This window comes from Alloscardovia criceti DSM 17774 (assembly GCF_000376885.1).
GTDB lineage: Bacteria > Actinomycetota > Actinomycetes > Actinomycetales > Bifidobacteriaceae > Alloscardovia > Alloscardovia criceti.
Genome location: NZ_AQXR01000010.1, coordinates 403700 through 461370 on the forward strand (window position 1 = coordinate 403700; position 57671 = coordinate 461370).

General features: G+C 51.2%; 49 protein-coding genes and 1 tRNA gene (1 of these 50 cut by a window edge). 15 read left to right on the forward strand and 35 right to left on the reverse strand.

From position 1 onward, the window contains the following. The 3 genes from pgm to rpiA all read left to right on the forward strand — a co-directional run. Positions 1-477, forward strand: the final stretch of a protein-coding gene (gene pgm / locus D570_RS0105080; RefSeq protein ID WP_018143318.1) for a phosphoglucomutase (alpha-D-glucose-1,6-bisphosphate-dependent). It extends 1200 nt beyond the left edge of the window; only the last 477 of its 1677 coding nucleotides appear in the window; its start codon lies beyond the left edge, outside the window; the stop codon is at positions 475-477. Positions 478-497: 20 nt separating this feature from the next. Continuing rightward, positions 498-1499 carry a ribonuclease H family protein gene (locus D570_RS0105085; protein ID WP_018143319.1) on the forward strand — a complete coding sequence of 334 codons (1002 nt, stop codon included), beginning with the start codon at positions 498-500 and terminating at the stop codon, positions 1497-1499. 77 nt (positions 1500-1576) lie between these two features. Continuing rightward, positions 1577-2269 carry a ribose-5-phosphate isomerase RpiA gene (gene rpiA / locus D570_RS0105090; protein ID WP_018143320.1) on the forward strand — a complete coding sequence of 231 codons (693 nt, stop codon included), beginning with the start codon at positions 1577-1579 and terminating at the stop codon, positions 2267-2269. A gap of 171 nt (positions 2270-2440) precedes the next feature. On the opposite strand, the gene D570_RS0105095 is transcribed toward rpiA, so the two are convergent. The 3 genes from D570_RS0105095 to D570_RS0105105 all read right to left on the reverse strand — a co-directional run bounded on the left by D570_RS0105095 (position 2441) and on the right by D570_RS0105105 (position 5442). Further along, on the reverse strand, positions 2441-4273 hold the full coding sequence (locus tag D570_RS0105095) for an AMP-dependent synthetase/ligase (protein WP_018143321.1): 1833 nt from the start codon (positions 4271-4273) through the stop codon (positions 2441-2443). Positions 4274-4471: 198 nt separating this feature from the next. Beyond that, positions 4472-4561 carry a 30S ribosomal protein bS22 gene (locus tag D570_RS09310; RefSeq protein ID WP_003817716.1) on the reverse strand — a complete coding sequence of 30 codons (90 nt, stop codon included), beginning with the start codon at positions 4559-4561 and terminating at the stop codon, positions 4472-4474. Between the two features lie 137 nt (positions 4562-4698). Continuing rightward, entirely contained in the window at positions 4699-5442 is a 744-nt protein-coding gene (locus tag D570_RS0105105; protein ID WP_018143323.1) for a hypothetical protein, read from the reverse strand. 106 nt (positions 5443-5548) lie between these two features. Here D570_RS0105105 and D570_RS09085 point away from each other — a divergent pair, with 106 nt between their 5' ends. Then, the gene (locus D570_RS09085; protein ID WP_018143324.1) at positions 5549-6754 is read left to right on the forward strand and encodes a DUF975 family protein; all 1206 of its coding nucleotides are present in this window, start codon (positions 5549-5551) and stop codon (positions 6752-6754) included. Positions 6755-6897: 143 nt separating this feature from the next. After that, positions 6898-8319, forward strand: coding sequence for a DNA repair protein RadA (radA, locus tag D570_RS0105115; RefSeq protein ID WP_018143325.1), 1422 nt, complete (start codon positions 6898-6900; stop codon positions 8317-8319). 39 nt (positions 8320-8358) lie between these two features. Here the strand turns inward: radA and D570_RS0105120 are convergent, their stop codons facing one another. Further along, a complete protein-coding gene (locus D570_RS0105120) occupies positions 8359-9063 on the reverse strand; it encodes a hypothetical protein (RefSeq protein ID WP_018143326.1) in 705 nt (234 codons plus the stop codon). A 51-nt stretch (positions 9064-9114) separates the two neighbouring features. Then, positions 9115-10017, reverse strand: coding sequence for an HhH-GPD family protein (locus D570_RS0105125; protein ID WP_018143327.1), 903 nt, complete (start codon positions 10015-10017; stop codon positions 9115-9117). A 19-nt stretch (positions 10018-10036) separates the two neighbouring features. Here D570_RS0105125 and D570_RS0105130 point away from each other — a divergent pair, with 19 nt between their 5' ends. The 3 genes from D570_RS0105130 to D570_RS0105140 all read left to right on the forward strand — a co-directional run bounded on the left by D570_RS0105130 (position 10037) and on the right by D570_RS0105140 (position 12627). Next, positions 10037-10759 (forward strand): tRNA (cytidine(34)-2'-O)-methyltransferase, encoded by a 723-nt coding sequence (locus tag D570_RS0105130; protein WP_018143328.1) that lies wholly within the window; start codon positions 10037-10039, stop codon positions 10757-10759. 179 nt (positions 10760-10938) lie between these two features. After that, complete coding sequence (locus tag D570_RS0105135; RefSeq protein WP_018143329.1) at positions 10939-11211, forward strand: ACT domain-containing protein; 273 nt, start codon at positions 10939-10941, stop codon at positions 11209-11211. Between the two features lie 51 nt (positions 11212-11262). Further along, positions 11263-12627 carry a PFL family protein gene (locus tag D570_RS0105140; RefSeq protein WP_018143330.1) on the forward strand — a complete coding sequence of 455 codons (1365 nt, stop codon included), beginning with the start codon at positions 11263-11265 and terminating at the stop codon, positions 12625-12627. Between the two features lie 82 nt (positions 12628-12709). On the opposite strand, the gene galK is transcribed toward D570_RS0105140, so the two are convergent. The 3 genes from galK to D570_RS0105155 form a co-directional block, all read right to left on the reverse strand. After that, positions 12710-13972 (reverse strand): galactokinase, encoded by a 1263-nt coding sequence (gene galK, locus D570_RS0105145; RefSeq protein ID WP_018143331.1) that lies wholly within the window; start codon positions 13970-13972, stop codon positions 12710-12712. 10 nt (positions 13973-13982) lie between these two features. After that, positions 13983-15245: a galactose-1-phosphate uridylyltransferase gene (gene galT, locus D570_RS0105150; protein ID WP_018143332.1), complete on the reverse strand. Its 1263-nt coding sequence runs from the start codon at positions 15243-15245 to the stop codon at positions 13983-13985. 162 nt (positions 15246-15407) lie between these two features. Beyond that, positions 15408-16184, reverse strand: coding sequence for a DeoR/GlpR family DNA-binding transcription regulator (locus tag D570_RS0105155; RefSeq protein ID WP_026181906.1), 777 nt, complete (start codon positions 16182-16184; stop codon positions 15408-15410). Positions 16185-16334: 150 nt separating this feature from the next. Between D570_RS0105155 and D570_RS0105160 the strand changes: the two genes are divergently transcribed. Next, positions 16335-17066 carry a Crp/Fnr family transcriptional regulator gene (locus D570_RS0105160; protein WP_018143334.1) on the forward strand — a complete coding sequence of 244 codons (732 nt, stop codon included), beginning with the start codon at positions 16335-16337 and terminating at the stop codon, positions 17064-17066. A gap of 219 nt (positions 17067-17285) precedes the next feature. Then, positions 17286-19478 (forward strand): transglycosylase domain-containing protein, encoded by a 2193-nt coding sequence (locus tag D570_RS0105165; protein WP_018143335.1) that lies wholly within the window; start codon positions 17286-17288, stop codon positions 19476-19478. A gap of 112 nt (positions 19479-19590) precedes the next feature. On the opposite strand, the gene D570_RS0105170 is transcribed toward D570_RS0105165, so the two are convergent. The 8 genes from D570_RS0105170 to D570_RS0105205 all read right to left on the reverse strand — a co-directional run bounded on the left by D570_RS0105170 (position 19591) and on the right by D570_RS0105205 (position 29919). Next, entirely contained in the window at positions 19591-20736 is a 1146-nt protein-coding gene (locus D570_RS0105170) for a quinone-dependent dihydroorotate dehydrogenase (protein ID WP_018143336.1), read from the reverse strand. A gap of 86 nt (positions 20737-20822) precedes the next feature. Further along, positions 20823-22043 carry a lipoate--protein ligase family protein gene (locus D570_RS0105175; RefSeq protein WP_018143337.1) on the reverse strand — a complete coding sequence of 407 codons (1221 nt, stop codon included), beginning with the start codon at positions 22041-22043 and terminating at the stop codon, positions 20823-20825. Next, the gene (locus D570_RS0105180) at positions 22021-23067 is read right to left on the reverse strand and encodes a 3-isopropylmalate dehydrogenase (protein ID WP_018143338.1); all 1047 of its coding nucleotides are present in this window, start codon (positions 23065-23067) and stop codon (positions 22021-22023) included. Before D570_RS0105180 ends, D570_RS0105175 begins: the two co-directional genes overlap by 23 nt. A 47-nt stretch (positions 23068-23114) precedes the next feature. Further along, the gene (locus tag D570_RS0105185) at positions 23115-25556 is read right to left on the reverse strand and encodes a S9 family peptidase (protein ID WP_018143339.1); all 2442 of its coding nucleotides are present in this window, start codon (positions 25554-25556) and stop codon (positions 23115-23117) included. Continuing rightward, complete coding sequence (locus D570_RS0105190) at positions 25549-26787, reverse strand: App1 family protein (protein WP_018143340.1); 1239 nt, start codon at positions 26785-26787, stop codon at positions 25549-25551. The genes D570_RS0105185 and D570_RS0105190 overlap by 8 nt, the downstream gene beginning before the upstream one ends. Beyond that, positions 26777-27178 (reverse strand): glycine cleavage system protein GcvH, encoded by a 402-nt coding sequence (gcvH, locus tag D570_RS0105195; protein WP_018143341.1) that lies wholly within the window; start codon positions 27176-27178, stop codon positions 26777-26779. The genes D570_RS0105190 and gcvH overlap by 11 nt, the downstream gene beginning before the upstream one ends. A 10-nt stretch (positions 27179-27188) precedes the next feature. Then, positions 27189-29165 (reverse strand): NAD(+) diphosphatase, encoded by a 1977-nt coding sequence (gene nudC / locus D570_RS09315; RefSeq protein ID WP_018143342.1) that lies wholly within the window; start codon positions 29163-29165, stop codon positions 27189-27191. Positions 29166-29289: 124 nt separating this feature from the next. Continuing rightward, on the reverse strand, positions 29290-29919 hold the full coding sequence (locus D570_RS0105205; protein WP_018143343.1) for a DUF4916 domain-containing protein: 630 nt from the start codon (positions 29917-29919) through the stop codon (positions 29290-29292). Positions 29920-30039: 120 nt separating this feature from the next. Here D570_RS0105205 and trxA point away from each other — a divergent pair, with 120 nt between their 5' ends. From trxA to D570_RS0105225, 4 genes are all read left to right on the forward strand, one after another. Next, positions 30040-30381, forward strand: a complete 342-nt coding sequence (trxA, locus tag D570_RS0105210; RefSeq protein ID WP_018143344.1) for a thioredoxin — start codon at positions 30040-30042, stop codon at positions 30379-30381. Positions 30382-30646: 265 nt separating this feature from the next. Beyond that, positions 30647-31690 carry an aggregation-promoting factor C-terminal-like domain-containing protein gene (locus D570_RS0105215; protein ID WP_026181910.1) on the forward strand — a complete coding sequence of 348 codons (1044 nt, stop codon included), beginning with the start codon at positions 30647-30649 and terminating at the stop codon, positions 31688-31690. A 177-nt stretch (positions 31691-31867) separates the two neighbouring features. Further along, entirely contained in the window at positions 31868-32569 is a 702-nt protein-coding gene (locus D570_RS0105220) for an ABC transporter ATP-binding protein (protein ID WP_018143346.1), read from the forward strand. A gap of 96 nt (positions 32570-32665) precedes the next feature. Further along, positions 32666-35890 (forward strand): FtsX-like permease family protein, encoded by a 3225-nt coding sequence (locus D570_RS0105225; protein ID WP_018143347.1) that lies wholly within the window; start codon positions 32666-32668, stop codon positions 35888-35890. Between the two features lie 77 nt (positions 35891-35967). Here the strand turns inward: D570_RS0105225 and D570_RS0105230 are convergent, their stop codons facing one another. The 19 genes from D570_RS0105230 to dapE form a co-directional block, all read right to left on the reverse strand. After that, positions 35968-37344: an NCS2 family permease gene (locus D570_RS0105230; protein ID WP_018143348.1), complete on the reverse strand. Its 1377-nt coding sequence runs from the start codon at positions 37342-37344 to the stop codon at positions 35968-35970. Positions 37345-37499: 155 nt separating this feature from the next. Beyond that, a complete protein-coding gene (pstB, locus tag D570_RS0105235; RefSeq protein ID WP_018143349.1) occupies positions 37500-38279 on the reverse strand; it encodes a phosphate ABC transporter ATP-binding protein PstB in 780 nt (259 codons plus the stop codon). A gap of 19 nt (positions 38280-38298) precedes the next feature. Continuing rightward, positions 38299-39339: a phosphate ABC transporter permease PstA gene (gene pstA / locus D570_RS0105240; protein WP_018143350.1), complete on the reverse strand. Its 1041-nt coding sequence runs from the start codon at positions 39337-39339 to the stop codon at positions 38299-38301. Continuing rightward, the gene (gene pstC / locus D570_RS08570; protein ID WP_018143351.1) at positions 39339-40289 is read right to left on the reverse strand and encodes a phosphate ABC transporter permease subunit PstC; all 951 of its coding nucleotides are present in this window, start codon (positions 40287-40289) and stop codon (positions 39339-39341) included. The genes pstA and pstC overlap by 1 nt, the downstream gene beginning before the upstream one ends. After that, on the reverse strand, positions 40289-41398 hold the full coding sequence (locus tag D570_RS0105250; protein ID WP_051067190.1) for a phosphate ABC transporter substrate-binding protein PstS: 1110 nt from the start codon (positions 41396-41398) through the stop codon (positions 40289-40291). The genes pstC and D570_RS0105250 overlap by 1 nt, the downstream gene beginning before the upstream one ends. A gap of 757 nt (positions 41399-42155) precedes the next feature. Then, on the reverse strand, positions 42156-42929 hold the full coding sequence (locus D570_RS09410) for an HNH endonuclease family protein (protein ID WP_018143353.1): 774 nt from the start codon (positions 42927-42929) through the stop codon (positions 42156-42158). A 15-nt stretch (positions 42930-42944) separates the two neighbouring features. Further along, positions 42945-43793, reverse strand: coding sequence for an aldo/keto reductase (locus D570_RS09415; RefSeq protein WP_018143354.1), 849 nt, complete (start codon positions 43791-43793; stop codon positions 42945-42947). 189 nt (positions 43794-43982) lie between these two features. Beyond that, positions 43983-44678, reverse strand: a complete 696-nt coding sequence (rplA, locus tag D570_RS0105265) for a 50S ribosomal protein L1 (protein ID WP_018143355.1) — start codon at positions 44676-44678, stop codon at positions 43983-43985. Between the two features lie 62 nt (positions 44679-44740). Beyond that, complete coding sequence (gene rplK, locus D570_RS0105270) at positions 44741-45172, reverse strand: 50S ribosomal protein L11 (RefSeq protein ID WP_018143356.1); 432 nt, start codon at positions 45170-45172, stop codon at positions 44741-44743. A gap of 205 nt (positions 45173-45377) precedes the next feature. Next, positions 45378-46217 (reverse strand): transcription termination/antitermination protein NusG, encoded by an 840-nt coding sequence (nusG, locus tag D570_RS0105275; protein ID WP_026181912.1) that lies wholly within the window; start codon positions 46215-46217, stop codon positions 45378-45380. 52 nt (positions 46218-46269) lie between these two features. Continuing rightward, positions 46270-46503 carry a preprotein translocase subunit SecE gene (gene secE / locus D570_RS0105280; protein ID WP_018143358.1) on the reverse strand — a complete coding sequence of 78 codons (234 nt, stop codon included), beginning with the start codon at positions 46501-46503 and terminating at the stop codon, positions 46270-46272. Between the two features lie 47 nt (positions 46504-46550). Further along, positions 46551-46623 (reverse strand) — tRNA-Trp (locus D570_RS0105285). A gap of 214 nt (positions 46624-46837) precedes the next feature. Then, positions 46838-48043: a pyridoxal phosphate-dependent aminotransferase gene (locus D570_RS0105290; RefSeq protein ID WP_018143359.1), complete on the reverse strand. Its 1206-nt coding sequence runs from the start codon at positions 48041-48043 to the stop codon at positions 46838-46840. Between the two features lie 10 nt (positions 48044-48053). Further along, positions 48054-49190, reverse strand: a complete 1137-nt coding sequence (proB, locus tag D570_RS0105295; protein ID WP_018143360.1) for a glutamate 5-kinase — start codon at positions 49188-49190, stop codon at positions 48054-48056. A 6-nt stretch (positions 49191-49196) separates the two neighbouring features. Next, positions 49197-50954, reverse strand: coding sequence for a GTPase ObgE (obgE, locus tag D570_RS0105300; RefSeq protein ID WP_018143361.1), 1758 nt, complete (start codon positions 50952-50954; stop codon positions 49197-49199). A gap of 104 nt (positions 50955-51058) precedes the next feature. After that, complete coding sequence (gene rpmA, locus D570_RS0105305) at positions 51059-51310, reverse strand: 50S ribosomal protein L27 (RefSeq protein ID WP_018143362.1); 252 nt, start codon at positions 51308-51310, stop codon at positions 51059-51061. 41 nt (positions 51311-51351) lie between these two features. Then, positions 51352-51660 (reverse strand): 50S ribosomal protein L21, encoded by a 309-nt coding sequence (rplU, locus tag D570_RS0105310; RefSeq protein ID WP_018143363.1) that lies wholly within the window; start codon positions 51658-51660, stop codon positions 51352-51354. A 284-nt stretch (positions 51661-51944) separates the two neighbouring features. After that, positions 51945-55256 (reverse strand): Rne/Rng family ribonuclease, encoded by a 3312-nt coding sequence (locus D570_RS0105315; RefSeq protein WP_018143364.1) that lies wholly within the window; start codon positions 55254-55256, stop codon positions 51945-51947. A gap of 195 nt (positions 55257-55451) precedes the next feature. Further along, a complete protein-coding gene (gene dapE, locus D570_RS0105320; RefSeq protein WP_018143365.1) occupies positions 55452-56672 on the reverse strand; it encodes a succinyl-diaminopimelate desuccinylase in 1221 nt (406 codons plus the stop codon). 57 nt (positions 56673-56729) lie between these two features. On the opposite strand from dapE, the gene D570_RS0105325 reads away from it, so the two are divergent. After that, positions 56730-57668 carry an AEC family transporter gene (locus tag D570_RS0105325; protein WP_018143366.1) on the forward strand — a complete coding sequence of 313 codons (939 nt, stop codon included), beginning with the start codon at positions 56730-56732 and terminating at the stop codon, positions 57666-57668. Positions 57669-57671: the final 3 nt, after the last annotated feature.

The following is a 57671-nucleotide window of genomic DNA, read 5'->3' on the forward strand; positions in this document are numbered from 1 at the left end:
GGTGGTGAAGAGTCCTCCGGCATGAGCTTCTTGCGCATGGATGGTCACGTCTGGACCACTGATAAGGACGGACTTATCCCGGACCTTCTGGCCGCAGAAATTACCGCAAAAACGGGCAAGAATCCTGCGCAGTTGCACGCAGATTTGGTCGAACGCTTTGGCCAAAGCTGGTACACACGCGTAGATACGCCTACCACGTTGGAAGCCAAGCAGAAGTTCGCCAGTCTGACGGCAGATTCTGTCACCGCCACTACCGTAGCGGGTGAAGAAATTACTGCAAAAATGACGACGGCTCCTGGCAATGGAGCAGCTATCGGTGGTTTGAAGGTCTGCACGAAGAATTCTTGGTTTGCAGCACGCCCATCCGGCACGGAAAACATCTACAAGGTGTATGCTGAGTCCTTCACCTCTCCTGAAGCTTTGGACGAGGTTATCGCTCAAGCAAACCAGGTCGTGAGCGACGCATTAGCAGATTAATTGTAGAAACTGATTAATTTATGGACATCGACTTTACAGTTACCGTATCTACGGACGGCAGTGCGCTCAACAATCCCAACGGTCCTATGGGCTGGGGTTGGGCAGAGCACACGGATAAAAATCCCGGTGGCGTTATCACCAGCATTACCGGTCACGCAGAGGACTGTGGCGGCGCTTCGAATGGTACCAACCAAATCGGAGAGCTGGCGGCAGTCCTGCAGTGCTTGCGCGCACATCCGGGTGCTTATCCACTGATTATCGAAACCGATTCGCAGTACGCTATTAAATGCTCCACCATTTGGCTAGTCGGTTGGAAAAAGAATGGCTGGAAGAATTCTCAGAAAAAGTCTGTGAAAAACGTGGAACTCATTCGCGCTATTGATGCCGAGCTCACCGCACGTGAGGGATCTGTTAAATTCGAATGGGTCAAGGGTCATGCAGGTAATTTCTATAACGAAAAAGTCGATGATTTGGCCCGTGGTTTTGCAGAAAAAGCCGGAAAGAAGTTGGTCGAAGGCTACATGCCGGACGAGGGGTGGCAGGTCCTGCTCAACGGAGCATTTGCGGATTTAGTAGAATTGCCGAGCGATTATGGCACCCAGAGTAAATCCTCTGATTCGGCTTCTGCTCCTGCCCCGGCTTCTGCTTCACAGGCGCTATTCGATGCTGAAGATTTTGTATCATCCAGCACACAGCAAACACCATCAGCCCCTGCACAGACAAATGCTGAAGCCGCAGAAGCACAGACAGACGCAGTCGAAGAAACAGCTTCTTCTCCTGCTCCGACTCCGGTCTCGAAACCACAATTTTTCGATCAGGCACTGTTTGAAGAGGACAACACAACGCTGAGTGAAGAGCTGATTTCACGACTGAATCAAGCCACAGAACGTTTCGATTTAGCTGCGCAACGTTTGCAATTAGCAAGCGAACACATGGATCAGGCGGTAGCAAAGCTGGATGAAGCAATTCGCCGCTTTGATGATGTGAGCTGGAAAAACAATCATCAGGACACGCTGTTTTAGCGAAACCTCGAATACACTCAACATATTCAAAATTCCAGCGCAAGCGTAGACTGATTACACACTATAAAGGAGGAAATATGGCAACTCAGGATGAACTGAAGAAGGCAGCAGGCATCGAAGCTGCAAAGCTTGTCAAGGACGGCATGACCGTTGGCCTGGGCACCGGCTCAACTGTGCGCTTCTTCGTAGACGAATTGGGTCGTCGCGTACAAGAAGAAGGTTTGAAGTTTACGGGCGTTACCACATCGGTACGCACGAAGGAGCAGGCTGAAGGTTACGGTATCACCATCGTAGATGTAGACGATGTGGAACGCATCGATGTCACGGTTGACGGCGCAGACGAGGTGGATGACCGTTTCGATGGCATCAAGGGCGGCGGCGCAGCATTGCTGTGGGAAAAGATCGTGGCTACCAACTCTGACAAAATCGTATGGATTGTAGACGAATCTAAGGTCGTATCCACCATCGGCAAATTCCCTCTGCCTGTGGAAGTCATCCCATTCGGCGCAGATCATGTGGTCAAGCTCTTCGAAAAGAAGGGTTACAAGCCAACGTTGCGTCTCGATGCTCAGGGCGAGCCTGTACGCACGGATGAAAAGAACTACGTGGTGGACTTGCATCTGGAGCGCATTGATCATCCTCAGGAGCTCGCAGAAGACTTGATCCACACCGTTGGCGTGGTCGAGCACGGATTGTTCCTCAACATGGTCGACACCGTTATCGTGGGCGATGAAAACGGCCCACGCATTTTGACGAACCCAAATAAGTAGTCCTTGTGCGATTGCACAATCACATGCACAATCGCACACATAATCACAGCTGAGCACGTGTACCCCACATGCTCAGCTTTTTTATTGCCTTTATTGCTTTTTTCCTTATAAAAAAGCCCTCACCCGCAGGCAAGGGCTTAACAAGGCTTAACGGTGCTTAACTAGGGCAAATTACTTGGATTTCGCTCCATAAATATCGTTATCGATAATATCCGCGAATCTGTCCACGATAACGTTGCGCTTTGCCTTGAGACTGGCTGTCAGCATGCCATTATCTTGGGTAAAACTCTCAGTCAAAATCTTGAATTTACGAATCGACTCAGCCCTCGACACTTGCTCGTTAGCATGGCTTACCGCTTGTTCAACTTCCGCAATAACCAACGGATTTTCGGCCGCCTCGGCAAGTGTACTCACTTCAGCAGCATTCTGCGCCTTCAACCACGCATTCGTATCGTTCATATCGAGCGTAACCAACGCGGCAATAAACGGCTTTTTGTCGCCAATAACCACACATTGATCCACGACTGGGGAAATCATGACAGAAGATTCCAACCCTACCGGGGACACATTCTTCCCACCGGCAGTGATAATCACATCCTTCTTACGCCCAGTGATCGTGATAAAACCGTCCTCGTCTATATCTCCTAAATCACCGGTATGCAGCCAGCCATCCGCGATTTGCGTTTCCGTAATTTCTGGATGGTTGTGATATCCGCGGCAAATGCTCTCCGACTTTATACACAGCTCTCCATCATCGGCAATACCAAAAGTAATGCCCTCCAAAGGTAGGCCTACGGTGCCAATTTTGTATCCCTGGGTCGGATTTACACAGGCTGGCGCACAAGTTTCCGTCATGCCATACCCCTCCAGCAAAGGCAGTCCCACACCATTAAAGAAGTGCGCAATGGAAGCATCCAGCGGGGCACCGCCAGACACCGCAAAATCCACCTGTCCACCAAATACATCCAAAATATTTTTGTAAATCAGATGGTCGTAAATATTGTATATTCTCTGCTGCATCCAGCTCAGCTTCTCGCCAGACTGTTGCATATGCGACCACTGACGCGCCATAGAAGCCGCACGCTCAAAAAGTTGACCAGCAAAGCCTTGTCCCGCCTTCTGCACAGCTGCATTGTACACCTTTTCAAAAATGCGTGGCACGGCCAAAATAAAGGTTGGCATAAAGGTCTGGAAGTCGTCGATAATCGTTTTCATATTGCCCGAAAGGCCGAGCACCGTATCCGAGCCAATGCAGTAGAACTGCATATAGCGCGCAAACACATGAGCCAGTGGCAGGAAGAGCAAAAGTCGCGCTCCACCCTCACGCCAGCAAATATCAGGCATGGATTGGATGCCCGAGTAGGCCGCAAATACGAAATTGCGATGGCTGAGCTCAATGCCCTTTGGCGTACCCGTGGAACCTGAAGTGTAAACGATGGTGGCCAGCGTATCACCGGAAACCTGACGCATTCTGCTCTCCAGCACTTCATCGGCAATATCCGCACCCGTCTGCATAATATCCTTCACAAACGGCACCGGTGCATTCTCATCATCCATCACAAACACAGTGAGTAGCTGCGGAATATCCTCACGAATTTCCGTAATTTTTGCCTTCTGATCTGCGTCTTCTACGAAAAAGTATTCGATGTGCGAGTCCAGAACGATGTTTTTAATCTGCGCTGGCGAATTCGTTTCATACACAGGTACGGTTACCGCGCCAATGCTCATAATGGCAAGATCCAACGCAGTCCATTCCCAGCGCGTGTGAGACAAAATGCCCACGGCTGTTCCCTGCTCTACGCCCAGTTTGATAAGACCTTTAGCCAAACCACGCACGATATCTTGGAATTCTTCTGCGGTGTAGGAAGCCCACGTGCCTTCTGCATTCTTGTATTCGATCAGTGTCTCGTGGGCTACACGGTGCACACGTTGGGCAAGAATTGAAAAGACATTATTATCCGAGTAAATGGGCACGGAAATTGGACGCGTGTATTCCTTGAGCATTCTCACAACCTTCGTATTTCTCTATAGATAAATTCATTGTATTGCGAGCACTCTAAGAGTTTCGGTGTAAGGCATGCGTATGGACACGGGCTGGGCAATCGCATGGAGAATAAACACGTGGAGAATAGAGAGAAGAAAATGGAGAAATGAAAAAGGAGCAAACCCTGTGGGCTTACTCCTCAAACACTTAAATTAAGACTACTTACGCTGGTGGCGAGTCTTACGCAGCATTTTGCGGTGCTTCTTCTTACTCATCCGCTTGCGGCGCTTCTTGATGACCGAACCCATCAGAGCCTCCTCTAGTAAATTGACAACTTTCCCTATGTTACTACGCATTGCAGACGGAGAGCCGATTTTCTCAAAATTTTCTCAAGTTTTGCGGCTGGTGCGAGAAAAACGTGGTATAACCCCGCCTTGGTTTAGGGCTAGTACGGGAAGCTCGAGAAGAAATTATTCACCGCATTCTTAGGGCCGGTGGCTTGGAAAATCATCGTATCATTTTGCCACACCACGACGGATTTGCTGCCATCTTCAGCATCTGCGTGAATTTCGTAGGTGCCCGTTTCGTTACCACCCACATTGACCTTGCCTGAAGCAGTTGCTTGGTTTCCCAGCGCTACGATTAAGGAATCATACTTTTCTTTAGCGTACTGAGCGGAAGTCCACTGACCGAAAATGATAGAAATATCCGCCTGAGAATCTCCCGTGGTATACGTCACTTCGTATTCTTCAACCGGGGAAGCCGCCTCCCATGACGTGGTGGTCTTCACCTCGCCGCGCGCATAAGAACCCACCGTATCCGGCAAGATTTTCTGCATCTGCGTAGCATTTTCCGGTAACGCCACCGGGTCCACGGCCACTACTTCAGCTTGACCTGTGGCTGTAGCAGAACTATTCGACGCAGTTTTCAGTGCCCATCCAGGCCACACAAAAGCGGACACAAGAGCCAGCACGATGATGCCGATAATCACGCCAATCACAATGCTGCGATTGCGATGAGAGACCTTATGCTGCTCCAACGCCTCTTTGGCAGCCTCTTGAGCCGACTGGGATGCGGCCTGGCTCTCTGGGTTCGCTGCATGCTGCGTGGTCGAATGTGTGCGAACCTCATGGCTCGCATTCTCTGCTTGCTCCTGCTTGTGTGAATCTGCACTACTGCTTTCAGTCATGCCACTATTGTTACACAAATTTGAGACGAGTATGTCTATATGCAAACTGCTTCCAAAGTACTGATAAAATTAAAATTACTCTAGAAAAGAAAGAGAAGGTAGCGCCATGTATCCTATCAATCGCGCAGCTTTAAAAAGTCAAGCCAAAGCTTCCCTGGCTGGAAAATGGGGCAAAGCAGTACTTGCAATCATTATCTATGAATTTATTGTGGGTATTCTTACCATTCCATCCACGATTTCCGCCCTCACAGGCATGCTCATGTATTCAAATTACGATAACTATTCCTCGTATTACAACACCTATGAGAGCAGTTTTGGATGGCTTTTCAGCATTGTTGCTGGCATTTTAAGCGTTATGCTGACCATCTTCTTCCTGCACATTGTGGATGGTACCGATGGTGATTTGGGTCAGGAGATTTCCAGCCCATTTGCACATGGTAAAGCTGGCGGCACACTGATCAACTGGTTCCTCACAGCCGTTTTTACCACATTGTGGAGCTTCCTCTTCGTTATTCCAGGCATCATCGCTTCTTACGCATACTCCATGAGCTACTACATTACGGAAGATTGGGGCAACCAAGGATACAAGGTGAAGTCTACCGAGGCCATTAAGGCTTCTAAGGAAATGATGCGCGGACATAAGGGCGAGCTTTTCGTTCTGGATTTGTCCTTCATCGGTTGGTATCTGCTCGTTGGTATTACCTTCGGCTTAGCAGGTTTGTATGTGCTGCCTTATCATCAGGCCACACGTGCGGCATACTACCGTGCATTGCTTGCTCAGCAGGCACAGATGAATGGAAACGGCGCTGCTCCACAAGGTTACGCTCCGCAGGGTTATGCGCCACAGGGTGGTTTTGCTCCACAAGGCTTTGCACCACAAGATCCACAGGCAAGCCCTTCAAATCCGTATGCACAGAACGCTCCTGCACAGGCAACTCAGGCTACCCAGAGCGCTTCACAAAGCGGCGCAGCACAATATGGCACACCACAGTATGGCGCAAACGGGCAAAATCCACCAGCTCAGCAACCTTATGGTCAGCAGAGCTATAGTCAGCAGAGCTACGGTCAGCCAGATATTAATCAGCCTGCTTATGGCCAGCCAACGCAAACAGCACAGCCTACTCAGCCAACCCAGTATTCTCAGCCAGTCGAGCCATCCCAACCCGCACAGACGGCTCAGGCTGCACAGCAGAGCACAAATCCATATGCTCAGCCAGAAACGAATACACCTCAGCCCAACGGAAACACCGATTTCACGCGTCCGGAATCATCGGGAAGTACGGACACTGGCAATAGCACCAGCCAGTTCTAAACGCGCTCCATTCTGAGACAGAAAAACATTCAATTCCAAGAGGTTCCAGAGAAATCTGGAGCCTCTTGCTTTTCCTATTGTGGATAACTCACCTGCGCTCTTCCGAGAGCTGAGTTGTCGGAGTGAAAAAATACAGTTGCCATATGGCTAAGAATGCAACGCAATTTGTGTGTACCGAATGCGGGTGGAATGGTACAAAATGGTTCGGCCGCTGCCCAAATTGCGGTGAATGGAGCACCATTCAAGAATTCCACGAAGCCCGCCCGCAGCGCAGTTCAAGCAAATCAAACGGTGGCATTTCCGCGGCTCCTTTGCACATGGATGTCAGTCATCTTGTTCGGCCAACCTCTGACGCATCCGTGAAACAACACGCGCGCATACACACTGGCTTTGAAGAGTATGACCGTGTACTCGGCGGAGGCATCGTCCCCGGAGCCGTTATTCTTATGGCGGGCGAACCGGGCATCGGCAAATCCACCCTCCTGTTGGAAACAGCTGGACACATTGCTGCACAGCAAGTCACCCTCGACCCTCACGCCAAAGTTTTGTACATTTCTGGTGAGGAATCTCTGGCTCAAATTCAAATGCGCGCCGCACGTATTGGCGCTTCGCATGAAAACTTGCTGATGGCCTCCACCACCGATCTCGATACGGTGTTGTCTCTTATCGAGCAAGAAAAACCCGTTCTGGCCGTTGTGGATTCCGCCCAAACTATTCAGTCGGCACACGTCGATGGCATCCCAGGCGGTTCCACGCAAGTGCGTGAAGTGGCTACCGCGTTGATAAATATGGCGAAGACGCATGATATTCCTATACTGCTGGTCGGGCATGTCACGAAAGATGGGTCCATCGCAGGACCGCGTACGCTGGAGCATCTCGTAGATGTGGTATGCCAGTTTGAAGGCGATACTCAAACTGCTCTGCGTCTACTGCGTTCTGTCAAAAATCGATTTGGACCTACGGATGAAATCGGATGCTTTGATATGAGTGGCGATGGCATCGAAGAAGTCACCGATCCGAGCGGCTTATTTATGAGCGATTCCGATGAAAATCCTGCCGGCACCTGCGTCAGCTTTACCATCGATGGACACCGCAGTTTGCCCATAGAAATTCAGGCCTTGGTGACAAACTCTGTCCTGCCGACCCCGCGTCGCGCGACCAACGGCGTGGATACCAATCGCCTTGCCATGCTGGTAGCTGTGCTGTACCGGCATACGCATATCAATCTACTGGCGCAAGACTTGTATGTATCCACCATCGCGGGCGGAGCCGCAAAAGAGCCAGCCTGCGACCTCGCGCTTGCGGCCGCTTTGGCGAGCGCGGCTTCAAACCAGCCTATTAACCGCACAACGGCGGCTATCGGCGAGGTATCCTTAACGGGTCAAGTCCGACCCGTTCCTCGGTTAAACCATCGCATTCGTGAGGCTGCTCGTCTAGGATTTACGAAGATTTTAGTACCGAAAATGCGCAATGGTGTGCAGTATGACAAGCCGCAAGGCGTCCAGCTCGTGGAGGTGTCCTCTTTAGGCGCAGTCATCCAAGAATTAGGCTTATCAAAGCACTAGCGGCAGCAGTCGCACAAGCCGTCGTGACAATTGTGCAATTTACAGGATGCTGAATTTCACCGCATCCGATTTCATCGTGTCATCGGCGCTGTTTATCAGTTCTGCAGTGTAGTCTCCGGCAGCTGCCACCGGAGCGGCTTCGCCCTCATTCATGCAGCCGTGGCCATTGGCGTTAACTTGCGCACGTGAGGAGATGGAATCGTCCACGGCTGTATTGGACACCGTACCATTCCATGTGGTGACCTTTTGGTAATTATCCGTTTGGCTCAGCAGGATATCTGCAGAATCTACCGAGCACGCGTCACTGCGCCAAATTTGCACGCCTTGATCATTGGAAATGACGATGACCATAGCATCATCGCTGGTATCGAGCAGGCAGTCCGTATCACCCTTATGCGTGAAATCCTTCGTAAAGGTCATGGTATTTCCAGAATACAGCGAGCTCTGATCTTCGATGAGCTTCATATCTACATCACTAGCGCTGCAATCTGGGATGCCCGAATCTTGCGCCTTTTCACTGCGGAAGTTTCCGCTCGATTCGGAAGAATTCTGCGCATCCTCTGCAGAAGTATCTTGAGAGGATGCGGATGTGCTGCTTGATGGGTCGGCATGTGAGGAGGCGGCAAAATAGCGCACGCCCCACACTGCAAGAACGACGATGCCCACCAGCGCCAGCAGAGCTACGATGCGCCGGATAAGGAATTTACGTGCCAATTTCTTCGATCGTTTTCTTTGTGCAGCCATGTTTTTAGTTTACTCGATAACCTTTATAACGATTATTGAAAATATTTCTGTTTATGGCAGGGCGAGGCTGTGATCTTCTGCGATGATAATCAGTCCATCCTCATCCAAACTGGCAATGCATTCGTCTAATTGAGCACGGTTTTCCCACACGGATTGAATCGCACTATACGGAAGCTTATGATTTTCGGCGTGACGCAAGGCCTTTAAAATTAAGCCGCGCACTTGGCGATTGGTGCCTTGGAAACTTTGTTTTGGCCGCGTGCGTTTTTCACCTAGGCCGGGGAAGCCGGCGGCAACAAAGGCGCAATTACTTTCGAGCGGGCACTGAGCGCACTGCGGGTTCTTAGCTGTGCAGACGGTGGCACCCAGCTCCATAGTGGCTTGATTCCACGTTACTGATTGCTGCACATCCTGCGGCAGTGTGGCTTGAGCGATGCGCTTTTCCTGTGCAGTGGTGGCTCCACCGCGAGATTCCTCCCCCGCCAAGGATCGCGAAAGCACGCGACGGATATTGGTGTCGATAACGGCTACTCGACGATGATAATGAAAAGCAAGCACCGCACTGGCCGTGTAATCGCCAATTCCTGGCAGAGCCACGAGATCGTCATACGTATCAGGCACCTTGCCCTCGTATTGGTCCACAATAGCTTGTGCACATTCACGCAATCTCAAAGCACGACGCGGATAACCCAAGGTCCCCCATGCTGTAATCACCTCTGCGGGCGTAGATTGAGCCAAATGAGCGGGCGTAGGCCACACATTCATCCAGTTCAGCCAATACGGAAGCACACGTGTCATCGGTGTTTGCTGACTCATCACCTCAGACAGCAGCACACCCCAAGCGGTGGTTTTCCCAAAGCGCCAAGGAAAATCTCGAGCCGACTGATGCCACCATCGCTCCAGTTCTGGATAGAGTTTCTGAGCCGCTTGTGCAAAATTCTTCTGGTCTGTCATCGTTACTATTGTCGTGCATATGACGAACGAGCAAAACACAAGTGCGCACGATTCTACAAACGCCGCACAAAATCCAGCCACGGCTACACGTAAAATTCCGCAGGCGGCCGTGCAAGAGCAGACGGCCATGTTTGAGTATGGGTACCGCAAAAAGACCTATGCGCCCGATGAGCTCATTACCGATGCTCATGGCAATCCTATTACCGTTTCTGACACCATGCTGACCGCCATTGAGGCGAGCAAACGCGTCACGCAAACGCCACACCTGTGCTTCTATGAGCCACGCATTCCCGGAAATACGGGTTCTGCCATCCGCCTGTGTGCGGTAACGGGTTCGATTTTGCACCTCATCGAGCCGCTGGGCTTTGATTTGAAGGACACGAAGCTACGCCGTGCGGGCTTGGATTATCACGATATGGCTCATGTGGTGATTCATCCGAGCTTCGAAGCCATGGTGGAAGCCATGCCAGACTCGCGCATTATCGCATTTACCGCATACGCGGAGAAGACCTATACGGAGATTGAGTATAGGCCTACGGATATTTTGCTCTTTGGCCCAGAGCCCGGCGATATCCCAGATCCGATGGATGTTTTCTTTGGCCCTCATGTGGCAGAGCAGGTGAAGCTGCCGATGCGTCCGAGCTTGCGTTCCCTGAATCTGACGAATACGGCGTCTATCGCCTTGTATGAAGCTTGGCGCCAGCTCGGTTTTTCAGGCGCGGGCGAAACGGAAGAATTGTAATACGCGAAAGTCACCGACCATCGCAACTGAGCATGTGCGTTACTGGGCCATGCTCAGCTTTTTAACCTCTCGACTCCTGCTTCTGAGCCGCGCATCCAGTATGTTCCTTAAAATCGTTATACTTTAGGTACATGCGGATTTCCGTATAATTCTAGCCTTCCAACTTTCAAGGATTCGTCATGAATAAAGCCATTATCACCGTTGTCGGTCAGGATACCGTTGGCATTATTGCTCGCGTGTGTACATATTTATCTGAGTCTCACGTGAATGTTCTCGATATTTCGCAAACCATTATCGATGGTTTCTTCAACATGATGATGATTGTGGACTACTCGCAATCGACTGTGGAATTTGATGAGCTTACCCAGCAGCTGGAGAAAATTGGCGAAAATATTGGCGTAAATGTGCGTTGCCAGCGCGAGGAAATTTTCACTAAAATGCACCGCATCTAAACCGAAAAGAATTATTCATCCGTATTTCGGCGAGGACTAAGGAGTTTCTTCATGCTGAATATTATGGAAGTCCATGAGACGAACCAAATGATCGAGCAGGAAAAGCTCGATGTGCGCACAATTACTATGGGTATTTCGCTGCTCGACTGTGTCAGCGATGACGTAGATGTGTTGTGTGAAAAGATTTATAACAAAATTACGACTTATGCCAAGGACCTCATTCAGGTGGGGCAGGATATCGAGCGCGATTACGGCATTCCTATTGTAAACAAGCGCATTTCCGTCACGCCTATTTCCTTGGTGGGCGCCAGCGCCTGCACAACCACCGAAGATTATGTGAAGGTCTGCCAGACATTGGATCGTGCAGCAAAAACCGTGGGCGTAAACTTCCTCGGTGGTTTCTCTGCCTTGGTTTCTAAGGGTATGACGCCTTCTGAAGAGCTTCTCATCCGTTCTCTTCCTCAAGCTTTGTCTACTACCGATTTCGTCTGCGCTTCCGTGAATGTGGGCTCCACCCGTACCGGACTGGATATGGATGCGGTGGCCTTGATGGGTCAGGTGATTCGCGAGGTTTCTGAGGCTACTGCCGATCAAGATTCCTTGGGCAATGCCAAGCTCGTGGTCTTCTGCAATGCGCCAGATGACAATCCATTTATGGCCGGTGCTTTCCACGGCGTCACGGAAGGCGATGTGGTCATCAATGTGGGTGTTTCCGGACCGGGCGTGGTGTCGCGCGCACTGGATGAGGCCAAGGGTAAGGATTTTGAATTCTTGTGCGAAACCATTAAGCGCACGGCCTTTAAGATTACGCGCGTGGGTCAACTCGTGGCTCAGGAGGCTTCTGCGCGTTTGGGCGTGCCTTTCGGCATTATCGACCTGTCGCTGGCTCCAACGCCTGCTGTAGGCGACTCCGTGGGTGAGATCTTAGAAAAGATTGGTCTCTCTCAGGTCGGTGGTCCGGGAACGACTGCGGCTTTGGCTATGCTCAACGATCAGGTGAAGAAGGGCGGCATTATGGCCTCCAGCTATGTGGGTGGCCTGTCTGGTGCGTTTATCCCAGTTTCCGAGGATAAGAACATGATTGATGCTGCTACGAATGGCAATCTGACCATCGAGAAGCTCGAGGCTATGACCTGCGTCTGCTCGGTGGGCTTGGATATGATTGCTATCCCAGGCGACACCACCGCTGCAACCATTTCGGGTATTATCGCGGATGAAGCAGCCATTGGCATGATTAATCAGAAAACTACAGCCGTACGCGTAATTCCTGTTATTGGCAAGAAGGTGGGCGATACCGCTGAATTCGGTGGACTTTTGGGTCGTGCACCAATTATGCCGGTGAATACCTCAGATTGTTCTGAATTCGTGTATCGTGGCGGACACATTCCAGCCCCTGTACACAGCTTTAAGAATTAATTCGACTCTTATAATTCTTGTGCTCCACGTGTGATTTTCACACGTGGAGCACAATTGTATGCTGCGGTATTTTGCGCGAAACTTACCGCACCCGCTCTGCAGGATTGGACGCTACTACCGCGAGCGCGCGCGGAGCATTCCAGCCCTTTTCTTCAAAGGTGTCTGCGATCTTTTGAGCGATATGAATGGCTTCGCCCTTATCTACCAAGGCGATAATGGATCCGCCAAAGCCACCGCCCGTCATGCGTGCACCATAGGCACCATTGTCACGTGCCACGTCCACAGCCACATCCAGCTGAGGTACGGTGACTTCATAGTCATCTCGCAAGGAATTATGTGAGCCATTGAGTAATGCGCCCGATGTTTGGACATCGCCGTCTTTAAAGGCATCGACAAATTCAGTAACGCGGCCAATTTCGGTAATCACGTGGCGCACGCGCTTCTTTGCTTCTTCCGTATCCAAACGTTCCAACACTGCATCCAAGGCAAGAGCACGTTCTTTTTCCGGCAAAGCATGGATACGGTCTGCCACCACGCGTAAGGATGCAACGCCCAGCTTTTCCGCGGATTCTTCGCATACCCGGCGACGCGACTCGTACTGTCCATCATTTAAGGAGTGCGGTGCTTGCGTATCCAGCACGAGCAATTCCAATCCCAGCTTATCCAAATCGAAATCATGCTGGGATGCACTCTCCATGGCAGACAGAGCCGGATTAAAGTCAAGGAGCAGAGCCTTACCCGCCTGGCAACGCATGGAGGCAGATTGATCCAAACCACCCGTTGCAGCGCCGGCCATATCATTCTCGGCTGCCATAGCCATCGAGATGAGGAATACACGGCCTTCATCACTATTGCCGTGGCCCAGTCCATACACGTCATCCAAGGCCAAGGCCGTGGAGCAGGTCATAGCCGCCGATGAGCTCAATCCACCGCCTAGAGGCACACTGGAGGAAAAAGCTGCATCGAAGCCCTGGACCTTATCGCCGTATCCTCCACGTTCGCGCAATGCCCACGCCACACCTGCTGGGTAAGCGGCCCAACCATCGACGCCGCCCGCTTCCAAGCCTGCGAGATCCGTTTCTGTTACCTTACCCTCAGACAGGGTGGAGATGACGCGTACCTTTGTATCTTCACGCGGGGAGAGCGCAATAAATGTGCGATGAGGCAGTGCAATAGGCAAGCACAAGCCCTCGTTGTAATCCGTATGCTCGCCAATGATATTGACACGGCCAGGCGCATCCCACACACCTTCTGGTGCATAACCAAAGCTCTGCTCAAAAAGCTCTGTTGCTGCGCGAGAGCCGTCTTCAACGTTGAGCACGTCAATAAATTCAATCTGTGCCATAGTAGTACTCCTAGTCCGTCACGTCCGAGATATCGATGGAGCCCAATTCATGGAATCGTGCAGCTATCTTTTCTGGCGTGGTATCTGAAATCCACGCTGCCATGCCCGACTCGGATCCCGCTAAATACTTGATCTTATTTGCCGAACGGCGGAAGGAGAAGAATTGCAGATTCAAACGGTAATTCTCTCGCCTCTCATCGTGGATAGGAGCCTGATGCCATGCCGAAATATATGGCAGATCCATGCCCTTGCCATCGCCCGTATCGAAGAATGCATTGCCCCGCTTAAGAAGCTGCGAGTACATCTGCGCCAAGCCCCAGCGCTCCTCATCATTCAATTCCTCGAGGGTGCGTACATCGTCACGCAGAGGCTGCACATGCACCTCGAGCGGCCAGCGCGCAGCGGCAGGCACATAACCCACCCACGTATCATTGCGTAGCACGATACGCTGATTGGCTTCAATTTCAGCCTTCTTTAAGTCGGTCAGCAAGTCTGTACCATTCTTTTCGAAATATGCCTGCGTATGTTGCAATTCGGTTTCCAGACGTGGCGCAATGAATGGATAGCAATAAATCTGGCCGTGCGGATGAGAGAGGGAAACGCCAATTTCCTGACCGTGATTTTCGAATGGGAAAATCTGCTCGATGCCTTCGATAGCGCTAATTTCCGCTGTTCTAAACGCCCATGCCTCTACAACCGTGCGCATACGCTTCAAAGAAAGATCTGCTGGAAGACCCTTTTCATTCGGGTCGAAGCAGACGACCTCGCAGCGTCCCACGGCTGGCTTGGACTTCCACAAGGGATTGCCATCCACATGGGTTACCACATCTGGAATACCCGGCACACGCGTCATAGATGGGAAACGATTTTCAAAAACTACGACGTTGTAATCCGTATCTGGCACTTCGCCATCTTGGTAAGGATCGCCTGGCTTGCGTGCCGCCAGAGGATTTCCCGAGGCTGTGGTGTTTGGACCGGCTGTAATTGGCCTATTCATACGGGCCGTGGCCATAGGAATCCAGTCACCTGTCAACGGATCTTGGCGCATTTCAGGAGCCTGAACAGGCATAGGATTGCCCTCGCCATCGATGCCTGGCTCATAACGATTGGTCAACTGGCGAGGGTCTACCAACTCGCGTGTCTTTTCACCAGAAACGTACTGCTTGTCATCATCGAGATAGAAGAAATCTCGACCGTCAGACAACGTCGTCTGTGTGATACGAATATTTTCTGAAGCGTACCGTCCTGGTACGTACTGTGTGAATGTACTCATGTCTCACAGTATACCAAAATATTGTCCCAAACTGTGCGATTTATGTGAGTTTATGTTATAAACTTGTCAAAACATGAGTTTTTCTTCAATAATCTTTCTCACGATGCCACAAACTCTCACAACACGCAGAGCGAGAATTTCATGCACGCACATTTCCTAGAGCTAATCGGCAATGATAAGATTTCGCGCCACCTCACGCGTGGCCGCCACATCTTCCGGACTGATACCAGAATCCGTAATAATCGTATCCACATCATCGAAGCCTGCAAACAGCGACAGCGAGGTTAGCTGCCACTTCGTGTGATCCGTGAGCACAATCGTGTGGTTGGCGATGGACATCAACGCAGCCGCCGTAGAGGACTCCAAAGAATTAGGCGTCAAGAAACCGCGCGGCACCGACACCGAATGCGTACCCAAGAAAAGCAGATTCACACGGAGTGAAGAAATCACGCGATCTGCAAGGGGTCCCACCAAGGAGTTGGAGCGCGTCGTCACACCACCCGTTACAATGACTTCCACATCCTTATTTTCTGCGGTTTGGACAAGTTCCGCCACCGGCAAAGAATTCGTCAAAATGGTAATGCCTGTAGAATTTTCGCTTTCCAGCAGGTGCTGCGCAAACACATAGGTGGTCGAACCACCGCCGATAGCAATCACATCGCCCGGCTGCACCAGCTCCACCGCCTTCATCGCAATGGAATCCTTTAGACCTACATCCATTTGAGACTTCACGGCGAACAACGGCTCTGCCAGCAGGGTCGAGCTCGACACAGCTCCACCGTGCACGCGCTTAACCAAGCCCTTATCCGCCAGTTCTGCGATGTCACGACGAATCGTCATAGCTGACACGCCAAACTCATCCGCGAGTCCCGCAATGCGTACAGCACCACGCGTGCGCAAACGACCAAGAATTAATTGTTGCCTCTGTGAAGAAATCATGTGAACATTATCGCACAATTTCGAGCGTAAAACCAAACAGAATTAACCATTTCTTTAAAAGAAACTAAAAACATTGACACGATTTCATCCAGTTTGACTATTATGGAAGAAGTTTGTTGTAAACCGCGTTGAACAGAGGGATGAAAACGCATGATCGCTGACCCAAAGATGCTAAGCGATGACACTCTCAGCGTTGAAGAGCGTACGCTTCTACATACTGCGCTTTTTGAACACGTGTCATTAGATGATGCTCACCAACTCTTGCCATATCTGGAGCATCACACCTATAACAAAGGCGACTATATCTTCCACGAAGGCGATGAAGATACCAATATGTACATTATTGAGCGAGGTCGCATCAAGCTTACACGCGAATCGTACGATTATCGCGTACAGCTTCTCAGCATTGCCGGCGCTGGGGAGATTGCCGGCGAAATTCCGGTTTTTGATCCTCATGGCGGGCCGCGCACCGCATCGGCTATCAGCATGGTCAATGGTACTTCTACGCTGTCATTGACCTCTGAAGTGCTTTTCTCTTGGCTGGGAGAGCATCCGCGTGTCGCTGTGAATATGCTGCAAGTGTTGGCAAATCGCATGCGTCGCAATAATGAACGCATCAGCGATTTGGTCTTTATGGATGTACCTGCACGTTTGTCTAAGACGTTGATCGATTTGGCCAAGCGTTTCGGTGAACCGACGGTGCAAGGTTTGGTCGTCCCTCATGATTTAACGCAGGAGGAACTGGCGCAGCTGGTGGGCACCTCGCGCGAAACCGTCAATAAGGCTTTGATGGACTTTACAAATCGCGGCTGGATTGCTCGCGAGGGTCGCACCATTATTATTTACCAGCCAGGTAATTTAATTCTTCGCGCACGCCACTAACGACATCAGATGCTGGTCGACGTGTGTGCCCGCGTGCACATGCGCGCCCACGTCGACCTAGATTTTCAGGGCCTTATCACTGTGAAATGTGCGAACTTCCCGCTTATTTCCAGTAAACGCACAGCGAAGTGAACTATTATGAGTGGTTTTCGTAGCGATATTGTGCCGTCCTCTTAAGCACCTCTTTTCAAGGGCATATATCACGCTAAAATAGGGCTCATGTCTGAAGAAACCGGGAAGAAAAAACCACTGACAGCAAAGCGTGTGTTCACACTGCTTTTGTCGTATCTTTTATTCTGCGTTATGGGCGGCGTTGTAGCCTCTGGCGTGGTGATGCCAGCAGTTGTGGGCGCAAGCGTGATTACAAACGCGATTGAGCCACAGATGAGTGCTGGACTGGATGATGTGAATTTTGATCTGGAAGATCTTCCACAGCAGTCCCGCATGTACGCTTCTGATGGCACTACCCTCATCGCTACCTTCTACACGCAAAACCGCATTATTGTGCCTCTGAAGGATATTTCTCAGATCATGCAGCAGGCGGTGGTCGCGCGTGAGGACCGCCGATTCTTTGAGCATTCCGGCGTGGATGCTACGGGCGTGTTGCGCGCATTTGTTCAGACGTATATTTCCAAAGGCGACACCCAGGGTGGCTCTACGCTGACCCAGCAATATGTGAAAAATATTTTGATCGATCAGGCAAACAATGCCGACGATCCAATTGCTGCATATCACGCTCAGGAAGATACCATTGCTCGTAAGTTGCGCGAAATGCTCTTGGCCGTGCAATTGGAAAAATCATATTCCAAGGCCGAAATTTTGCAAGGCTATCTCAATATCGCTCAGTTCGGTTCCGGCGTGTATGGTGTAGAAACGGCGGCTCGTCGTTACTTTAATATCAGCGCAAAGGATTTAAATCTTGGTCAGGCGGCCATGATTGCTGCCATTACCAAGAATCCTCAGGCATATGATCCAACGCTCCATCCGGATGCGGCTCAGCAGCAGCGCGATATCGTGCTCGATTTGATGCAGGGACAAGGCTACGCCAGCGAAGAAGAGGTTGCTCAAGCCAAAGCTGTCAATGTTTCAGACATGTTGGATGTGCAGGATGTGCCGGTTGGTTGCCAAACCGCTGGAAATGCTGCATATTTCTGCGATTATGTGGTCAATAAGATTCTATCTTCCTCGCAATTCGGCGAAACCCGTGATGACAGGCGCAAGCTCTTGTATCAGGGTGGTCTCAACATTGTCACCACCATGGATGTTACCGCGCAGAATGCAGCTTCGGATGCGGTGCGCGCCGCTGTACCGGAGGACGATGCCTCGGGCATCGAGTCCATTATCGCTGCTATCAAGCCTGGCACCGGCGAGGTGCTTGCACTAGCTCAAAATCGTACCTACGATGCGTCAGCCGACGCTTCTGGCACGCATACGGCTGTAAATTATGCGGTAGATCAAGAGGATGGTGGTGCGCAGGGTGTGCTACCAGGTTCTACTTTTAAGCCCATTAACTTGGTGGCATGGCTCCAAAACGGACATTATGCCAACGAAAGCTTGGCTACATACACCTCGTACGCCAATTCTAGCTTCCCGTGCAATATGACTACGACGGGCACATGGCAGGTGCAAAATGCAACGGGTGGTACGGTCAGCCCAGAAACGCCATATCAAGGTATTTTGCGCTCTCATAACACCACGCAGGCGTCTATGGCCCAAAAGATTGGTCTGTGCGCCATTGCAGATACGGCAACGGCTCTGGGTTATCACAACGCCATTACCAACCAGAGCGATATCCACGACACGCTGTTTGCACCAATGGTTATCGGTTCTTTGAACGTAGCACCGCTGACCATGGCAAATGTGTACGCCACCATTGCTGCCAAGGGTGTGAAGTGCGACCCTATTGCTATCTCCAAGGTGGAAAAGGATGGCACCGAGTACGAAGTTCCATCTGCGAACTGTGCTCAAGCTATTCCTGAGAATGTGGCACAAACCGTGTCTTACGTGCTGAACCAGTCAGCAACGGTCGGTTTGGCAACGTCTGCAAACCTGTCGAACCGCAAGACTTACGCGAAAACTGGTACGGCTGAGGATTACTTCCTCTCCACCGCCGCCTTTACCAACGGTGTTTCCGTATTCGGCGTAGCTGGAAATATGGAGTCCCAGCTGGCGTTGACGGGCCGCACCATTAACGGCGTCACACGTCGAAATTGGTATGGTGAGTACGTGGCTGCGCCTATGGTGAAGCAATTCCTGACGACGTACACCACGGAGGCAAATATCCCAGACGATACCAGCTACGGCGTGGCGGATAACACCTTAATGAATGGCTCAGGTCGCTCCTCGTCCAGTAGCAGCACGACGACGAATAATTCAAATAACAGCAACAACAGTAGCAATAACAACAATTAGACGGCTACGTTGCCTATACAAGTGGTGGCGGAAATCCTCTAGTCAGGATTTCCGCCACCACTTTATCTGTTTTTATCTGTTTATGCGACAGTTCTTTCAGCGTTCATAGACATTACTGCACATCAATGCCCACGGCCTGCTCTACCGAGCTAAAGCCATCACGACGTAGCAGCTGTGCAAGACCGCGCTTAAGCACGGTAATGTTTTGAGGCCCGCGATACATGAGTGACGTGATAAACATCACCAGACTCGAGCCCTTGCGAATCTTCTCATATGCCTGCTCAGGCGTGAATACACCACCAATACCCGCAATCGTAAAGCGGTCGTGATACTCCCGGAAGGTTCGCTCAATCAGGGCATTATTGAGGCCAATCGTCGGCAGACCGGAAAGACCACCCTCCCAATCCGGCGGCACATCCAAACCATTGCGATCCTTACGCAGATTGGCAATGGAAACACCATCCACCTTGTGGTCTGCCAAGACATCCAGCAATTCCTTGAATTCTTCCCACGACTTATCGCTCGGCATCTTGACCAGCAAAGGCTGAGAATGGTCAATCGTATCAAGCTCGGTGAAGAGCTGATCGAGATTCTCTGGCTTCGTAAACTGCTCGCCCACCATGGTATTTGGGCAGGAAATATTGATTTCCAACATATGTGTGCGATTTGCCGCACGCCTTACGGATTTTGCATAATCTTCCACACCCTCGCTAATATCGCCCGTGAGGTGGTCATTCGTGCGTGCGATAGAGGTGGAAATACGCATTGTTTTGGAGTTGAGATAAGCCTTTTCAATGCGTGGCATGACTTGAGCAATGCCGTCGTTAGCTAAGCCTACATGCACCATCATGGACGCATATTCCGGCAGGCGATGGAACCACGGACGCGGATTGCCCTTGCAGGGGCGTGAAGTAATCGAACCGATGGTTTCAAAACCAAAGCCAATATTGTCGAGCAAAACCGGCAAATCGCAGTCCTTATCCAAGCCTGCAGAAAGTCCGAAAGGATTATGGAATTTTATGCCCATAACCTCTGTTTCGAGAATCGGATCCGTGTAATCCATCATGCCGCGCAATGCCCACATCAGTGGCGGAATATTGCGCGTTACACGTGCGAATTGAAGCATTTGCGTATGGGCATCGTCCGGCGACTGATCAAAAACAAAAGGCTTGACAGCTTCCTTATACACCAGCTGAAATAAGCCCGTGCTTGCTTTATTGATAGTATCGCGCACGCCATTGTTCTTTACATATCCCATAACTGCCTCCTCAAAGTCAGACTTCTTCTACTTTACCAGCCCAATCAACCAATAATTTGGATGATGTGTGGGCCTGCTGAGGAAGACTAACGAATGGCGTAGGTCCACTCAGTCGTGCTGTACTTGGATTTAGCCAGTGTTTGAGCTTGAGACTGGGTGGCCGCATCCACCGTATCGGCATGTGAATGCGGCAGAATATCCAACGCTTCACCACGCAAAGCCTGCACCATCTCATCTCTGCTCAGCATGGTCTGACTTTTGAGTGGATCCACGCGTTTAGCTGCGGATTTTACGGCTTTATCCGCTGATTTTTCGCGAGAAATACGCAGAACCTCCAGCATTTTTGACGCATCAATATCGTACGCCATAGTCACATGGTGCAGCACACAACCCGGGCCGCGACTACCTGCGCTGGGACGGAACTGTCGCTGAGCTGCCCCACCAATTTTTCCTGCCGGTGACGTGATGTCATTAATAGCCTTGTAATGTGCGTCGATGCCGAGGTTGTTGAGCGCCAGCAGCACCCATTCATCGCAGCGCTTATACGCCTCATAGCCTTGAAGTCCTTCGAGAAAATCTCGAGGAATATACAGCGAGTAGGTAATGGTATTGCCCGGTTCGATGAACATAGCGCCACCACCGGTCATGCGCCGTACCACGTCGATATCCAGCTCGCGCGCACGTTGCACATCGACCTCATTGCTCACACTTTGGTGGAGACCGATGACCACCGCGCTGTGCGCCCACTGCCAAAATCTCAGGGTGGGTCCCCGTTTCCCATCCGCCACTTGCTGGGCAAGCACCTCATCCAAGGCCATATGCATGGCCGGACTTTGGGGCGTATCGTCACTTAATACGGCGATATCATACGCGCTCCAGGCGGGGCTGAGTTGCGTTATTTTTTCTTCTGTAGCTCTACTTACGGGGGTTACGGTAGTTGCTGCAGGCGCAGACGTGATCTCAGTCGTATACGACGGCTCTCCAGAGCGACTGTGCAAGGCGCGTTCAATGGCCGTATCGATAGCCTGAGCGGTCAGTCCTACGAATTGAGCGTGATGAAAGGCTTGCTGTGTCTGCTTCATTGCAGCCGTGGCGCTGACAGCCAGTAATTGATTTTCTAGATAGTTCACGACCTGCGTTGGGTCATCCACACCGTCGATAAAAAAATCCCCATCCAGGCTCAGTCGTGTGATGTGCCCGGAATGCGTGGAGAGCTGCACGGCCACGAGTTTGCCACCCGGCACCTTGTACTCTCCACGCAGGGTATTGTCTGAAAGTTCTTGATTATGCTTGTCGAATTCTTGCAATGATATCCTGCCCTACCTCGTCTGTGGAGCGCTGGGTAGAACCATTACGTGCAATATCCTCTTCAACGGCATCTTCAATGCGTCTGGCAGCATCCTCTAAGCCTAGGTGGCGAAGAAGCATAGCTGCTGACAAAATGGCCGCCGTTGGATTTGCTATGCCCTGACCAGCAATGTCTGGAGCGGAGCCGTGAATTGGTTCAAACATAGACGGATATGCGCCTGAAGCATTGATATTTCCAGATGCGGAATATCCAACGCCACCAACCACTGCACCTGCTTCGTCGGTAATAATATCGCCAAACAAATTGTCGGTCAAGATGACGTCAAAGCGTCCCGGATCGGTAACAATAAAAATGGTAGTGGCATCGATATGCAGATAATCGTGGCTGACTTCTGGGTATTGTGCTCCCACTTCGTCGACGATGCGTTGCCACATATCGCCAGCATTAACGAGTACGTTCTTCTTATGCACCAAAGTGACGTGCTTGCGGCGCTTCATGGCGAGTTCGAACGCATAGCGCACGGTACGTTCCACGCCTCGTGCAGAATTTATGGACACTTCCGTAGCCACTTGGTCTGCCGTACCCGCATGTGTGGAACCACCGGCACCGGCATACAGCCCTTCGGTACCTTCGCGCACCACCACAAAATCAATATTTCCCGGATGAGCCAGCGGCGACTGTACGCCCTTGAAGAGCTTGGATGGACGCAAATTGATGTAGTGATCCAGCGCAAAACGCATTTTCAGGAGCAATCCTCGCTCGAGCACGCCTGCCTTCACGCGGGGATCGCCAATAGCACCGAGCAAAATGGCATCATTTTTCTTGATCTCCTCCAGAATCTCATCCGTGAGGATAACGCCATCGCGCAAATACCTATCCGCGCCGAGATCAAACGGCGTATAAGTGAACTGAGCAACACCCTGAGTTGCAGCCTCCATAACAGCTTGAGCTTGAGGGGTAATTTCTTTTCCTATGCCATCGCCAGGAATAACTGCAATGTTAAATTTCTGCGTATCTGCCATGTCCCCAGTCTACGAGGACATGACCATTTAGTGACCACCACGTTTCATTAATTGGACAGTTTCATGAGGTCTAAAGTCCACGCATTTTCTAAGGATACTTCTTCCCACTGCTTGTATCTGCCCGTTACGCCCCCATGGCCCGCTTCCACCTCGATCTTGACGAAGGCTTCTGCGCCCACTTCTGGCTCATTCAAACGTGCAATCCACTTCATAGGCTCCACGTAGAGTACGCGTGTATCGTTCATTGAGGTTGTAGCGAACACAACAGGGAAATACGCGGTACCAAAGGCTTCGACGCGCTCTTGAGCGGTCATCACATTTTCGTACGGCGTATAGGACTTCATATAATCGTAAACCTGCTCATTGTGGAGCGGATCTCCCCATTCATCCCATTCTGTGACCGTCAGCGGTAAAGACTCGTCCAAAATAGTAGTCAACGCGTCTACGAAAGGCACATCTGCTTCGATGCCTACATACAGGAACGGCGCTTGATTGAGCACCGCACCCATAAGTAAACCACCCGCAGAACCACCATTTGCTACGGTACGCTGCGCATCAGCAATGCCTGCCGCTTCTAACGCAGCCGTCACATCGACGAAGTCATTGAAGGTGTTTTTCTTATGCAGACGGCGGCCCTGCTCATACCATGCACGACCCATTTCACCACCACCGCGGATATGAGCCACCGCATAGACAACGCCGCGGTCCAGCATACTCGGGCGCGCCACAGAAAAGCTCGGACCCAAGCCAATTTCGTAGGACCCGTAGCCGGTAATAAACATAGGCGAGGCTTGCGGCGATACAGCTGTCTCTTGAACCTTATACAGTGTAGACAGCACAGGAGCTTCTAGCTCCACGTCGCTTGCATCGCGGTTATCCAAACTCGGCACCAAGCCACGCTTCCACACGAGCGAAACGGGCACACGCACGCCATCGCGCACCTTCACCCACATGCGGCGTTCCGCATACAAAGTCTCATCATAGTTAAGCACATTGGCACGCTTCAGCAATATATCCTCGCCAGTGTGCACATTGAGCTCACGCAATTGGCTAGGCTGAGTGTATGAACCGTACCCATAGCGCAGCACAGGCGCATCATAGGACGGATTGGCGCCAAATCCCACAGCTGGGATGACGTTGTCAAGATCCTCACCCAGCACGGTAAAGCTCCACGGACGACCCGCCTGCCAGTCTTCAAAGGCCTGCTGTTTGGTGATAAGGGCGCAGTGCCCTAAGCCCTCCGCCTGATATCTCAGGGTAATAAAGTCCTTGTAGACGCCCAGTCCACCGACCTGCAAACCGGAAGCCCCCTGCAAAATGGCTGGATTTACCGGATTAAAATAGGCTTCACTCACAGAGCGCGCACGGTCTTCCTCAGATGCATTTTCACACCCATAATCCGACCCCACGGCAATACACACACCCTCACCCAGCGTGTACTCGCCTGTGTGATGACGCATATCCACAATGTCGATTTCGAAGTTAGGATGATTGACATTGTGCACCACCACGGCCACAGGAATATCACTACCATCACTGTCTGCGCCTTCGAATTTCGCAAAAAGCACATCGTATTCCACGCCCTCAGTACGCGGGATAAACACCTCAAATCGTCGAGCGCAGGGGTCGTCGTCCGGCAAAAGCAAGCCTTCGATATCAGACACCGGAAGATGCCAGGTCTCCGAGGTGGTTTTGGAGCTCGTATCGATGATAATCATGGATTCATCGAAGGACAGGCCGCTGCCCATCCAGAAGCGCTCATCCTCTTCCTGCCAGACAAGTTTATCCGTGCTTGCATCCGTGCCCACCTTGTGTAGCCACAGTTCGCAGGGTCTCCATGCCTCGTCGGTGCGGATATAGAATACCCATGCACCATCTGGTGTAATAAAAGCTCCAGAGCTTACGCCTGTGATGACGTCCGGCAAATCCTTACCCGTGCTCAAATCCCGCAGGTGAATATCGTAACGCTCATCGCCGGTGGTATCGATGCTGTACAGCAAAATCTGACCGGATTTATCGAGATCAGATCCGCCTGAACGGAAGAAATCATAGCCTTCAGCCTCTTTGTTGGCGTCGAAAACGACTTCTTCGCCGTCTAAACGCTCATCAGCCTTAATCTCTGGCGCTGTCCAGTCGTTATCATCGCGAATCGGCACGCGACTTTGCATGCCGTACTGCTTGCCTTCTTGTGTGCGCGCAAAATACCAATACTTGCCTATGCGCGTAGGCACGCTCATATCCGTTTCTTGGACGCGGTTTTTCAGCTCATCAAACAGTGTGGCGGTTAGTGCGCTGAAACCCTGGGTAAGGGTGTCTGTGAAATGGTTATGGCGCGCCACAAAATCGCGGACATCTTGGGAATCTTTATTTCTCAACCATTCGTAATTATCCGTAAATGTTTTACCGAAATGCTCGCGTACTGTGGGGATTTTTTGTGCGGTTGGAATCTCATCGCGGCTGACGCCGTGAGTTGAGAAATAATTATTCATCGTGTGGTCCGTATTCTTTTTCAGCCAATGCTTCCAAAGTTGGCAGCATTGTGGTCATCAAATTGACGCCTGATTGTCCATAAAAAACAGGTACATCCACATCAGGCGTGCTTGTAGGCGTGAGTATCTGTTGTAAATGTCTTTCGTCGCTGGTGAGTTGGCGAATTCCTATGGCGAGAATTCTGCCCGGGTACAGTCGCGTTAAGCGCGCATAGGTGGTAGGGTCTTGCTGCCCATCATCACCCAGCACGATGAAACGCATGTGCGGAAAATCAGACATGAGCTGCTGTACAAATTCGAGCTTGTGCTGCACGCCGGAGGGCACAAATGTCTTCGGACGCGGGTCGATATCGCGCAGCAAAATCGGACCTTGTGGGAAACCATGGGAACGAATCAGCTCACGAATGCTTCCCTCCACATTCCATGGAGAGGTGGAGAGGTAGAAGAAGGGCGCACCCGGAAATAATTGGGCAATTTTATTGTAAAAAACAGCCATGCCGGGCACGGAGGTGCGTCGCTTTGGATCTTTGAAAAGGAAGGTCAGCGTGGCCTGCGCGATTTGTGGTACCTGTGACACCATAATCGTGTCATCTACATCCGAAATAATACCTACGGGTGAGCCGTCTGGGCTGATATACAGCGGCGAAGATACGGGCGCACGGTGCTTAACCGAGTAGGTAATGGTGTGCACGCCCGGCGTCATATCCCGCTTGGCAAGCAAATCCATGTAGCCTTGGGCATCCGTATTGATTTTGCTGATATCCGATTGAGCGATGGAGTCCAAGGTATCGAATTGATTGAGATCGCCCACCTGAGCCGTCAGCACAGGAATGCCGTCAATGCTGATGCGCACGGGCACTTTTGGAGCGGGAATCATAAAAATATTTTGAATGCCGCGACCAATGCGTCGTCTCAGCCCATGACCGGGAGCCCCAAAAACAGTGCGGCAAATAATGCGCGAAAACTTTTCCGTACCATAGCCCACATAAGGCTCTACACGCGGGGCCCAGCCGGCTCGCGTGGCGCAATGTGTGGAGAGACTATACCAAGCACCGAATGCCTTCGTAATCAGCCTGCGCATGAGCTGCACATGCGCAGGCTTGCGTTCCGGCTGCTCACGAACCGAGGGACGATCAATCGTAGTGCGGGTGCGCTGAGCTACGATTGGCTTGGTTCTCTTCGTCTTTCTCGTTTGCCCGGATTCGGATGGATTCTTCGTCCTACTTGACAATCTTGGCGTAACCTTCTGCATCTAAGAGTTCAGGTTCGTCATCATCGAGTTCGATCTTTACAATCCAACCCTCACCATAAGGGTCACCATTGATGACTTCTGGATCATCAACCACCGCCTGGTTAACGTACTTAATAGTGCCAGAAACAGGGATAACCATGGTAGAAATGGCCTTCGCAGACTCGAGCTCTACGGGCTCATCACCCGCACGTACCTCGGTATCTGTATCAGGCACATCGACGAAGACCAAATCACCTAATTGCTCTGCAGCATACTCTGTAATGCCCAGAACGGCAGGCGATACAGATGTATCCACCCATACGTGATCTTCGGAGTAGTTCAAGTGTTCCGGAATGCTCAGGTTTGGAGCATGTTCTGTATTTTCATTCATACTTGATATTCTAACCTAATTTTGCTCCATACCATTGCTCTATCATTTTGAGCGCAATCGATGAAGGCACTGCTAAATGAACCGTACCGCGCGCCAGCGCATCCATGAGTTCGTCTCGGCTAAACCAGCGGGCGTCGCCCACCTCGCGATCATCGAGGACAAGGCGATGTATGTCCTCCTCGTCGCCCTCCAGCAGGTTCTTCGCCTGCGCACCGAAAGCTAGCATCAATGATCCCGGGAATGGCCAAGGCTGTGAGCCGAGATAATGCACATCTTGCACCTCAATGCCCAGCTCTTCTTTCACCTCGCGATGGACGCTATGCTCGACCGTTTCGCCCACTTCCACAAATCCAGAGCACACGGAGTAACGCCCCTCAGGCCAGGCTTTATTATGCTGCAACAAAATGCGGTCGTGATCGTCTGTGATGCGCACAATCATAGCTGGCTCGATGCGAGGGAATCCCATATGCGCAGGCACTTCGTCGCACTGCACAGCCCAGCCGCCGTTCATCACGTGGTTTGGCGCGCCACACTGTCCGCAATGCTGCGCCCGGCTATGCCACAAGCCCAAGCCCGTGCTCATCACGGCCAGTTGCGTATCCTGGCTAGAGAGCTCTTCCGCCGCTTCCCGCACGCCCTGCCATTCAAAGCGCTGCTGAGCATGATCGATGATGCGGCGTAGCTTCGTGCCAGAGTCCTCTGCCAATCCTGCAATATTCAGAGCGACGTAATTGCGTCGGATGCCCGTAGCCGGATCCACAATTTGTCCGAGATAGTACAAGGCCTGAGGATACACGCTGAGGATCTCCGCCACATAACTTCCTTCAAGCATGGCTAGACGACGCAGATGCCCCGTGCGCGCACCGGATTGCACAGATTTTTGGGCCAAGGCTATCTTGTCGTTATCAATCAGAATCACGCGGACATCGTCTCGACTGAGCACGCTATGCCAACCCGTGGAATTGATTTTCTCTCGTTCATCGATGCGCCATTCAATCGACCCATCTGTCAGCGGAATATCAGCGAGCGTTTGGCCTTGACGTAAACTTTCAAAACCGAACTTTTTGGCCCTGCGGCTGTGATAAGGACGTACAGGCATACGGTTTTCGGTTTCACGGCGCATGACGTCATCGGCGAGGATAAGCAAAGTGCGCGCTACTTCTGCAGGCTTCTCAAAGCTCGTGAAATGTCCCGCATCATCGATGGTTGTAAAGTGTACCGGTGCATGGGTCATGGCCTCTGCAATAGGTTTCATCACATCCGGATTTGAGGAGGGATCCAAAGAGCCACTGACGATGCTCACCGGCACGGTAATGTCCTCTAAAATGTCCTTTTCATCGCGACGCCCCGCCGCCATACGCTGCCTAAACGCAATGCCCGCGGGGGTTTGCTCAGAAATCCAGCCCATAAAGGTGCGGATAAATTCTTCAGATTTTTTAAATTCCGAATCGCCATCTTGAGGCTGAGCAAAATGCACTACCGGCGCTAAGGTAGCTTCCTCCTCTGCTTGGCGTGCAGCGTCCAACCGGCGAGCGCGCTGGTCTGGCGTATCTGCATCAGGCTTGGTATCGCAGAGGGCCATGCCGGCTACGGCCTGTGGGAATTGACGCACAATCGATAAGGTGGCATATCCGCCCATGGAGATGCCCACGTAGATGGCTTTTTCGTAGCCGAGCGCGTTGATGGCGTGCACGATGGAGGAAGCCATGCGATCCATAGCTTCGGTATATGCGCCGTCGGCTGCAATCTCACCGATGAGTTCTGTGCTGGGTGCTGGATTTGTGCCTGCACCGGGCATATCTACGGCAAGAATTGTGACATCTCTGCTGGGGCCGAGTCGTTTAATCATCTGCTCTGCCGTGCGGTCCCACACGTGATGGTCGACCGGGAAGGCATGGATAAGTACAAGCGGAATATCCGCGCTTGTTTCTGCTCCCAAAGCTCGGTGATATGTATAAACTGGGATATCAAAATACTTAATCGCCATATTTGTACGCTACCATGTGAGCTTTACTCTGGCGAAGAATTTCAGTAAATATCTCGGGCAAACAGTACAGAAGGCATGGCTCGATTCAGCCCCCTCCACGCTGCCACTTCTCTATCTACATGATCTACATGCCTGCGCTGTGAATACCTTGGACAACGATGCGATCAAATCCGTTCGGCAACTGCTCCAAGAATTGTGGACTTAAGGCCGCATGCACGCTCACCCACTCCACGTCCAAGGTCTCATCCACAGCCTGGCATTCTCCGGCAATAGACACCATATAGCACAGAGCAACCGCATGCTGGCGTGGATCAAAATAGGGGCTGAGTCCTGGTGTTGGGAAGAATTCTGCCACCGTAAAAGGCTGTACATTCACGGGTAGGCTCGGCAGCGTCACATCGCCCAAATCCTTGGAAATATTGCGCGCAATGGCCTCACGGATGGTTTCATGGAAAAGAATACGCCCGGCTACCAGCGTGCGAGACACCGTTCCATCCTCATCGCTGGCTGTAAGCAACGTGCCCACATGCGTGATACGTCCAAATTCATCGCTGCGCACCGGCAGCACCACCACATAAGGCACAGGCATTGTGGCACGCATGCGTGAAATCTCTTGACTGCTCAACCAACCGGGAGGGTTATGAGAGGAGGCACCGCGCAAGAAATCGTCCGGCGTGATGTGGTCGAACTCACCGCGCTTGCGTCCTGCGTCAAAATCATCGTCATCTGGGACTTCATCATTGAGAACTGGCATACATCTATTATGACACTTTGCTCAGAGCAAAAGCACGGGAATGAAATGGCGGATAATGGAGTTACCAAAGCAGTTACTTAAATGAAGTTACTATAAACCACACAAAGGTAAGGGAATATTATGGCAACTCATGAAATCAAGCAGAACCAGTTTAATGACGTTGTAGATAAGAACGACATCGTCCTCGTGGACTTCTGGGCTACCTGGTGTGGTCCATGTAAGGCATTTGGCCCTGTATATGAGAAGGCATCTGAGAAGCACTCCAATATTTACTTCGGTAAGGTGGATGTGGACCAGAATCAGCAGCTTGCACAGGCAGCTCAGATTCAGGCAGTACCAACGTTGATGGCTATTAAGAACGGCAACGTTGTATTCCAGCAGGCCGGCGCATTGCGTGCATCTGATTTGGAAAACCTCATTAAGCAGGTGGAAGAATTGGATCTTGAAAAGGCTGCAGCTTAAGACTTCACCGTATTCCACGGATTAGGGTTCGTTACGATACTCTCGTAGCGAACCCTTTATTTTTCTTGCGTGAATTCTTCACATTCTCGCCTCAATCCGCTAAATGTAGCCTCTCACACTTCCTATCCTTCCCTATAGAAGATGACTTTCCGGGCTTGAAATCTGACAAACACAGGTTCGAGTGCTAAACTTTTATAAGTTTGCTTAATCACTTGGGCATATTTATAACTAAATATCGATATTATTCGCCGATTTTAGGAGCTTTATGTCAGGTCGACACGGACAACCAACCGTTCCCTTGAGAAGGAAGATGACCCGCAAGCATTGGATTGCTGTAGGCGCCGGTGCAGCAGCAACCGTACTTCTTGCAACAGGTGGCATCTTCGCTACTATCAATTATGCGTTCGGTTCGCGTTCTACCGACATTACTGCGTATTCCATTAACGACTTGGTCAGCAATAGCCAGGACGTTTCTCGTAGCACGTTGCGCGCTGCTTTGAAGAATGGTCAGGGTGACTCTTCTGCAGATGCTCAGTATGTTCAGGTATCCATCAATGGTACAAACCGTATGGTTGTAGGCACCAACTTCACCACGGTAAAGTCCGTGCTCGAAGCGGGAAATATTACCTTGGAAGACACAGATACTGTTACGCCTGCTTTGGATGAAACGGTGACGGAGTCCACCACTATTAAGATTAACCGCGCAAATTCTGAGGTTCAGACTGTTGAACAGGCTATTCCTTTCAACACCGTCGAAATTCAGGATGACACCTTAACGGAGGGCACCAAGAAGGTCACCGTTGAAGGTAAAGAAGGCACGGTTGAGCAGACGAATCTCGTCACCAAGAATGGCGATAATGTCATTTCCACTTCTACTATTGCCGAGTATGTCAAGACAGCTCCTGTAGATCAGGAAGTGCACGTGGGCACGAAGAAGGTTACAACCTCCAGCTCGTCCTCTTCGTCTTCCAGCTCTTCCTCCAGCACGGATTACGGCACAACCACCCCTGTCAGCGAAGCGCAGTCTATTGCGCACGACATGGTTATCGCTCGTGGCTGGTCCGAATCTGACTTTACCGCCTTGGTGAAGCTGTGGAATAAGGAATCTGGTTGGCGCACAACCGCCGCCAATGCTTCCGGTGCGTATGGCATTCCTCAGGCGTTGCCTGGTAGCAAGATGGCTTCTGCTGGTTCGGACTGGCAGACCAATGCAACAACCCAGATTACCTGGGGCTTGAACTACATTGCAGGCCGTTATGGCACACCATCGGCTGCTTGGGCTCATTCCCAGTCGTATAACTGGTATTAAAGCGCAATCGCTTCGTTCGTAAGAAAATCTCGCAGTATGGCTTCGCGCACTGCGAGATTTTTTGTTGCACCGCGTCCGTGCTTAAGCTACGTTTGTATCCATACCTATGCATTGCTGCCAACTCTCCGTTTCGCGTGTTTTCCTAGCCTTTCTTAGTCAAATGCATAGAATAGAAGTATGAGTTACATTGATGTACAACACTGCTTTAAACGCTATGAGATGGGCGATACACGCATCATCGCGAACAACGATGTAACTTTTAGCGTGGAAAAAGGAGAACTCGCCATTATCCTCGGCGCCTCAGGCGCAGGAAAGTCCACCATGCTGAACCTGCTGGGCGGCATGGATACCTGCGATGAGGGATCCATCGTGATTGACGGTAAGGATATCTCCGGTTTTAACGCCCGTCAGCTCACCGCCTATAGGCGCACCGATGTGGGATTTGTTTTCCAATTTTATAATTTGATTTCAAATCTTACTGCCCGGGAAAATGTGGAGTTTGCCTCCGAGGTCGTATCCAAAGCTATGAAGCCGGAAGAGGCTCTCGCTTCAGTGGGGCTGAGCGAGCGCATGAATAATTTCCCTGCGCAGCTTTCTGGCGGCGAGCAGCAACGCGTGGCCATTGCACGCGCTATTGCGAAAAATCCGAAGCTGCTCTTATGCGACGAACCAACCGGCGCGTTGGACTACCAGACGGGTAAACAAATACTGCAGATTCTTCAGGATATGAGTCGTGTACACGGATCGACAGTGATTATTGTGACGCACAACGCGCTCATCGCGCCGATTGCGGACCGCGTTATCCGCATGGCTGACGGCAAAGTGCGCAGTGTAGACATCAATGAGCATCCAGAAGAAATCGCCAATATAGAGTGGTAGGGCTGTAAGATGGCACGGAGTTATCGAACGCTATGGAAGGATATTTGGCGTTCGCTACTGAAGTCGAAGGGACGTTTCCTCTCGATTCTCATACTCATGGCCATTGGATCCTTTGCTTTGGTGGGATTGAAGGCTACGAGTCCAGATATGCGCCTCACTTCGCAGCATTATTTTGATACATATAATCTCGCCGATATTCAAATGACCAGTACGCTGGGCATGACGGATCGGGATGAGAAGATTGCCTCCAGCATCAGCGGCGTGAAAAACGTGGAGTTTGGCTATTTTACAGATGTAACCGTGGGTACTTCGATTACGCCGATTCGAGTCTTTTCCGCTCCGGATAAAATTTCACGCTATGAAGTGGTATCAGGCAGGCTTCCACAGTCTGGCTCGACCACCGAAATTGCCGTGACAAATCAACTCTCCGACGACTACAAGCTGGGCGACACCATTACGCTGAAGGAGTCAAGTAGTACAGAGTCGACCTCAGGGAACAGTGAAGATACAGAGTCGGATGTCCTTTCTGAGCACACCTTTACCATCGTGGGGTTCGTCAATTCTGTGGAGATGATTTCCACCCTCAATATGGGACAATCTACGGCGGGCACGGGCACGCTGGAAGGCTACGCCGTTGTCGATCCGCAGGTATTTACCACGGATTACTACATGATTGCCCGTTTTACCTTTGATGATTTGCAATCCTTGGATCCCTACTCCACCACCTACACTTCGCGTCTGACTGCACATAGGGATGCTTTGACGGCTGCATACAAGAATCGTCCAGATGAAAGACTGTCCGAGGTCAAGGCCGAGGCACAGAAAAAGATTGACGATGCTCAAGCACAGGTAGATGAGTCTAAGCAAAAGCTTGCCGATGGACAGACACAGCTGGATGATGCGCAAAAACAGATAGACGAGGCGCAGGCGCAGATAGACGCTCAAAGTGCGCAGGCGACGGATGCTCAAAACACGATAAACCAGTCACAAGCTCAGCTAAACGAGGCTGCACAAACCTTAAATTCTTCCGCGGATTCCTTAAACGATTTTGGCAATCAACTCGCCACAGCAAAAGCTCAGCTGGATTCGGCCTATACGCAGCTTCAGACTCAGGCCGAAACGTTAAACGCCGCACGCATACAGCTGATTGACGCTCAAAATCGCATAAATGCGGGGCGTCAACAGATTGAGCAGGCGCGGAGTATGGGCGTACCCGAAGAGCAACTTGTCGCTCAAGAGCAGGCTTTAAACGCTTCTCAGAGTCAAGTAAATGAACAGCGCGCCACCTATGATGCCGGACTGTCCCAGTACAATGCCGCTCTGGAAGCATACAATTCCGGCGTAGCGAACTACCAAGCGCGGTACGCCCAATGGAGTCAAGCGGTCGATGAGTACAATGCTGGCAAGTCCACCTATGATTCCAACGCCCAGGCCTTAGATCAAGCTCGTTCTGATCTTCAGAGTGGAAATGCCCAGATTGCCGACGCACAGGCTCAGCTCGACGAGAAAAAGCAGGAACTCGCTCAAAACAAGGCCGACTACGACTCCCAGCTGGCTGATTCTCAGCAAAAAATTGCCGATGCTGAGGCAGATATCGCCCAATCCCAAGAAAAGCTCGATGCCATGACCTCCTCGGCATACTCCATCGACAGCCGCCGTGAATGGCTGGGTTCCGAGGGTTATATCGTCTACAGTAGCTCGCCGCAGACTATCGAATCCTTGTCCAATATCTTCGCCCTCTTCCTCTACTTCGTCGCCGCTATGGTGACCATCACCACCATGTCCCGCTTCGTCGATGAGGAGCGTACCAATGCAGGCGCCATGAAGGCCTTGGGCTACTCCAATTTCGCGGTCATTCTCAAATTCCTCGTCTACGGCTCCGCATCCAGCCTTCTCGGCGCAGTCATAGGCATCCTCTTTGGTCTGTATTTTATGCCTACCGTTGTGTACACTTCGCTCGTTTCGAGCTTTACTATGCCGTCGATTGAGTTGCACTTCTACTTTGGCATTTCTGCGATTACGGCTCTTGTATCCCTCGCCTGTGCCACGGTACCGACGCTGTTCGTGGCTATTAAGGAATTACACGAGAAACCCGCGGCTTTGCTGCTGCCTAAGCCTCCGGTGGCGGGCGCCTCAATTTTGCTCGAGCGCGTGCGCTTTATCTGGAATCGCCTCAGCTTCACCTACAAAGTGACGATTCGCAATATCTTTAGATATAAGGATCGCATGTTTATGACGGTGTTCGGCGTGGCCGGCGCGACGGCTCTACTCTTCGCCGGGCTGGGTTTGCAAGCATCGATCAATGGCACAAGCTCTCGTCAAACGGATACCTTGGTCACGTATGACCTCATCGTGGCGAAAAACTCCTACACCACGGCAGAAGACGACCAAAAATTAGAGGATATGCTGGACTCCTCCTCCGTATCTTCGTCGAAGGCCGTGCACTTTGAGACCACATCCATTACTGCGGGCAAGAATGAGGAAAAGAACACCATTTCCGTCATCGTCCCAGAAAATAACACGAACTTTGACCAGTACGTCACCTTATACAGCAGAAGTGCCAAATCCGTGCTGAACCTCACGGATGAGGGCGCGGTAATCACCGAGCGTATGGCCGAACTAAAGCATCTGAAGGTGGGCGACTCCCTCACTGTGCAGGATGACAACGGCATAGACCGCACAGTCAAGATTGCGGGCATTGCTGAAATGTATATGGGGCATTCGTTGTATATGACGCCTGCGTACTATGCGAAGATCTTTGGCAAGGCCTACACCACCAACGCATATTTGGTGAATTTGAAGGATCGCAGCAGTAACTCCATCCAGCAAGTTTCTGCCGATTTCATCCAGCTTTCCGCCGTGGCATCTGTCATACAAAATATCGCTTTAACACGTCAAATTGATGTGATTGCCGATTCGCTGAACATGGTCATGCTGGTGCTCGTATTCGTCGCCATTTTGCTCGCCTTGATTATTCTGTACAATCTTACGAATATCAACGTTTCTGAGCGTATTCGTGAATTGTCGACGATTAAGGTGCTGGGCTTCTTCGATAAGGAAGTAACGCTGTATATTTACCGCGAAACGATTATCTTGTCCATCGCGGGCATCGCACTGGGCTTTGGATTAGGCGCAGCCTTGCATCTGTATATGTTGGAAGTGGTGCCACCGAATTTGGTGATGTTTAATCCAGATCCGGGTTATCTGCCGTATGTGGTGCCGATCGTAGTAATCATCGCCACCTTGTGGGGCCTGTCGCTGTATGTGCACCGACGCATGCGCACAGTGGACATGCTGGAAGCGCTCAAGTCCGTGGAGTAAATCTCGCAGAGTAATAAGCGAAAAAAAATGGAGGTAGACCGAAATCTACCTCCATTGCTGTGTTCAGATTGTATACACTACAGCGCCGCTTGCAAAGCCAAATCAATCACGAAAAGCACAGCTACAGCCCAAATAATTGGGTGCACCTTGTTTGCTTCCTTCTTGCACACCTTGACGATGCAGTAGGTGATAAATCCTGCGGCAATTCCATAAGAAATGGAGTAGGCAAATGCCATGAAAATGCCAGTGAAGAAGGCAGGAATAGCTTCGGAAACGTCATCCCATGCGATTTCTGCAAAGGAGCTCATCATCATGCAACCAACGATGACCAGTACTGGAGATGTGGCAGCACTTGGAATAGCGGAAACGAGTGGCGCAAAAATAGCAGACAGTGCGAAACCAATGGCTACGACCACGGAAGTTAAGCCCGTACGGCCGCCAGCAGCAATACCTGCGGCGGATTCCACATAAGTGGTGGTGTTTGATGTACCGAGCAAGGAGCCGATGGAGGTAGCGGTCGCATCCGCAAACAGTGCCTTATCCATCTTGGAACTGAAGCCAGAGCCCTCTTCCATTTCCTTCTCATCCTCTTCGGAGAAGATGCCTGCACGGCGACCAGTACCGATAAAAGTACCGATGGTGTCGAAGGTATCCGACAGGGAGAAAGCGAAAATCGTGACGAGCACAATAGGCAGACGCGAGGCATCCGCAAACAAGGAAGGGAAGCCCTGAGGCGTGAAAATAGCCAAGAAGGTTTGTGGCAACTGTTGGAAAGATTCGCCCAGGCTAATGGACTGACCCATGGTGGTTAAACCATAAGGGATGCCCACAAGCGCAGCCACGATAATAGCGATAACCAATGCGCCCTTGTTCAGCCAGCTCAATGGCTCTGGGAATTTAATCAACAGCATAGCGATGGCTACGATTAAGCCAATAAGAAATACTTGCAACTGTGGGTCTGCAAAAGAGGACAGCGCAGGCACGCCTGAATCAAAATTGATGACCTTAATATTGAGCAGACCGACATAGGCAATGAAAATACCAATGCCGCCGCCGATAGCGTGCTGAAGCATCGGCGGGATGGATTTGATAATCATCTTTCGCAGCGAGGTGGCGGTAATGATGATGTTGATAATGCCGCAGATGAATACCATGGACATGGCTTCCTGCCAGCTAAAGCCGACGCCCTTGACGACGGTGAAGGTGAAGAATGCATTCAACCCCATACCTGGAGCGAGCGCGTATGGCACATTGGCAAATAAGCCCATGATTAATGTGCCAATAATAGAAGCAATAATGGTAGCGAGGAAGACAGCACCCCATGGCATGCCGGTTTCGCTCAAAATGCTTGGATTAACTGCAATGATGTAGGCCATTGCAAAGAAGGTGGTCAGACCAGCAGTAATCTCCGTAGATACTGTGGTGCCATTCTTCTTTAAATTGAAGAATTCCATGTCTTCGTGAACTTTCTCTCGTTTATTATTCATAGGCAATAAGCTTGCACTCTTACTGCCGCTTTAAAAGCAGAAGTACCCCGAGATAAACTCCCGGAGTACCCTGCTCTTAAAGTTATGAGGTCGCACCTACAGTGCAACCTCATACAGTTTACTTAACCAAATCGACCAGAGATGTAGTTCTCGGTTTCTTCTGAATTTGGATTGGAGAAGATCGTCGTTGTATCGTCCATTTCTACGAGATGACCCGGCTTTCCAGCACCTTGGGTGTTGAAGAATGCCGTGGTATCGCTGACACGTGCAGCCTGCTGCATATTGTGTGTCACGATGACGATTGTAAACTCTTCCTTCAATTCGCCAATCAAGTCTTCGACGGCGAGCGTAGAAATTGGGTCCAAAGCCGAGCACGGCTCATCCATAAGCAGGACTTGAGGATGCACAGCAACTGCGCGCGCAATGCACAAACGCTGCTGCTGACCACCGGACAGGCCGATTCCCGGCTTATCGAGGCGATCCTTCACGTCTTCCCACAAAGCGGCACCACGCAGGGCCCACTCCACCAGCTCGTCCGCGTCCGACTTGGATATGCGCTTATTGTTGAGCTTGACGCCCGCGAGCACATTATCGCGAATAGACATGGTTGGGAATGGGTTTGGGCGCTGGAATACCATGCCCACATCGCGGCGTACCTCTACAGGATCTGTGTCTGAAGCGTAGAGATCCTTGCCCTCGAGCAAAACCTTACCTTCGACATGTGCGCCCGGCGTGGTTTCATGCATGCGGTTCAAGGTGCGCAATACGGTAGATTTTCCGCAACCAGATGGTCCGATAAAAGCAGTGACCTTGTTTGGTTCGATAACCATATTCACATCGTCTACAGCGTGGAAATCGCCGTAGTACACGTTGAGATGATTGACATCAATACGTTGTCCCATGAAAAATACCTTTCACTGCTTACTTGGTCTTGACCGAGAAAATCTTGGCAACCAGGCGACCAATACCGTTCAAAATAAGTACCAGCGCAATCAGCACAAGAGCGGCAGCCCATGCGCGTTCCATACGAATTCCTGGTACACACAATCCGGCGGAAGCTGTGCCGATTTGCGCATCGGCTGGGCAGGATGCGATGCCCTGCTGGAATTCGTTATAGACATACACTGGCAAAGTTGTCATGCGTCCGCTAAAGAGGTTGAAGTTTGTGCTCGAAATCGATCCTGCGGCAATCAGCAGTGGCGCTGTTTCGCCGATAACGCGTGCAATAGCCAAAATCACGCCGGATACTATGCCCGGTAAGGCGGTTCGAAGCACCACCTTGATGATGGTGCGATACTTCGGCACACCCAAGGCGTAAGCCGCTTCGCGCAAATCCAATGGCACGATGGCGAGCATTTCCTCTGTCGAGCGCACGATGGTTGGAATCATCAAAATCGACAGGGCGACGGAACCCACGAAGCCGTTCACCGTGCCCGGCCCGAAGATGAGACTGAACATGGCGTAAGCAAACAAACCAGCCACAATCGAAGGAATACCACTCATCACGTCGACGAGGAAGGAAATGGCCCCGTGCAAACGGTTCCTCTCGGAGTATTCCACCAGATACACGGCTGTCATAATGCCCACAGGCACCGAGATAATCATGGCACCTAGGGTGATTTCCAGCGTTCCAATGGCTGCATGCAGGATGCCGCCGTACGGGTACAAGCCGCCGACGACGCCACGCATATTATGTGTCAGGAAGTACCAGTCAAATCGTTGCACACCGTTGACAATGGTGGTGTACAGCACCGAAATCAATGGGATAAGTGCAATGGCGAAGGCCACATACACCAAGCAACGCATGATGACATCTGTGCGCTTACGCGAGGCGATAAACGAGCGCGTTGGCTTGAACTTGTCGAAGTCTGGCTGGGGACCCTTGGCTTTGCCTGGATTAGAGGTAGAAGTTTTCTTCTCCACAGCCTTCACACTGATGTGAGGAGTAGCTTCAGTAGCCATTACTTACCTCCCTTCTTAGAAGAACGCTTTGGAGTAGACGAGCGATGTGTAATGCGTCGAGCCGTGTAATTGACCACGAAGGTGATGATGAAGAGCACCAGACCGGAAGCAATCAGCGTAGAGACACCCATGGAATCTGCCTCTGGGAACTGAGCCGCAATATTGGCTGCAATGGTTTGATTGCGAGAAGCGGTGAAAAGCTGAACCATGTAGGTGCTTCCTGGAGAAAGAATCATCAGCACCGCCATGGTCTCGCCCAAAGCACGACCCAGACCGAGCATGGAAGCCGACAGCAGACCGCTCGCACCGAAAGGCAGTACGGATAGCTTAATCATTTCCCATTTCGTAGCACCCAAGGCCAAAGCTGCCTCCTGCTGAAGCAGCGGTGTTTGCACGAAAATATCTCGAGCCATGGAGGTGATAATAGGCAAAATCATAACCGCCAGCACCACGGATACAGTTGCGATGGTGCGTGGTGGATTGGATACTTCCCCACCAAAAATAGGAATCCAGCCCAACACATCGTGGATGACTTTCCACACAGGATAGGTGTGTGGTACGAGAATCAAGGCTCCCCACAAACCGTAAACTACGGATGGGATAGCCGCCAGCAAATCGACTACATAGCTCAGCAGCGTGGCGAGTCGGCGTGGCGCGTAATGAGAAATGAATAATGCAATTCCTACCGCTACGAAGAATGCGAGCGCGAGGGCGATTGCGGATGCGAGAACGGTACCGAAGATCAGCGGACCGACAAATTCAAAGAAGTTTTTGGTTCTTCCTCCGGTGAAGGAGGAAATGGTTTTTTCAACTGCTGCCTTATTTCCTACGAAAACAGGGCTAGCTTGGATGAGCAAGAATACTGCGACTGCAGCAAGAACGGCAAGGATGAGCACGCCTGCTGCAACGGCACACCATCTGAAAAGCTTGTCAGCTGTAATTTTTTTCATTACTGAGCCTCCTCGCTGGTAATGGAATCCACCGTTGTCATCATTTGTTGTCTTAAGGCTGATGGCAAGGCTGCTGATCCAGCATTATCCTGAGCAATTTTTTGACCTGCATCGCTCAAAACGTAGGTAAGCCATTGCTTCACAAAGGTGGCTGTGCGGTGCGACTTGTAGGTTTGACATGCTACGTCGTAGCTGACCAAAGCGATTGGATACACACCTTCCACTTCGGTGGCGTAATCTACATCGACAACGTATCGATTTTCGCCTTCGATATCGGTTTTGAGCGGAGAGTTTTCAATGAGCTTTGCGGTGGCGTCTGGGCTTGGGGCTACATAGCTATCTCCAACTTTTACGGCTATTGCTCCCAAACCTGCAATCTGTGCGTAATCGGCATATCCGATGGTTCCCTGAGCTTGACCAATGGTCATCACCACGCTTGGCGTACCTTTAGCGCCCTGTCCGACGCTGTTTGGCCACGTTTCTGTTGGTTCGCTCGTCCACACTTCCGGAGCTGCTGCGTGCAAGTATTTTTGGAAGGTTTTTGTCGTACCAGACTTATCGGATCTCCACACTGGTGTGATTTCCAGCTCTGGTAGCTGCGCGGCAATGCTTGGATTTTCTGCCTGAATTTCAGGATCGTTCCACATCGTTATTTTGCCTTGGAAGACTTTGGCAATGGTTTGTGGAGACATCTGAATGGCATTATCTTCTAAGCCGTAGTCGGAGAGGTTGTATGCCAATGCAATTGGTGAAACATATGCAGGCACTTCAAAGGCTGTGCCCTGTGCGCAGACATCTGCGGACTCTTCTAACTGCTCATCACTTAATGGGGAGTCCGTTCCGGCCCACGCGATGGCGCCTGTCAAGAAGGTATTGACACCAGCACCAGATCCGGAAGGATCATATGAAATCGCGGTATCCGGTTGAGCCGCGCTGAATCCTACAATCCATGCATCTACTGCAGATTTTTGGGAAGACGCACCTGCTGCTGCAAATTCGCCCTCAAGATGCTCAAGTTGGGTAGCACTCCATGATGCTTCAGTAAGTGAAGAACTAGGAACGTTGTCTCCGCAAGCTGCGAGTGAGAACACACTTGCTCCAACGAGCATAGAAGTTAGTACTTTACGCCACGACTTCGGTACATTCGAAGAAGATGGACGGTGTTTTTTTGTATGACCCATGACTTCTCTCAATACTCACGAGATGTGTACAAGTCTTATTTTACAGTAACCGGTCACAAATGGTTCATTCGCCTGCGGGCATAGCACAATCTTTTAAAAATTTTTTGGCAAAAATACAAAATATGGCCGAATCGTTAACAAGCTCTTAATAAATCGGCCTAAAATCTTTATTTTGGTAAGGTAAACACGCCGAATATGACGAACATCACACAGTGAGACACGCCACAGCGACGGCTTATTTCTTAGCAAAATGAGAACGCTCACATTTTTTCTCTGCACACGGTTGAAATGAAAACACAGAGTTGCTATTCTTAACCAAGCCGATGATGCTCCTCTTTTAACCCTCTTCTCTTGGACTCATCGGCATTCTCTTTTTCTTTATTTTATTTAGCTCCATTTTATTATCCAAAGATTTTTATGCAAGTTTTATAATTTTTTATGAGACTCGCGGATTTTTCTTTCGTTATGCTACAAATCGGCTTTCTGTTTGTTTGGATAACATGCACAGATAGACATTATTTTCGAGGAATTCTCCTCAAACCGGTTATTCGGCGTGTTGTGCGTTTTACCAAGAAACTGCATATGTGGTTAAAAAAAGATGGCCCCCACTTACGCGGGAACCATCTGTGCAAAACCTTGTGCTTGTGTGCACTGCACCACAATCTCGGGACAGCGCTAGCAGGAACTACGATTGCGGAACTGCCTGCGCTGGACAGCTGTGCAAAACCTTAAGCATGGCATTCTTCTCAGCAGAGGTGACCGTCAGACTATATTTCGCCTTTACCCCAATTTGCCGGGCGACATACGGACAGTCATAGGATGTGTTGCTAGGTAGCCATTCATCCGCCGCGGCATCTTCTTTTTGCTGGTTTGCATGCCCGTCCACAGCGAGCAAGTTATACGGGTCATTACTGAAGGTGTAGCGCTGTGCCGTGCTCCATGCGTGCGCCCCCGACTTCCACGCATTGCTGAGCGCCACCACGTGGTCGATTTGTACCGCTTTGCTTGTTTGCGCACCACGCGTAAAGTGAATGGTTTTACCGGTATACGGATCGTGCAGCACGCCTGAGGCCACTTTGCACGAGCCGGCGCTTTTATACACAACATCCGTTAAATCGCGACTGAGCACGTCCTCACGCACGTCACAGCCGTTGCCATCCACATCCGTTTCACGAAATCCAAATAAATCTCGTTTGTAAATGCTGGTAGGGCGTGGATTATCCTCTACGGTCAAGCTATTGAGCACGTCAGCAGCAGGCCCTGTGGCCGTGTATTGGCCGGTAATCGTGGCAATAGTGTCATTTGAACGCACGAGTGCCAGCGCAAGCACCACACCGCAGACAATAATAAGGCTGATGAGCGAATACCAGGCACTGGCAATTGTGGGCGTGCGTTTATAGCCGCGCCGAGCTCCTGACCTATATCGAGAACTCTTACGGCGGTTTACACCTCGTACCATATAGAACCTAACGACCTAACTGTAGGAGAACGTGGATGGATCATGCCCAGCACGCGTCGAAGTATTCAGACCATCGATGAACGCAATATCCTGAGCATCTAAAGAAATCTGCGCACTGGCAAGATTTTCCTCCAGTCGCTGCTTGTGCACCGACTTTGGAATGATAACAGTATTATGCGAAATATGCCACGCCAAAATCACCTGAGCTACACTGGCATTATGCTTGTGCGCAATGCTCTCCAACTGCGCTCCTCCCGCAGTAAGATCTGCGCCGCGCGCCATCGGCGAGTACGCTTCTACTGCAATGCCGTGCTCGATGCAGTACTGCACGACCTCTCTTTGCTGGAAGGTCGGATGAAGCTCGATTTGATTCACCGTCGGATACTCACCCATCTGATCAAACAACCGATCTAGGTCGGACGGCATAAAATTGCATACACCCAGCGTCTTCACCACGCCACTCTGTCTCAGCTCCGTAAAGGCCTTCCACACCTTATCACTGCGCCAGTCAAATGGCGTTGGCCAGTGAATCATGTACATATCCACGTAATCTGTCTGGAGTAGCTTAAGCTGGCGTTCAAACGCACGCAGAGCACTGTCATAGCCCTGCTCAGAATCGCGCAGTTTAGTCGTGAGCCAGAGGCTTGTGCGATTGTCTCCCTGCGCGAAACCGGCGTTGATCAGCCCTTGGCCGACGCCTTCTTCGTTGCCATATCCGGCGGCGGTGTCGATATGACGATATCCCACCTCCAACGCATCTTCGACAACGCGAGACACATCATCATTGTCAATGCGCAGCACACCCGCACCAATTTGTGGGATGCTCAAGCCGTCATGTAATTGCACGCTCAATTGTTCAGTCATATCTCCACCTTAGAAGACAGGCTCGATTGTTGTGCGCACAAGGGGCAAGGGTGAGTTATCCACAATGCCCCCATTCTAGGGCGCTTGCACAAATGTACAATTCGGCATGAAAAAACCCGCTCCTGCGAAAAGAAGAGCGGGTTTCAAGTTCTTGTTCGTAAAATCGCGAACGCTAACGTACGACTGAAACTAGCCTACCAATGGAGCTGTGTCCAGAGGAACGCCAGGACCCATAGTAGAAGTCATCGTAGCCTTGGTGATGTAGCGACCCTTAACGGTTACTGGCTTCAAACGGCGGATTTCATCAGCTACTGCGCGGAAGTTCTCTTCCAGAGCTTCCTCTGTAAAGCTGAGCTTACCTACGATGAAGCTCAAGTTTCCGTGACGATCAACGCGGAACTCAATCTTACCGCCCTTGATGTCGGAAACAGCCTTAGCCACATCCATGGTAACGGTACCGGTCTTAGGGTTTGGCATCAAACCACGAGGACCGAGCACACGACCCAAACGACCAACCTGACCCATCATATCTGGAGTTGCTACAACTGCATCAAAATCAGTGTAACCCTTAGATACCTTCTCGATGAGCTCTGCATCGCCGACCTCATCTGCGCCAGCTTCAAGAGCTGCGGTAGCAAGTGGGCCACGAGCAAATACGATTACGCGAGCGGTCTTACCAGTGCCGTTAGGCAAGTTCACGGTACCGCGAACGAGCTGGTCAGCCTTACGTGGATCTACGTTGAGGTTGTACACAGCCTCAACTGTTTCATCAAAACCGCGAGCTGGCATGCTCTTGAGCAATGCAATAGCTTCGTTTGCGGTGTAGAGGTTAGAACGATCTACCTTCTCGGCAGCTTCGCGATACTTCTTAGAACGCTTTGTCATCTGCTTCTCCTTAGCAGTCGCAGTGTGGGCAAGCGCTTGCCCTTCTGCTTAGTGGATAAAAATTAGTCGGTAACGGTAATACCCATAGAACGAGCGGTACCCTCGATGATCTTCATACCTGCTTCGATGTCACGAGCAGACAAATCAGCCATCTTGGTTTCAGCAATTTCGCGTACCTGTGCCTTGGTAACGGAGCCAACCTTTGTGGTCAGTGGGTTGCCTGCACCCTTATCCACGCCAGCTGCCTTGCGAAGAAGTTCTGCTGCTGGAGGAGTCTTCAAAACGAAGGTGAAGGAACGATCTTCATACACAGTAATTTCTACTGGGATGATCTGACCGATCTTGTCCTTAGTAGCGTCGTTGTATGCCTTGGTAAAGTCCATGATGTTCACACCATGGGAACCCAATGCTGGACCCAGTGGTGGAGCAGGATTTGCCTTACCTGCAGCAATCTGCAGCTTGATAAGTGCTGAGACTTTCTTCTTAGGAGCCATTTTATGGTTCTTCTTTCTGTGAGCGGTTCAACGGAGTATGCCCGAAAGCACGCCCCTCCCGCGACTATTAATTCAACGTCATTTTTAGATGTGTCACTCGAGCACCCTAAAAATGGCAAGCCTTACTATTATGCCGTATATGCCTGACAAATGCAAAAGTCCGCACACCAGATGTGTGTGCGGACGGGGAAAGCAAAAATGCTAACTACTGGTCGATCTTTGCCACTTGCTCGAAGCCGAGTTCCACAGGTGTATCGCGACCAAAGATGGATACGAGTACGGAGAGCTTTTGCGTAGCTGGGCTCACTTCAGAAATTACCGCCGGCATTGTAGCGAATGGGCCATCGGTAACGGTGACGGATTCACCCACCGAGAAGCTGACCTCAATCTTGCGAGCCTTCTGACGTGCTTCACTGTCGTTTACACCCTTCAGCGCTTCCGAACGAATCATTGGAGCCATCATGGAAACGACTTCCTTGCGGGACAATGGTGTAGCTTCTCCACCATTGCCTACGAAGCCGGTAACGCCTTCGGTTTCACGCACAATGCGACGCGCATCATCGTCTGGCCACATACGAATTAAGACATAGCCTGGAATGCGCACGCGAGAAACGATTTTCTTACCCTTATCGGTGTGCTGCTCTACTTCTTCCATTGGCACTTCAATTTGGAAGATCTGGTTTTCCAAGCCGAAGGAGGCTACGCGAGATTCCACATTCATCTTGACGCGCTTCTCGTAGCCAGAGTAAGTATGCAGTACGTACCACTTACCTTCGAGAGTACGCAAAGACTTAGAGAATGCCTGCACGGCTTGCTCTCCAAGATCGAGATCCTGGTCAGCTGCCTGATCGTCCTCGCCTGCCTCAGCCTGAGGTTCTGTCGAATCTGCGGAAACGGCTTCAGCTTCTGTGTCAACCGTGGTGTTTTCTGTTTCAGCCTCGTGCTCAGCGAGCTCAGAAGCGTGATTCTCCTCGACTGTCTCTTCCACAGCTTGCACTGCAGGAGCATCGAGATTTTCCATTGGGTCTTCTAAATTGTCAACCATAATTCCCTACTGGGTTTAAAACGTGTGATACTAGAATTCAATAAACGCAAGATTAGCCGAAGAGGGCTACCATAAGCTTGCCCAAGCCAAAATCAAGGCTGGTGATAAATACCATAAGCAAAACAACGAAGATAAACACTGCTACAGACCATCCCAACAGTTCTTTACCGGATGGAGCAACAACTTTGGAAATCTCTTCGAACATCTGCCTGATGAACATGCCAACGCGCAAGAAGATATTTGGCTTGCGGACTTTTGCAGCCTTCTTGTTCTCAGACTTTGCCATAATGCAATCCTAACTTCGTGTCATGCGTGCAGTTTTCACTGCCCTAGCAGGGGCCGCGGGACTCGAACCCACAACCTACGGTTTTGGAGACCGTTGCGCTACCAATTGCGCCAGACCCCTAGGTGTACTCATACTAGTACTCAATCCACGGGATTGCCTTTATATTGTGACAAGCCCCATAGACGAGAAAAATATGGGCGGTGTTTTCACCGCCAAATGTTTAGTTTACCGCGCAGAGTCGATTTCGTCTAATCGCTTATTTTTCAGTTCTTCGGCGTGGTGGAGATTTGTCACTTTCTCGCGCCACGCCGAAACAGAAATGCAAACGCACGACTTAGTGAGAAGACTCCAGCCACGTCTTTAGTCGTTGCATACCTTCTGCCAAATCCTCATCTGCGAGCGCGTAGGAGAAGCGGATATACCCCGGCGCACTAAAGCCCTCACCCGGCACTGCAGCCACATGAACTTCATCCAAAATCAGTGCGGCAAGCTGCACGGTATTGTCACACACGGTGTTGTTCTTGCCTAAAGGCTTGCCCAAAAGTTCTGAGAAATCCGCAAAAGCATAGAAGGCACCTGCTGGCATGCTGCACTTCACACCCGGCAATGCGTTGAGCGCATCCACGATAGCGTGGCGGCGCTTATCAAACGCCTCGCGCATCATTGCCACCGCGTTCAAATCCCCACTGACTGCCTCGATAGCCGCTCGCTGTGGAATATTGGACACATTCGAGGTCAAATGACCTTGAAGCTTCGCTGCTGCCTTTGCAACTTCGGCAGGAGCAATCATCCAACCTACACGCCAACCTGTCATGGCATAGGTTTTTGCCACGCCGTTGAGCACGAGCAAGCGATCGCGTACCTCAGGCACTAAGCTTCCCATATGGTCGGTAGTTTTGCCATCGTAAATCATGTGCTCATAAATCTCATCGGAAATAACCCACACATCATGCTCGATAGCCCAATGTGCAATGGCTTCCAGCGTCTCAGCAGACCACACGGAGCCTGTTGGATTATTTGGGGAATTGACAACGATGGCCTTGGTCTTTGGCGTTGTGGCCGCTTCAATCTGTGCTAGCGTCGGCTCGAAATTCTGATCCACATCCGCAAAAATCTCTACAGGCACACCACCAGCCAGCTTAATAGTTTCTGGATAAGACACCCAGCACGGCGTTGGCACGATAACTTCGTCGCCCGGATTGAGCAAAATCTGGAAGCTCATAAAGACGGCTTGCTTACCACCATTGGTGACCACGATATGCGCCGGATCCACTTCATACCCGCTGTCACGTAAGGTCTTCTGAGCTATAGCCTCACGCAATTCCGGTAAACCCGCCGTTGCGGTATAACGATGATTCTTTGGATCGCGCGCAGCTTCTACTGCAGCTTCCACGATACTTGCAGGAGTAGCAAAATTTGGTTCGCCTGCGCCAAATCCAATAATGTCCACTCCGCTAGCCTTAAGAGCCTTAGCTTTGATGTCGACTTCCAAGGTTGCCGAAGGAGCAACATTATTAATACGATTGCTTAATTGTGCCATGCATTCAACTTTAATGCGAAGTATTTACAAGCACCAAATCATCTCGATGGATGATGGGGCGGGCGTATTCTGCGCCGAGGAAACGTTCAATTTGCTGCGTATTTTTGCCAGCCAAGGACACGATATCCGCCGAGTCGAAGGCGCATAAACCACGGGCGATGTGGACACCTTGCGCATCGTCCACCCATACAGGAGCACCGGCGGAGAAATCGCCCACTGCTCCCAAAGTTCCGACGGCGAGTAGGCTCGCGCGGCCGGCGCGGATAGCCTGTGCTGCACCATCGTCTACCACGATACTGCCTTGCGGATGAGAGGCATAGCCAATCCACAGGCGACGCGCGGACTCTCGCGCGCGAATAGGCGGAAATACCGTGCCTACAGGGTCACCCATCAGGGCCGGCCCTGCATTTTTGGCAGAAGTGAGCAAGCAGGGAATGCCACTAGCTGTGGCTATGCGCACAGCATCGACCTTGGTCACCATGCCACCGGTTCCTACGGCCGAGCCGGATCCGGAGATAGTAGAGTCGTCGATATCCGTAATCGCGTTTTTCACAAAAGACAAACGCTTTGAGCCAGGTTCGCTCGGTGGTGCGGTGTACAGTCCATCCACGTCGGAGAGCAAAATAAGCGCATTCGCACGCACAATATTGGCCACAAGTGCGCTGAGATGGTCGTTGTCGCCGAAACGTACCTCACTGGTCACGAGGGTGTCGTTTTCGTTGACAATAGGCACCACGCCGAATTCCAGCAGACGCTCCACCGTATTGCGCACATTGTGGTAGCGCGAGGAACGCATGGTGTCCTGCGCAGACATCAAGACCTGACCTACGCGGATGGAGTAGCGAGAGAATGCCTTCTCGTATTCTGCCATGAGCAGTCCCTGCCCTACGGCCGCTGCGGCCTGGCGGGACACGGAATCATCCGGCCTCGAATCAAACCCCAAGGGCTTCAAACCCGCGGCTACAGAACCGGAGGACACGAGCACTATATGTGCGCCTAGTTTGACAGCACTTGCTAGAGAGGTGACCAAATGGTTGAGCTTGTCGACATCCAGGAGGCCTCGCTCGGAGGTTAGTGAGCTCGAGCCCACTTTTACTACGATGGTTTGAGCCTGAAGAATGCGTCTGCGGGTTTGTTCTTCGTTCATGTATGTTTAATCTTCGTGTGATTCCGTGGTTGACTTGTCTGCAGCTGGCATATCTGGGTTGCCAGCAGAATTCTTTGTGTCAAATGCCTTCAAGAAATCCTGCGCACCTTCCGGGTCATCTACGCGAGAAGGATCTGCCCAGTGACCAGCCTTACGCTCCGCCATCATAGCATTACGTACAGCAGTTTTGGCATCCATCCACTCGTGGTACTGACGGCGGCGCTCGGTGTTTGTACGACGACGGTTGAGGCCTTGGACCTCGTCCATGCGGGCATCGTGACCACGCTGCGCATGGGGATCACCATCGAGCATTTCCGCGCCTGCTTGGACGGTTGGGTCCCAGTCGAAGGCGACGGCCTGCTCTCCTCGACCAATGCGTACCTCGTCACCCACATGAGCACCCTTAGCACGCAAAGCATCTTCTACACCCAGACGCGCCAAACGATCCGCGAGGTAACCAATGGCTTCTTCATTGTCGAAGTTGGTTTGACGTACCCAACGCTCTGGCTTCTTTCCGGTGACGGTAAACCAGAAATTACCATTGCGGTCTTGCTCACGTTCAATCTCGAAGTCATAACCCAAGCCGACCTGCTTAGGATTGCGGCGCATCTTATCCAAAGGACGGATAACCACGCGTTCAGCCTGCTCCTTGTCCGCATTTTCCTGAACCTTGGCACGCATGTCCTCTACCAAAGCGCTTAAGGCATACGTCAGCTGTTTTAAGCCTTCATGGGTAGCCGTAGAAATGATGAAAGTTTTCAAACCCATTTTTTCAAAATCAGGCTTCACAAACTCTGCCAATTCTTTAGCATCCGGCACATCGGCTTTATTGAGAATAATTATGCGTGGACGTTCAGCAATAGGTATGGCGCCTAACGGCAAATCCAGCTGATCGGCATATTGCGACAGTTCATTTTCCAGCGCGTGATAGTCGGATACTGGATCTCGATCCTGCTCCAGGGTCGCGCAATCAATAACGTGTGCTATGACCTGAGTGCGTTCGATATGACGCAGGAATTCTAGCCCTAGACCTTTGCCCTGTGCAGCACCAGGGATAAGCCCCGGCACATCCGCAATGGTAAATCGCTTGTCTCCCGTATCCACCACACCCAGATTTGGTACCAGCGTGGTAAATGGATAATCCGCAATCTTCGGGCGTGCAGCGGACAGTGTGGCCACCAAGGAGGATTTTCCTGCACTTGGGTAGCCGACGAGTGCGACGTCCGCGATGGATTTGAGCTCGAAAATCACATCACGCTCTTCGCCCGGCTCGCCCAGAAGTGCGAAGCCTGGCGCCTTGCGGCTTTTATTGGACAAAGAACGATTTCCCAATCCGCCTGCTCCGCCTTGAGCCACCACATAACGATCGCCCGGATGGCTCAGGTCGGCGAGAATCTCGTCATTTTTGTGCTTGGCAGCGCTAACCACGGTATCGCCCTGCACATTCTCTGGATGCACGCGCGTGGATGAAAAGATGACTGTGCCCACCGGTACTGGCAAAATGAGGTCTTCTCCTCTAGAGCCGTCCTTGTCATCACCCTTGCCCATGGTGCCGTTGGGTGCCGTACGATGCGGCATAAAGCGATAATCCAGCAAAGAGGTGGCATTGGTATCTGCTACGACGATAACGCTACCGCCATCGCCACCGTCACCCCCATCTGGGCCTGCTAATGGCTTGTATTTTTCTCGACGAATTGAAGCAGCCCCATTACCACCATCGCCGCCCTTAACATGAACCGTCACGCGGTCTACGAAGTCACTCATAATTTCTGTCAATCCTTACAACACGTGCATATGCTCAGCGCATAACTTCCGTGAATATACAAAAAGCCGCGCTAAAACTAGCGCGGCTTCAATTTTACCCGAATTTACTCGGAAATAACGTCTACAACCTTACGATCGCGACGGATACCGAACTTTACGGTACCGTTTGCGAGAGCAAAGAGGGTGTGATCCTTGCCCAGACCCACGTTCTGGCCTGCATGGAACTTAGTGCCGCGCTGACGTACGATGATGTTGCCTGCAGCTACTGCTTCGCCGCCGAACTTCTTCACGCCAAGATATTGAGCGTTCGAGTCGCGACCGTTGCGGGTACTTGCCGCACCTTTCTTATGTGCCATGACATATTCCTTTCGAAAGAATTACTCGGCTCTCAATCGCACTAAGCGATGGAGGTTACCTTGAGAACAGTCAACTTCTGGCGGTGACCCTTACGGCGTGCTACACCAGTCTTGTTCTTGAACTTCTGGATGCTGATCTTTGGACCCTTAGCCTCGTCATCGACAACCTCTGCCTTCACAGAAATCTTTGCCAAGTCCTTAGCTGCGAGGGTTACCTTGGAGCCATCAACTACGAGTGCAACAGGGAACTCTACGGTATCGCCCTTCTTTGCATCAAGACGGTTGACGGTAAATTCGTCGCCTACCTCGACCTTTTCCTGGTGGCCGCCGGCTTTCACAATAGCGTACATGTTCTTACCTTTGCCTCTTAAAAGCTTTGCGTTTGATCTTCTGGTTTCTATCTTGAGCATACTTACCCAAGGCCTCCAGAAGACACCAACTAACTACTGTATCGCATTGCTTGACAAACGTCAAATCTGTCACGCCTATGTGCGACACACAAGACTTGTTACATTACACTCACGGATGGACTTCAGAAGGACTCCTATCTCAGCACTGTGTATTCCCTTGCGAATTCTGCACATTGTGCTGAGACAGGTCGGCCTAGCTTATCCGTGCTCCGAATAAACTTCTTCTATTCCTCTTCATTCGAAGTATTCGCCATGCCCGCTCCTGCTGCTGCAATGGCCGCCATGGAGTTCTTCACTTCCTCCGTTGTGCCTTGGCGCTCCTCACGTGAGGAATTATCCTCGTAATTCTTGGAAGCATGCGTATGCTTATTGGTCTTGACGAATGGATCTCCGCCCTTCATTGCATATGGATCGTCATACTTCGCAGAAACCGTTGGCTCGTCGTGCAAGATGAATCCGCGGCCGGCGCAGGTTGGGCACTCCTCGGAGAAAGCTTCTACCAATCCTTGGCCCACACGCTTACGCGTCATCTGCACAAGACCCAGCGAGGTCACTTCAGCCACTTGATGCTTGGTGCGATCACGTGACAAGCATTCCACCAGACGGCGCAAGACGAGATCACGGTTTGCAGGCATAACCATATCGACAAAGTCAATCATGACCATACCGCCGATATCGCGCAATCTTAGCTGTCGCACAACTTCCTCAGCCGCTTCCAGATTGCATCGCGTCACCGTTTCTTCCAACGACTTGCCCTTACCGATAAATCGGCCTGTATTCACGTCGATGGTTGTCATAGCCTCCGTACGATCAATGACCAAAGAACCGCCCGATGGCAAGTACACTTGGCGTTCCATGCCCTTGCGCAGCTGGCTATCAATCTGCCAACGGTCGAAGACATCCTTACCGCGGTGCTCTTCTGGATCCCATCGTTCTACACGGTCGAGCAGATCCGGCGCCGCAGATTCGATGTACTCATGGATGCGGTTGTATACACCTTCACCCTCGACTATCAGCTTCTTAAAGTCGTCATTAAAGATATCGCGGATTACGCGGATAACCACATCCGGCTCGCCCTGCAACAGGTGAGGCTTCTTGGAATTCTTCAGTTCTTCCAATCGGCTAGAAATATGCTCCCACTGATTCTTAATATGCTCAAAATCTTTGATAATGGCTTCTTCTGATGCACCCTCAGCAGCAGTGCGGATAATCACACCTACTTCTTGCGGAGCAATCTTAGAAACGATGGACTTCAAACGCGCACGTTCACGCTCTGGTAACTTACGGCTGACACCTGTCATACCGCCAGATGGTACGAGCACCAAGAAACGACCAGCGAGGGTGACCTGGCTCGTCAAGCGCGCACCCTTATGACCGATAGGATCCTTCGTCACCTGCACAAGCACCGGATCGCCAGACTTAAACGCATGCTCCATACGACGAGGCTGCCCATCGAGGCGGGTCGTATCCCAGTTCACCTCACCCGCATACAGCACGCCGTTGCGCGCCTGGCCGATGTCCACGAAGGCGGCTTCCATGCTCGGTAGCACGTTTTGCACGCGTCCCTGGTAAATATTGCCTACGGCTGAGACGTCTGCAATGTCAGAAATATAATGTTCTACTAATACGTCATCCTCTATGACGGAAACCTGCGTATGCTTGCCTCGCTCGCGCACAACCATGATGCGGTTCACGACTTCGCGGCGGGCTAGGAAGTCCTGCTCGGTGATGAGCGCTGCTTGCCTATTGCGGTCACGACGATTGTCGCGGCGACGCTGACGCTTGGCCTCGAGTCGCGTAGAGCCTTCCACATCCGTAATTTCATCGATGTACTGCTGCTTGCGCGAGCGGACACGGGTTTCTTCTGAAGCATTATGCGAAGACTGGGTATTATCGTCTTCTGCGTTTTTCGAACCACGGCGACGGCGACGACGGCGTGTGGTGAATTCTTCCTCGGCCTCGTCATCCTTGAAATTCGTATTTCGCGCATTGCGAGAGCGGCGATCTTGCTTATCGTCCTGCGATTGTGCCGCATAATCCTCGGCGTCCTCATCGGATTCGATCGGCTCGTATGCGATATCGTCGAATTCTAAGTCGTTTTCAATGAGCTCCACTTCTGCAGCTGCACGGCGCTCCTGAGCGTTCAGTCTGCGCGAGCGGCGTGACTTTGACTCAGAGGCGAATTCGTCGCTCGATTCTTCAGGCTCTGTGACATGGTCGCGGTGTGCATTGTCATTGCGCTCGTTTTCGCCGCGATTCTTACGGTTCCTGCGGCGCTCGTGGCGAGAGCTCTTCTCCGCATACTCGTCTTTATTTCTGCGCGCATCAGAATTCTTCCGCGAGGAATTGTCGAAATCCTCGGCACCGTCATCCGCATTATCGTCATCTGCATGGCGCGAACGCTCGGTTTTGTCCAAAGCGTGGCTGATATTGTCCAGAATATCCGAATTCTGAGTCCTATCCTTACGGTTGCGACGATTGCGGCGCTTGGAATCCTCCGCAGTTGCCTCGTCTGAAGTCTCGTTTGCATTCGAGGCTTCTGGGATAACCGGAGCTTGGAAAAGCAAACTCATCATTGGACGCGATTGCGCTCCAAAGTTTTCTGCATAATGAGGCGTTTCCCGCGTGGTATCAGAGGAGGAGAATTCCAGCATTTGGCTGACCGCAGCACGGGCACGATGGGAACGCTGCTGCTGAGAATTGTCTTCGATAGTCTCGTGATTGCTGTTTTCAGCATTGTGCTGATCAGCATTATTCCTCTGCTCACTATCCTTTTGCTCATTGCGGCTCTCTCTGCGATTCTCGTAGCGACGTCCGCGTGCTGAGTCTTCCTGAGTATCTCGAGTGCTGTTTTCACGAGAATTTGCATTGCGCGCACGCAGGCGCTGAGCGCTGTGATCTTGAGCCGACTGATGCTGACGCTGTGGAGTCTCTGCTTCAGTCTGCTGAGATTGCGTCTCTGTTTCCGCTTCTTCCGGCACTTCGATGCCCGTATCTACAAAGAGCTCAGCCGCTATGCGCTCTGCCTGTGCACTGCGCGTGTAGGATGCACGGCTGCGAGGCTGGCGTGAATTTTTTGCACCGCGTTCCGTTTCTGCGTGATTCTGATCGTCTGTTAACTGTACAGAAGCGGACTGCTCAGAAGAGGACTGCTCAGGAGCCTGAGTAGAAGACTGCGCAGAACGCGGGTTACGCACATGCGTGCGAGCAGTGCGCTCGTCTTGTGCATTATCCGCTTGGGATCGCGTCGTCCTTCTGCGACGGCGCGTAGTCTCTCCTTGTGATGCTGCCTCCGCAATTTCGCGTTTGACGGACTCGCTCTGCTGATGCGCGGAGTCCACTGGCTGTGTTCCAGTCTGAGAATTGTTCGCGTCCTGCATGCTTGCAGACATATCGTTGTGTTGGTCGCGTTTTATTTGCGTTGGTAATTCTGTAACTTGAGAATCTTTTGCTCCAGTTACGCGCACTACGCGACGGGAATTTTGATTTGTTCTACGTCCGAGAACCGGTGGTTCCGGATTGATACGGTTAGACACTGATGTCTCCAGTCAAGCGGCTGCGCCCACTTTGCACGTCATGTATACGGCGAATCTTTCAAAATCACCGTATACGGTTTAAAAGTCTGTTCGTACTATGCGGACGCCGTCGCTTGCCGCTGTATAAGTCATCTATCCTTTTTAGGCAAGGGGATCAACGCATAGTTGTATGGCGACTGCGCAGAGTCACCTTTTCTAGTCTATCACATCCGAGCTTTGTCGCGCATTCGCCGAGCTTAACCAAGTTTTCAGAATGCTCGTATACTCGTCTATGGCGTCCATAGCAATCTGTTCATCGCTTTTATGCGCGAGTAACGGGTCTCCGGCTCCAAGATTCACGGCGGGAATGTGTCGTGCGCTAAAACGCGCTACATCTGTCCACCCAAATTTTGCTCTCGCACCCTGCCCGCTGTGTTCCTGCACAAGATTGACCAAGGATTGCACTAGCGGATGATTCAAACCTGGTCGCGCACCTGCGGATTCATCCTTCATCTCAATGTCATATCCAGCAAACAGTCCGCCATCGGCATGGAGCACGCCGGTATCTACGCCGATATTATGCGCGCATTCCTCGCCCATGAGCAGAGCTTTAGCTTCTTCAATGCTTTTATCCGGGGCAAAACGATAATTCACATGAATGCGGCATTCTTGAGGGATGATATTCGTCCCCTCCCCACCAGAGATCATAGTAGCGTTCAAACCTTCGCGGTATTCCAACCCATCTACTTCAATGGTTTGAGCCTCATACTCGCTGAGAATCTGCAAAATGCGCCCTGCGTGATGGATGGCATTATCTCCCATCCACGCGCGCGCCGAGTGCGCCGCCACACCATGCACAATAATGTCAAAACGCATCGTACCATTGCAGCCGCCTTCAATCAACGCATTCGTCGGCTCACCGATAATGGCGAAATCGCCACTTATCCAGTCCGGATGTGCCGCAATAACTTTGCCTAAGCCATTTTTCTGCGCCTGCACTTCCTCATGATCATAAAAGACGTAGGTGATATCGCATTGGGTTTTCTCGGCACTATCGATGTCGCGCGCAAGATACAAGAAGGCCGCATCGCTTGCCTTCATATCCGTAGCCCCGCGGCCCCACATCACGTCACTATCCGGATAGGCGCTCGCCACATCCTCACGAATTTCCGTACTACGCGCCGGCATGATGCGCGCAGGGAAGTTGTCGATAACTGGCACCACATCGATGTGCCCTGCCAAGATCACACGTTGCTCTTTGCGGAAATTCGTCGATGCTATCACGGTATCCCCGTGACGATGCACGTCCAAGTGTGCGCATTCCTTCAGAAAATCTTCCACCATGTCGGCGAGCGCGCTTTCATCGTCCGATACGGAGTACACATTCATGATGGTGGTGAATATGTCTGTGACGCTTTTTCCCAATTCTTTTGTCATACTCATATCGTAGACGATGCATCACCTTTAGAGTATGCCAAGTGGCAGTATGTGAGTATGGGATTATTAAGTGCTTTACAAGGTTTTGCTGTTATCGGTATCGTGATCGGCACAGGATATGTGGCTGCGCGTATGAAAATCGGCGGATCTCAAGCACAGTATGTTCTCAATCGCATCAGCTTTTTCGTCTCCAGTCCCTGCCTGATGTTTGCGATCTTGTCCCAAGAAAATTTGAGTGAAATTTTTGATTCGACTATTGTGGTTGCATTTTTCTCCGCTGCTGCCGTGGGTCTGATTTTTATCCTGTTGAATGCGTTATTTTTTAAGCTTTCTGCGGCACAAACGACGATTGGTGTGCTCAATAGTTTGTATCTGAATTCTAATAATATTGGCCTTCCGGTGGCTACATATATTATCGGCAATCCGGCATTGGTGGCTCCGATTCTCGTCATGCAGCAGGCCGTGTTTACGCCTATTGCGCTGACCGTGCTGGATTTACAAACTAGTGGGAAGTTTTCCTTGAAGCGCGTGGCTTTGCAACCTCTGCACCAGCCTTTGCTCGTCGGATCGTTGACGGGCATTCTCATCTCCTGGCTGTCTTCTGTAGCGGGCTATTTTGTAGTGCCTCAATGGATTTTTGATCCTATCCAGATGATTGGCAACTCGGCTGTGCCTTTGATTCTCATGGCTTTTGGTATGAGTTTGTATGGCACGAAGCCGTTGCAAAAGGGTGCGAATATTCCAGCAATTGCCACAGTCACAGTACTGAAAAATATCGTGATGCCTCTTATCGCTTTCGCTTTGGCCTACACCATGGGTTTCAGAGGGGCGGTGTTGTATGGTTGCGTAGTTTTGGCCGCTTTGCCTACGGGACAAAATGTGTATAATTATGCCGCTCGTTACGATGTGGGTATGAGTTTTGCGAGGGATGGCACCTTGTTTAGTACGCTGACATCGCCGATTATTATTTCGATTATTGCTTTGCTTTTTTCTTAACCG

Bases quoted from the DNA above. Each gene is read 5' to 3' on its own strand.
- D570_RS0105085 (WP_018143319.1), top strand. From the start codon at position 498: ATGGACATCGACTTTACAGTTACCGTATCTACGGACGGCAGTGCGCTC.
- rpiA (WP_018143320.1), top strand. From the start codon at position 1,577: ATGGCAACTCAGGATGAACTGAAGAAGGCAGCAGGCATCGAAGCTGCA.
- D570_RS0105095 (WP_018143321.1), bottom strand. From the start codon at position 4,273: ATGCTCAAGGAATACACGCGTCCAATTTCCGTGCCCATTTACTCGGAT.
- D570_RS09310 (WP_003817716.1), bottom strand. From the start codon at position 4,561: ATGGGTTCGGTCATCAAGAAGCGCCGCAAGCGGATGAGTAAGAAGAAG.
- D570_RS0105105 (WP_018143323.1), bottom strand. From the start codon at position 5,442: ATGACTGAAAGCAGTAGTGCAGATTCACACAAGCAGGAGCAAGCAGAG.
- D570_RS09085 (WP_018143324.1), top strand. From the start codon at position 5,549: ATGTATCCTATCAATCGCGCAGCTTTAAAAAGTCAAGCCAAAGCTTCC.
- radA (WP_018143325.1), top strand. From the start codon at position 6,898: ATGGCTAAGAATGCAACGCAATTTGTGTGTACCGAATGCGGGTGGAAT.
- D570_RS0105120 (WP_018143326.1), bottom strand. From the start codon at position 9,063: ATGGCTGCACAAAGAAAACGATCGAAGAAATTGGCACGTAAATTCCTT.
- D570_RS0105125 (WP_018143327.1), bottom strand. From the start codon at position 10,017: ATGACAGACCAGAAGAATTTTGCACAAGCGGCTCAGAAACTCTATCCA.
- D570_RS0105130 (WP_018143328.1), top strand. From the start codon at position 10,037: ATGACGAACGAGCAAAACACAAGTGCGCACGATTCTACAAACGCCGCA.
- D570_RS0105135 (WP_018143329.1), top strand. From the start codon at position 10,939: ATGAATAAAGCCATTATCACCGTTGTCGGTCAGGATACCGTTGGCATT.
- D570_RS0105140 (WP_018143330.1), top strand. From the start codon at position 11,263: ATGCTGAATATTATGGAAGTCCATGAGACGAACCAAATGATCGAGCAG.
- galK (WP_018143331.1), bottom strand. From the start codon at position 13,972: ATGGCACAGATTGAATTTATTGACGTGCTCAACGTTGAAGACGGCTCT.
- galT (WP_018143332.1), bottom strand. From the start codon at position 15,245: ATGAGTACATTCACACAGTACGTACCAGGACGGTACGCTTCAGAAAAT.
- D570_RS0105155 (WP_026181906.1), bottom strand. From the start codon at position 16,184: ATGATTTCTTCACAGAGGCAACAATTAATTCTTGGTCGTTTGCGCACG.
- D570_RS0105160 (WP_018143334.1), top strand. From the start codon at position 16,335: ATGATCGCTGACCCAAAGATGCTAAGCGATGACACTCTCAGCGTTGAA.
- D570_RS0105165 (WP_018143335.1), top strand. From the start codon at position 17,286: ATGTCTGAAGAAACCGGGAAGAAAAAACCACTGACAGCAAAGCGTGTG.
- D570_RS0105170 (WP_018143336.1), bottom strand. From the start codon at position 20,736: ATGGGATATGTAAAGAACAATGGCGTGCGCGATACTATCAATAAAGCA.
- D570_RS0105180 (WP_018143338.1), bottom strand. From the start codon at position 23,067: ATGGCAGATACGCAGAAATTTAACATTGCAGTTATTCCTGGCGATGGC.
- D570_RS0105185 (WP_018143339.1), bottom strand. From the start codon at position 25,556: ATGAATAATTATTTCTCAACTCACGGCGTCAGCCGCGATGAGATTCCA.
- gcvH (WP_018143341.1), bottom strand. From the start codon at position 27,178: ATGAATGAAAATACAGAACATGCTCCAAACCTGAGCATTCCGGAACAC.
- nudC (WP_018143342.1), bottom strand. From the start codon at position 29,165: ATGGCGATTAAGTATTTTGATATCCCAGTTTATACATATCACCGAGCT.
- D570_RS0105205 (WP_018143343.1), bottom strand. From the start codon at position 29,919: ATGCCAGTTCTCAATGATGAAGTCCCAGATGACGATGATTTTGACGCA.
- trxA (WP_018143344.1), top strand. From the start codon at position 30,040: ATGGCAACTCATGAAATCAAGCAGAACCAGTTTAATGACGTTGTAGAT.
- D570_RS0105215 (WP_026181910.1), top strand. From the start codon at position 30,647: ATGTCAGGTCGACACGGACAACCAACCGTTCCCTTGAGAAGGAAGATG.
- D570_RS0105220 (WP_018143346.1), top strand. From the start codon at position 31,868: ATGAGTTACATTGATGTACAACACTGCTTTAAACGCTATGAGATGGGC.
- D570_RS0105225 (WP_018143347.1), top strand. From the start codon at position 32,666: ATGGCCATTGGATCCTTTGCTTTGGTGGGATTGAAGGCTACGAGTCCA.
- D570_RS0105230 (WP_018143348.1), bottom strand. From the start codon at position 37,344: ATGGAATTCTTCAATTTAAAGAAGAATGGCACCACAGTATCTACGGAG.
- pstB (WP_018143349.1), bottom strand. From the start codon at position 38,279: ATGGGACAACGTATTGATGTCAATCATCTCAACGTGTACTACGGCGAT.
- pstA (WP_018143350.1), bottom strand. From the start codon at position 39,339: ATGGCTACTGAAGCTACTCCTCACATCAGTGTGAAGGCTGTGGAGAAG.
- pstC (WP_018143351.1), bottom strand. From the start codon at position 40,289: ATGAAAAAAATTACAGCTGACAAGCTTTTCAGATGGTGTGCCGTTGCA.
- D570_RS0105250 (WP_051067190.1), bottom strand. From the start codon at position 41,398: ATGCTCGTTGGAGCAAGTGTGTTCTCACTCGCAGCTTGCGGAGACAAC.
- D570_RS09410 (WP_018143353.1), bottom strand. From the start codon at position 42,929: ATGGTACGAGGTGTAAACCGCCGTAAGAGTTCTCGATATAGGTCAGGA.
- D570_RS09415 (WP_018143354.1), bottom strand. From the start codon at position 43,793: ATGACTGAACAATTGAGCGTGCAATTACATGACGGCTTGAGCATCCCA.
- rplA (WP_018143355.1), bottom strand. From the start codon at position 44,678: ATGACAAAGCGTTCTAAGAAGTATCGCGAAGCTGCCGAGAAGGTAGAT.
- rplK (WP_018143356.1), bottom strand. From the start codon at position 45,172: ATGGCTCCTAAGAAGAAAGTCTCAGCACTTATCAAGCTGCAGATTGCT.
- nusG (WP_026181912.1), bottom strand. From the start codon at position 46,217: ATGGTTGACAATTTAGAAGACCCAATGGAAAATCTCGATGCTCCTGCA.
- secE (WP_018143358.1), bottom strand. From the start codon at position 46,503: ATGGCAAAGTCTGAGAACAAGAAGGCTGCAAAAGTCCGCAAGCCAAAT.
- D570_RS0105290 (WP_018143359.1), bottom strand. From the start codon at position 48,043: ATGGCACAATTAAGCAATCGTATTAATAATGTTGCTCCTTCGGCAACC.
- proB (WP_018143360.1), bottom strand. From the start codon at position 49,190: ATGAACGAAGAACAAACCCGCAGACGCATTCTTCAGGCTCAAACCATC.
- obgE (WP_018143361.1), bottom strand. From the start codon at position 50,954: ATGAGTGACTTCGTAGACCGCGTGACGGTTCATGTTAAGGGCGGCGAT.
- rpmA (WP_018143362.1), bottom strand. From the start codon at position 51,310: ATGGCACATAAGAAAGGTGCGGCAAGTACCCGCAACGGTCGCGACTCG.
- rplU (WP_018143363.1), bottom strand. From the start codon at position 51,660: ATGTACGCTATTGTGAAAGCCGGCGGCCACCAGGAAAAGGTCGAGGTA.
- dapE (WP_018143365.1), bottom strand. From the start codon at position 56,672: ATGACAAAAGAATTGGGAAAAAGCGTCACAGACATATTCACCACCATC.
- D570_RS0105325 (WP_018143366.1), top strand. From the start codon at position 56,730: ATGGGATTATTAAGTGCTTTACAAGGTTTTGCTGTTATCGGTATCGTG.